We start from the raw sequence: 57,065 nt of genomic DNA, 5'->3' as shown, positions 1-57,065 counted from the left end.
TTGGCTCGCGATCCGGCTGCTGCCACCCTTCGCCGGCTGGTGCGCCATCGGCGCCACCACACTGCCCGCCGGATCACCGCTGCGGGTCGCCCCCGTCGCCGTATTCCTGCTCGCCGGTCCGGGCGCCGCCGTCCTGCGTATCTGCGGCCCCGCCCTGAGGCGTCATCAGGCGGTCGGCCCGGTGGAGAGCTGGGACCGCGGCTTCGAACGGGACTCCGACCGTCTGGAGCAGCTCGTCCTCGCGGCGTTCCTGAGTGTGAGCGCGTCGCTCGTCTGCGCCACGGCGCTGATGGCCGCGCACGCGTTCAGCGGGCTGCGGGTCCTGGTGCTGCTCACCGTGCTGACAATGCTCGCCGCCTGCTGTCCGCAACTGCCCGGCCGGGCACGGACGGCGGGCACGTCCTCGCCGCCGCAGAAAGGCTCGCCCCTGTGACGTTACCCCGACGCCCCGTTCGCGGGGCGCCAGGCATCCATCGCAGGCAACACGACCGACGGCGAGCGTGGGCCGTGTCCACAGCCCTCGTCGGCGTGCTGCTCGTGAGCGTGCTCGCCCTCAAGTCCTCCCGTTCCGACGACTCCGACCCCTCGGCGCACAGCGCCGAATGCCGGCCGACCGAACTGCTGGTGCCGCGCTGCGGCGCCTGGTTCGGCGCGTATGTACGCCACACCAAGCCCGACCTCGAAGAGAAGGTCCTCGCCTACGAGAAGCGCGTCGGCCGCACGCTGGACATCGTCTACACGTACCACGACATGTCCCTGGACGGCCTGGAGGGACAGCTGCTGACCGAGCAGGAGCGGCGCGTCGGCAAGGACCGGATGCTGCTGCTGTCCTGGGAGAGCAAGTGGTGGAACGGCACCCCGGCGCAGCAGCCCAGCTGGAAGCAGATCGCCTCCGGGTCGCTCGACGCGAGCGTGATCGACGTCCAGGCTAAGCGGATCAAGGCGTACGGCAAGCCGCTCTTCCTCTCCTTCGATCTGGAGATGGACACCCGCACTCCCGCCAACGGCACACCCGCCGAGTATGTCGCCGCCTACCGGCACATCCATGACCGGTTCCGTGAGCTGGGTGTGACGAATGTGGTGTGGACTTGGATCATCACCGGCTACACCGGCAACAGTGAGCTGTTCCGCCCGCTCTATCCGGGCGACGCGTACGTCGACTGGATCGGCTACAACCAGTACAACTACTTCGGCTGCCACAAGGCGAAATGGCAGAGCTTCGAGCAGACGCAGACGGCGTCCCACGACTGGATCCGCGAGAACCTCTCCGCGGACAAGCCGCTGGTGCTCTCGGAGTTCGGCACTGCGGACGATCCCGCGAAGCCGTCCGCCCAGGCCGATTGGTACGAGCAAGTGCCGCGTGTGGTCAAAGGGTTGGATGGGGTACGAGCCGCGCTCCAGTGGAACTACCGGGACCCGGGTCCCGGCTGTGACCTCTCACTGGCCAGGGACGAGTCCTGGGAGAGCCTGCGCAAGGCGGTCTCCGACCCGTACTTCAACCAGCCTCGGGGAACCGGCGAAGTGCGGTAGTCAGGAGCGATGCCACCCTCCCGGGAGGGTGGCATCGCTCGAACATCAAGATCGTTTCTAGCCGTCCAGGTCCACCCTTCCGGGCCGTGACCTCGGCAGACCCGCCAACCACTGGGCCGGGCATGTGCCGGCCGCGGCGGCGGGCCCCGAGACCTTCGTCATGTTCCGATGAGGTGCAGCGAGGCCCACAGGGCGAGCGTGGACAGGGTCAGGGCGGCCGGGACGGTGTACAGACCGAGGCGGGTGAACTGGACCAGGTCGACGTCGTGGTCGTGGTGGTAAGCAATACGGCGCCACAGCAGGGTGGCCAGCGATCCGACGTAGGTGAGGTTGGGGCCGATGTTGACCCCGAGCAGCACGGCCAGCACGGCGCCGGGCCCGGACGGCGCGGCCAGCGGGATCAGGGCCAGCACCGCGGGCAGGTTGTTGATCAGGTTTGCGAGGACGGCGGCCAGTGCGGCGGTGCCGAGCAGCGCGGCCAAAGACACCCCGTCCGGCAGCGCACGCGCCAGGGCGGTGCCCAGTCCGTGGTCGACGACCGCCCGGACGACGATTCCCAGAGCGAGGACGAAGGCCAGGAACGGCAGCGACGCGGAGCGCACGATTGCGGCCGGAGTGGTGTGCCGACGAGCCAGCGCCCGGACGGCGAGCACCGTCGCGCCGGCGGCCGCGGCGAAGGCGGGGTCGATCCCGAGCGCGGAGGCCACGGCGAATCCGGCCAGGGTCGCGACCACGGTTGCCAGGGCGAACAGCGGCACCTGCGGCGGCCCGGCAGGAGGCCGGGCGACCGGGGCGTCGAGGTCGGCGGCGAAGAACCGGCGGAAGACCGCGTACTCCACGCCGATCGCCACCAGCCACGGCAGCAACATGAGTGCCGTGAAACGCGTGAAGCTCAGACCGCTTGCCGTGAACGCGAGCAGATTGGTCAGGTTCGACACCGGCAGCAGCAGCGACGCCGTGTTCGACAGATGCGCACAGGCGTAGATGTGCGGCTTGGGGCGCGCATTCATCCGGGCGACCGTCGCGAACACCACTGGAGTGAGCAGCACGACGGTTGCGTCCAGACTCAACGTGGCCGTGATGACGGACGCGAGGACGAACACCGCTCCCAGCAGACGACGCGACTGTCCCGCCGCCCATCGCGCCATCCACGTCCCGCAGGCATGAAAGAGGCCCTCGTCGTCACACAGCTTGGCCAGGACCAGGATGGCGGCCAGGAAAGCGATCGCCGGACCGAGCCGCTCCGCCTCCGCGACCACCTCGTCCAACCCGATCACGCCGGTCAGGACGACGGCAGCGGCCGCCGGCACCGCGAACACCGCTTCCGGCCACCCACGGGGCCGGATCACGGCACACACGAGCACGACGACCAGGGCAAGCGCGGAGATGACTTCGGCGAACATGTGCCTGATCATCCATGCTGCCCGCGTCGCAGTCGTAGCCGCGACTGAGGGGAGCGGCCACGACATCCGCCTGTCGGCACCGGCGCCTACCGTGTCACCGCGGTCCGGGGCGACGACCACGACATCCTGATCACCGGCCGACCGCTGCATCTGGTGGAAGAGACTGTGGACCGGCTGAAAGCGGTCGATGCCGTGGTGTTTCGGCGCAGCCCTCGTCGCGACCGGCATCGTGACGTTCCTCGGCAAGCAACTTGGCCACTGACCGCGCTGCGGCACGGGGGTGTATCGCCGATATGGACGGCATGTCAGAAGAGGTCAGTGCGGCCTGCGCGCAGAGCCGGCGCGATCACTGGTGGAGACCCGTTTCGTCGGCTTCTCTCCACAGCCAGGACAGATCCCGGGCGCGCCAGGTCGCGCTGTTGGTCAGCCGCCGAGCCGGCCGCTGCCGAACGCTCCTCCGCTGTTCTCGTCGTCGGGGGGCCGTTCGCCGTGAGACGTGTGGGATCCGAAGTTCCCGTACCCCTTCATCTCGTGCGGCAGGACGCGGCGCTTCCCGCCTTCGGCACCGAAGTCGTCGTCGGGTTCCCGGGTCTCCCCAAGGTGGGTGGGGTGTTCGGGGGGCCGCGGCTGCTCCTCGGGGCTCGGTGGCTGGTAGGGGCGCCTGCGGTTCGCCCACATCGCCGCGACGAAGATCCCCACGGCGATGACCACGATGGCGGCGACCGGCGCGACGGCGGCCCCCAGCCCCCGGGCGAGAGGATCCGCGAGCTGGTCGGCCTGCGCGTGCATGAATCCATTCATACTGTGCAGTTACCCGAAATGCCGCACCTATCACATTCCACATCGTGGAACTGGCCTAGCCCGCGAAGACCGGGCCTCTGACGGCCGCGCGGGCCCGCCGGTAGAGCCGCCAGCCGATCGTCGGCAGCGAGTCGGGGAACGGCGCGACCGGAGCGCCCCGCCCGTCCATCCACGCCTCGATGTCCGCGACCGTGTGGCTGTGGCGCAGGATGAGACGGGCGATGCGGTACGCCTCGTCGGTCTCGGAGCTCAGCGCGTGCCGGACGGCGACCGCGGAGGCGTAGCCGGCGCCAAGAGCCGCCTTGCGCACCGCACGGCTGTTGTAGCCGTGCGGATAGGCGAGATGCGCCACCTCATGGCCGAGTACGTCTTCCAGCACCGCCTTGGGCTCGCGCAGCTCCCGCCGGAGCGCGCCGGGCGGAAGGGTGTCCAGCTGAGGGTGCGTGACGGTGTGGGCGCCGACCTCCATGCCGTACTGCTCGAGGAGCGGCACCTGGGAGAGCGTCATCATCGGCGCGGGCGGCAGCAGGCTGCGCCGGCCGGGGGTAATGGCCCCGGTGGTGAGATACGCGGTGGCGGACAGCGCGCGCGAGGCGAGCGCCTCGGCGGTGGGACCCGGCAGATCGGCGAAGCCGTCGTCGAAGGTGAGGACGACGGGCCGGTCCGGCAGCGGCGAGCGGCCAGCGAGATGGCTCACGAGGGCGCTGATCGGGACCGGCGTGCGGCCGCTGACCACGATCGCGTCCAGCTGTGCGCCGAAGTCCCTTGGCGTCACGGTGAATTCGGCGATCCAGTCGGGCGGATCGTCCATCACGGCGTGGTAGAGCAGCACGGGAATCCGGGGCATCGTCGCACCATCGCCTCTCAGCCCTCCCCCGCCGCTCACTTCTCCCCCTGCCGGTCCCAGGGCAGCGGTACGCCCCGGACCCGTCGGCGTGCCTTCGCATACCCGACCGGCCCGGCCAGCATGCCGCGGCGCTCGAGCCGGGACAGCTGGCGCGGCCAGGGATAGTCCCGCGCCCCGTGCGCCCCCGGCACGGCCGCCCCGGCGGCCTCGCGGTGGGCGGTGATGGTGCGGGCGTGCGCGAGGCCGCCCGGCAGCTTCCGCAGCAGCGCGGGCAGCAGGGCGGGGCGGCGCACCAGGAGGGCGGTGAGGTACGCGGTGAGGCCGGCGCCGTATCCGTACGCCTGGTTCCTCAGGTCCTGCCAGGTCTCCCGGTGGTGATGCCAGACGAGCGCGTCGGGTGTGTAGCGCAGCCGGTGCCCGGCGGCGAGGACGCTCACAAACGCGTACAGGTCGTCGCCGCCCCTGGCGGGGGTGCCGGTGCCGGTGGCGGGGTCGAAGCCGCCGATGTCCCGCAGCGCCGTGGCGCGGAAGGCCATATTGGCGCCGGAGCCGAAACTGCCCGCAGTGAACGGGAAGAGCGGGTCGTCTGCGGGCGGGCACGCCGGGTCGTAGAGCCGCGCCTCGAAGCCCTTGGCGAAGCCGCCGTGACTCTCCAGGAGGATCTGCGCGGGCGTGCGCAGCCGGGCGGGCAGGATCAGCCCCGTCGCGCAGCCCAGGCCCGGGTCGGCGGCGAACGGCGCGGTGAGCGCGGTGAGCCAGTGCGGGTCGGCCACGACGTCGTCGTCCGTGAAGGCGATGACCGCGCCGTCGGCGACGGCGATCCCGCGGTTGTGGGCGATCGCGAGGCCGGGCACGGACTCGCGGACGTACCGGACGCGCTCGCCGTACTCGTGCTCGACGAGATCCTGGGTGGCGCTGGTGACGGGCGCGTTGTCGACGACGACGATCTCGAAGTCCGGGTGGTCCTGCTCCAGCAACGAGTCGAGCGCGCGGGCCAGCTGGTCGGCGCGCTCGCGGGTGGCGACGACGACACTCGCACGACTCGTGCGGGCGTCCGTGGTCCCCGTAGGCCGGGGGCGTTGACGGTCGCTGCCCGGCGGCTGGTTACCCGGGGCACGACTCGTGCGGGCGTCCGTGGTCCCCGTAGGCCGGGGGCGTTGACGGTCGCTGCCCGGCGGCTGGTTACCCGGGGCGCAGCGGGAGGCGGGCGGCTCGCGGCCCGCGAGCGCGGCGCGGGCGGCCGCGGCGACGGCGTCGGCGGGCGCCTTGCCGGGCGGGACGCGGCAGACGACGGTGGCGACGGGGCGGCCGCGGAGGCGTACAAGGGCGTAGACGTCGCCGCCCCGGACGGCCGGGCCGCCGGCCGTCGCGGGGCCGAAGCTGAGCACGGCTCCGTCGGGACCGTCCAGGTCCAGCTCGGTGACCTGGATCTCGGCGAGCCGGGGCGCGCGCGGTGTGCCTTGTCCACGTGCCGCGGCGGGTCCGGGTGCCGGGACCTGCCCGGGCGACGTGCCCGGCGTGTTCCCTCTGTGCGGTGTGCTGTTCACGACACTCCCCCCGCTTGCGCGGCTGCTCCGGCGGTCAGTTGCCCCGCATCCTGCCGATCTGGTTCAGCGTCTTCTGCGCGTATTCGGCCAGCCGCGGCTTGTCGCGTACAAAGCTGTGCGCCCGGCGCGCGGGCTCGCGGCTCAGCCAGTACAGGGCGGCCCGCCCCCCAGGCCGTACCGAGGAGCCCTCGTACACCTGCAGCTCGCCGGTCTTCAGCGCGTCCTTGTACTCGGCCGCCCCACGCCCCAGATCGAGCATCCCGATGCTTTCCGCGGCGGCCGACTCGGCCATCCGCAGATGCAGGATCAGACCCGGTGAGTACTTGGCGAACTCGGGTTCGTACGCCGGAAACCAGCAGGACAGCACGGTGAGCGAGCGCAGCCCGAAGTGCGCGGCGACGGGCCGGTCCGCGGCGTACAGCACGGAGAGCACCCCGGAGCAGCCGGGCGTGCGCGTCTCGTGCAGCAGCCGCACCAGGGTGCTGATCCACTCCTTGGCGAAGCGGTCCCGGCGGCCGGTCCTGCGGTACTGCGCGGACTTCCACTCCATGAGGGTGCGCAGCGCGGCCGGGTCGCGCTCGTCGAAGACGAACCGCACCTCGCCCACCTGCCGCCCCAGCTTGCGCTCCTTGGCCAGCGTCGTCTTGAGGAACTTGGGCGACTGGGCGCGCAGCACCTCTTCGTACGCCGCGTAGCCCGCGCCGACGTCGATGACGGGAGAGGCGAACTCCTCGGCGGCGTCCGGCTGGAACACGCCTTGCCCCGCTTCGAGATTGTCGAACTCCCAGGCCGACAGCGCGCAGGCCCGCAGCAGTTCACGGGGCGTGATCGTCAGCCCTGGGCGCAGTACCGCGCCCTGGCAGTCACAGACCCCCAGGCCGATCGCGCGGCCGTGACCGAGCGGCCCTTGTTCATACGGGAAGAAACCGGCCGGCTCCCCGTCCTCCCACAGCACCGCCACCCTGGCCGCGGGCCGCACCCGGCCGACGGCGAGGGTGAACTCGGGCTCCATGAACGGATTGGCGGGCGCCCCGCTCTTGGCCCGCAGCTCCCGCCAGGCCTCGGCCTCCTCCTCGCCCAGCTCCTCCGGTTTCAGCACACGAATGCGTACACCGCTCAACTCGACCCCCGGTCCTCCCCCTTGAACTTCCCCGGACAGGACGGTACCGGTCGATATCCCGACAGGGTAGGGAGCGACGCCCTTTTTGTGACGGATCAGTGAAGGAGCCGGAAAGGGTGGATACGAATGATGCCCGAGTGACGGGAGGGAGAGGGGGCTCGCGGCGCCCCGGTGCGTTTCACCGACCCGCCGCTGCCGTCCGTACAGCAGCGGCCCGTACGACAGTCGGCCTCGCTGTTTCCCACGCTGCCCGGAGCTGGACCTGGCGATCCCGGAGGCCGAACTGCCACGGCACGCAAGCTTCGTGGGCAACAGCGTGCAGAGGCTGCCGGTACGCCCGCGACCCTGAGGCCTGTCACTCGCCCCATGTCCATGGGGCGAGCCTCTACCGCAGCGCCGCGTCCACGGCGGCCTCGGCGTGCAGCCGGGTCGTCGGAAAGACGGGCACGGGACTGTCCTCGTCCCGGATCAGCAACTCGATCTCGGTGCACCCCAGTACGACACCTTCCGCCCCGGCGGCGACGAGCTTGCCGATGACGTCCTGGTAGGCGGCGCGGGACTGCTCGCGTACGACACCGAGGCACAGCTCCTCGTAGATCACCCGGTGCACCAGCGCACGCCCTTCGCCGTCCGGCGTGAGCACGTCGAGCCCGTGCCCGGCCAGCCGGTCGCGGTAGAAGGCCTGCTCCATGGTGAAAGCGGTCCCGAGCAGCCCGACGCGGCTGATGCCCGCGGCCCGTACGGCATCGGCGGTGGCATCCGCGAGATGCAGCAGCGGCACCGAGACGGCCGCCTCCACCTGGCCCGCGACCTTGTGCATGGTGTTGGTGCAGATCAGCAGCAGGTCCGCACCCGCGGCCTGGAGCCCCCTGGCTGCCTCGGCGAGAATCTCACCGGCACGCTGCCACTCGCCCGCGACCTGGAGCTCCTCGATCTCGGCGAAGTCGAGGGAGTGGAGAAGGCACTTGGCGGAGTGCAGCCCGCCAAGACGTTCCCGCACGAGCTCGTTGAGGAGCCGGTAGTACTCCGCGCTGGATTCCCAGCTCATGCCGCCGATCAGGCCGATGGTCTTCATCGGCCCACTCTGCCACGCCCGCCGTACGCCCCCTGCGAACAAGTGACAAAATGGAGCAAAAAGCCGCAAAGGACACTTCTCGGGGATGCTCGCGTGGGAGGCCCCGATGATGGCGTCGCAGAGCAAGGAACCCCTACCGCACGCGGAACCCGCCCCGCACAGAGACCTGTGGCCCGGGATCGCCGGTCTGGCGTCCGCGGCATTGCTGATCACCGGGCATGTGCTGTGGATGCGTACACCCGACATCGAGGGGAGGGGCGCGATCAGGAGGGTCGTGCTCTTCTACGTCAAGGACAGCAACCGGGACCTGTCGGAAGCGGCGGCACTGATCCTGCTGGCGGCGGGCCTGCTGTTCCTGTTCTTCCTGGTCGCACTCGCCCGACTGGCCGGCAACCGCTCGCACCTGGTGCTGGTCGGCGGCACGGTCTTCACCGTGTTCCTCATGGTCGCGGCGCTCGCCGGGAACATCTTCGCGATCACTGCGAACCACTCCGACGTCTCCCCGGCCGTCCCGGCGGCCTCGCTCGCCGCGATCCTGCTGCTGCACGTGGCGTACGGCGCGATGGTCGCGGCGATGGCGGGCGCGGCGGTGATGCTCTTCGCGATCTGGCGCGCGTCACAGGCGCCCCGCTCGGTACCGGCCTGGCTCGGCTGGGCGGGCTTCGTGGTGGCCGTGCTGTCGCTGGCGGGTCCGGTCAGCGCGTGGTTCACGCCGCTGCTGCTGGCGCTGTGGATGCTGTGGGCGGGGGTGCAGCTGATCCTGAACGCGCGCGTGCGGGAGGGTGGGGGGCGAGCGACCTGATCTCCGCTGAGCAGAAGCCAGCCTCGATCTTGCATCGACATGCGTACGGCACCGCCGCTCGGGCGGATCGCGAGCGGGCGGGTCGTGACCCGTACGTCGTGCTGGGTGCGGACGGGCGCCCTGCCCGTCACCGCGGATGCCCCGGCCGAGCCGGAGCCGGCACCCGACCCCGACGCCGAACCCGTACAGGCGTCGCAGCCGGATCCGGAGGCCGCTGCCCCCCTCGCCGCCAAGCTCCTCGCCGGGCTCCGCCCCAGGACCCCCGCGTGCCGCCCTCCGAGCGGGACGTACGCCGCCTCGCCCGTGCCGTCCGCACCTGGCTGGACCGCGGCGTCTCCCCCGCTCAGGTCGCCCGCACACTCACCAGGAGGACGCGCCCATGCCGCCAGTCATCGCCGTAACCGGCAAGCGGCCGCGTAGGTGGGCGGGTTGCCCGTCGGCTCGTCGGGGCCGGGGCGGACCGGGTGATCCGCGGGCCTGCGGGCGAGGGGCGGGTGGCCGCCGTCGCGCACGAGGACATCGCGGACGTGGCCGCTGCCGTACTGCTCGGCGATGGGCACGACGGGGCGACGTACTACGTCACCGGGCCCGAGGCGCTCTCCCTCGCCGAGGTGGCCGCGGAGCTGAGCCGGGTCACCGGACGGACGGTCACCCATGTGGCCGAGACGCGTGAGGAGGCATACGCCTCACGGGCCCACTACGGCGTCGAGGACTGGGAGGTCACCGGCTGGGTGCCCTCGTACGAGGCGATCGCCGCCGGGGAGATGGCCACCGTCTCCGACGCCGTACCGCGGCTGACCGGGCACCCGGCGAAGACCTTCGCCGGGTACCTGAGGGAGAACCCCGACAGCTACCGGCACCTCTTGCCCTGACGCCATACGTCCGAGACGAGCGGAACGCCCGGCCGGTAGGCGAGGTGGACGTGGCTCGGGGCGTCGAGCAGCACGAGGTCGGCGCGGGCGCCGGGGGTGATGCGGCCGATGTCGTCACGGCGCAGCGCCCGCGCCCCGCCGGCCGTCGCGGACCAGATCGCCTCGTCCGGGGTCATCTTCATGTCCCGTACGGCGAGGGCGATGCAGAACGGGACGGAGGACGTGAACGACGAGCCCGGGTTGCAGTCCGTGGACAGCGCGACGGTCACGCCCGCGTCGAGCAGGCGGCGGGCGTCCGGCCACGCGGCGCGGGTGGAGAACTCCGCGCCGGGCAGCAGCGTGGCGACCGTGTTCCCACTCGCGAGGGCGTCGACGTCCGCGTCCGTGAGGTGCGTGCAGTGATCGGCGGACGCGGCGTCGAGCTCGACGGCGAGCTGCACGCCGGGGCCGTAGCTCAGCTGGTTGGCGTGCACACGAGGGTGCAGGCCCTCCGCCTTGCCGGCGGCGAGGATCGCGCGGGCCTGGTCGCCGTCGAAGGCGCCCTTCTCGCAGAAGACGTCGATCCAACGGGCGTACGGAGCGCAGGCGTCGAGCATCTCGCCGGTGACGAGGGCGACGTAGGCGGCGGGGTCGTCGGCGTAGTCGGGCGAGACGATGTGCGCGCCGAGGTAGGTGACCTCGTCGGTGTGCAGCGCGGCGATCCGCAGGGCGCGGGCCTCGTCCTCGACGGTCAGTCCGTAGCCGGACTTGGTCTCGAAGGTGGTGGTGCCCTGGCGGAGAGCCTCGGCCATGTACTTCGCGACGTTGGCGCTCAGTTCGTCGTCGGTGGCGGCGCGAGTCGCGGCGACGGTGATGCGGATGCCGCCGGCCGAGTAGGCGCGGCCGGACATCCGGGCGTTGAACTCGGCGGTCCTGTCGCCCGCGAAGACCAGATGCGAATGGGAGTCCACGAAACCGGGGATCACGGCGCGGCCGCCCGCGTCGTACGCCTCTTCGGCGTCGGGCGCGTCGGCGGCGCGCCCGGCCCAGGCGATGCGCTCGCCGTCCAGGACGACGGCCGCGTCCTGGACGATGCCGAGGGGGGTGCCACCGCCGAGAGCCGGGTCGTTGGTGACGAGACTGCCGATGTTGGTGATGAGGGTGGTGGTGCTCATGGGTTCCTCTCCGTGAGGGAGACGCGCCGTCACGCGCGCAGCGCGGCGATCGCTTCCGACATCGCCCCCGGCACGTCCTCGACCAGGGCGTGGACTCCGTCGCGGACCACATGGCGGCCCGCCACGATCGTGTGGCGGATGTCGGCGGACGTCCCCGCGAACACCGCCGCCTCCACCGCCAGCCTCGGCACCGGCCCCACCGTCCGGACCGAGTCCAGGGCGACGGTCGTGAAGTCGGCAAGAGCACCTGCCTCCAGACGGCCCGCACCGTCCCAGCCCAGCGCCGCGTGACCGTCCTCCGACGCGGCCCGCAGCAGCGCCGCCGCGGTCCAGTGACCGCGGGTGCGGGTGCGCAGGCGTTCGTGCATCTCCATCGCCCGGGCCTCCTCCAGCAGGTCGATCACCGCGTGGCTGTCGCTGCCCAGCGAGAGCGGGGAGCCTGTGCGCTGGAGGGCGACCGCCGGGCCGATCCCGTCGGCCAGGTCGCGTTCCGTCGTCGGGCACATGCACGTCCCGGTCCCACTCGCGCCGACCAGGTCGATGTCCTCGTCCGTCAGATGCGTGTTGTGGACACCCGTCGTACGCCGGCCGAGCACGCCGTAGTCCGCCAGCAGCCGCGCCGGCGTGCGGCCGTACGCCGCGAGGCAGGCGTCGTTCTCCGCCGTCTGCTCGGAGAGATGGACATGGAGGGGGGCGTTGCGGGACGACGCCCACGAGGCCACCGTCGGCAGCTGCTCGGCCGGAACCGCCCGTACGGAGTGGATCGCCGCGCCGATCCGGACCATCGCACTGCCCTTCAGCAGCGAGACCCGCTCCGCCCACGTTTCCGCCGTGCCGTCGGAGAAGCGGAGCTGCTGCGCGGTCGGCGGCTCCCCGGTGTGTTTGTTCCCGATGGCGGACGACAGATACGCCGTGTCGAGCAGGGTGATCCGGATCCCCGCGTCCGCCGCGGCGGCGATCAGCGCCTCACCCATGGCGTTCGGGTCGGCGTACGGCGTACCCCCCGGCGCGTGGTGCACATAGTGGAACTCGCCGACCGCCGTGACCCCGGCCAGCGCCATCTCCGCGTACACCGCCCGCGCCAGCGCGTGGTACGACTCCGGCGTCAGCCGCGACGCGACCTGGTACATGAACTCGCGCCACGTCCAGAAGGTCCCCGAGCCCACCTGCACGAGCCCGCGCAGGGCCCGGTGGAAGGCGTGCGAGTGGGCGTTCGCGAGGCCGGGGATCGTGAGGCCGCGCAGCACCACGGCCCCGGGCGGCGGGGCGTCGGCCCCTGTCCGCACGGCGGTGATCCTGCCGTCCACCCCCGCGGCGGAGCCGCTGATGGACACTGTCACCGCCACGCCCGGCTCGACGATCGGGTCGAGCCAGGCGTGTTCCAGCCAGTAGGTCATCTGCACGCGAGACCCTCCAGTACGTCGGCGAGTGCGAGGACCCCGGCGACACAGTCGTCCTCGGCCGCGTACTCGGCCGGGGAGTGCGAAACGCCTGTCGGGTTCCGTACGAACAGCATGGCGGTCGGGACGGCCCCGGACAGGATTCCCGCGTCGTGTCCCGCACCCGTGCCGAGCAGCGGGGCCCGCCCGCCGAGCAGGGTGCCGATCTCGTCCCGCAGGGCATGGCCGAACTCGACGACCGGCGTGAACGACTCCCGTACGACCGCGAGGTCCACCCCGTGCCGGTCGGCGTACTCGCGCGCGGCTCTCTCGATCCCGGCCGTCACCGTGTCGAGCGTGGCCTGGTCGGGGGCGCGGGAGTCCAGCCAGCCGCGCACCAGTGAGGGAATCGCGTTGACGGCGTTCGGCTCGACGGAGATCTTGCCGAACGTGGCGACCGCGCCCGCGAGTTCCGCCTCGCGGCGCGCGGCGAGGACCGTCTGCGCGTACGTCAGCATCGGGTCGCGGCGGTCGACGAGCCGCGTCGTGCCGGCGTGGTTGGCCTCGCCGTGGAAGTCGAACCGCCAGCGGCCGTGCGGCCAGATGGCGGACGCGATGCCGACCCGGTCGCCGGACAGGTCGAGGGCGCGGCCCTGCTCGACGTGGAGCTCGACGAACGCGCCGATGCGGGCGAGCCGTTCGGGGGCCGGGCCGATGGCGGCCGGGTCGTACCCGGCCGCCTCCATGGCTTGCGGGAGGGTGATCCCGTCGGCGTCGCGCAGTCGGTGGGCCGCCTCGACGGTCAGCTGTCCGGCCGCCAGGCGCGAGCCGACGCAGGCGAGGCCGAACCGGGCGCCCTCCTCGTCACCGAAGTTGGTGATGGCGACGGGCCGGGTGAACTCCGCTCCCCTGCGGCGGAGTTCATCGAGCGCGGCGAATGAGGAGACGACGCCGAGGGGGCCGTCGAAAGCGCCGCCGTCGGGGACGGAGTCGAGGTGCGAGCCGGTGACGACGGCGTCCCCGGCGGCGACGTCTTTGTATGTCGCAGCGCCGAGCCAGGCCCACTGGTTGCCGTTGCGGTCGATCTCGTAGGCGAGACCGCGGGACTCCGCCTGGGCGCGGAACCAGGCGCGGCAGTCGGCGTCGGCGGCCGTCCACGCGTAGCGGCGGTAGCCGCGGGTGTCGGGGTTGCGGCCGATGGGCTTGAGGTCCCGCCACATTTCGTGGAAGGAGGGGGAGCTTTCCCCGGCCCTGCCCCTTCCCGCCGCATCGACATGCGGCTCCACCGCGTGGTGGGGCAAGCCCCCACCCCCCCTGGGCACGGCGGCTTCGCCGCGTGCCGGCTGCGAGCCGGATGCACCGGCTCCCGGGACAGGTCCCGACGCCGCCTCACCACCCAGCCCGCCCGGCGCACTTCCCCGCCCGCCCGGCGTTCGAAGACCGGGGTCCGGGACGGAGCCCGACGCCGCCTCACCACCCAGCCCGGCCGCCGCTCGAGGACCGGGATCCGGGGCGGAGCCCCCGCTGCGGGAAAGGGCGGGGTGGGGGAAAGTCTCCTCGGTCACGCCTTCCCGCCCTCGCGCATCGGGACGCGCACGCCCCGCTCGTCCGCGACCGACTCCGCGATGTCGTAGCCCGCATCCACATGCCGGATGACACCCATCCCCGGGTCGTTCGTCAGCACCCGGCGGATCTTCTCGCCCGCCAGCTTCGTCCCGTCCGCCACCGAGACCTGGCCCGCGTGGATAGAGCGGCCCATGCCGACGCCGCCGCCGTGGTGGATGGAGACCCAGCTCGCGCCGGACGCGACGTTGACCATCGCGTTCAGCAGCGGCCAGTCGGCGATCGCGTCCGAGCCGTCGAGCATGGCCTCCGTCTCGCGGTACGGGGAGGCGACCGAGCCGCAGTCCAGGTGGTCGCGGCCGATCGCCAGCGGGGCGGCCAGCTCGCCGGAGGCCACCATGTCATTGAAGCGCTCGCCCGCGCGGTCCCGCTCGCCGTAGCCGAGCCAGCAGATACGGGCCGGCAGGCCCTGGAAGTGGACGCGCTCGCCGGCCATCTTGATCCAGCGGTGCAGGGATTCGTGTCCGGGGAACAGCTCGAGCATCGCCTTGTCGGTCTTGTGGATGTCCGACTCCTCTCCCGACAGGGCAGCCCAGCGGAACGGGCCCTTGCCCTCGCAGAACAGCGGCCGGATGTACGCCGGGACGAAGCCGGGGAAGGCGAATGCCCGGTCGTAACCGGCCAGTTGGGCCTCGCCGCGGATCGAGTTGCCGTAGTCGAAGACCTCGGCGCCCGCGTCCATGAAGCCGACCATGGCTTCCACATGCCTGGCCATGGACTCACGCGCGCGCCGGGTGAAGTCCGCCGGCTTCTGTGCCGCGTACGACTGCAGGTCGTCGAAGTCGACACCGGCCGGCAGATACGCCAGCGGGTCGTGGGCGCTCGTCTGGTCGGTCACGATGTCGACCGGCGCGCCTTCGGCGAGCATCCTCGGCAGCAGCTCCGCCGCGTTGCCGAGCAGGCCGATGGAGAGCGGGCGGCGCGCGTCCCGTGCCTCGACGGCCAGCTGGAGCGCGTGCTCCAGCGAGTTCGCGCGCACATCCAGGTAGCGGTGCTCGATACGGCGCTCGATCGCGCGCGGGTCGACGTCGATACAGATCGCGACGCCGTCGTTCATGGTCACGGCGAGCGGCTGCGCGCCACCCATCCCGCCCAGACCGGCGGTCAGAGTAATCGTCCCGGCCAGCGTGCCGCCGAACTTCTTCGCGGCGACCGCGGCGAACGTCTCGTACGTGCCCTGCAGAATGCCCTGCGTGCCGATGTAGATCCACGATCCGGCCGTCATCTGGCCGTACATGGTGAGGCCGAGGGCCTCGAGCCGCCGGAACTCCTCCCAGTTCGCCCAGTCGCCGACCAGGTTGGAGTTGGCGATGAGCACGCGCGGCGCCCACTCGTGCGTCTGCATTACGCCGACCGGGCGGCCGGACTGGACGAGCATCGTCTCGTCCTGCTTCAGCGTCCGCAGCGTGCGCACCATCGCGTCGAAGGAGCGCCAGTCGCGGGCGGCCTTGCCGGTGCCGCCGTAGACGACGAGCTTGTCGGGGTGCTCGGCGACCTCCGGGTCGAGGTTGTTCTGGAGCATGCGGAGGGCGGCCTCCTGCTGCCATCCCAGGGCGCTCAGTTCCGTACCGCGCGGTGCCCGTACGGGGCGGGGTCCTGACATGGCAATGCCTCCTCGCGACTGCGACCATGAGTGTTGGATCATCTATTCACATCCTGGCTATCTGAATAGTCTTAGTCAACAGCTGCGTCGCAGCCTCCTGGATGATTGGCTGGCACACATGGCTTCAGACCGACGTGATCAGGCCGTACGAGCGGCAGTGGAGCAGGACTTTCTCAGCGAGGAGCAGCCGATCGCCGCCCTCCTCGATGTGGCCGGCATCCGCGCCTCCGCCGCAGCGTTGCGGGCGGCATTCGCAGCCGTCACCGACGCGCCCGTGCTGCACGCCTTCGCCGTGAAGGCCTCACCCCTCGTTCCCGTGCTCGCGCTGCTGCGCGCCGAGGGCATCGGCGCGGAGGTCGCGAGCCCGGGCGAGCTGGCGCTGGCCCGGGCCGCCGGCGTAGACGTCGACCACACGGTCCTCGACTCCCCCGCCAAAACCCCCTCCGAGCTGCGCGAAGCGCTCGCTCTCGGGATCGCCGTCAACGCCGACAATCCGCAGGAGCTCGCGCGCATCGACGCCTTCGTCTCGTCCGCCCGCAGCCGCTCCCCGCTCGGCCTGCGCGTCAATCCGCAGGTCGGCCGTGGTGCCATCCGGGCGCTGTCCACCGCCACCCCCACGTCGAAATTCGGGGTCGCGCTGCGCGACGCAGGGGCTCGCGACTGGGTCGTACGCGCCTATCTCGACCGCCCCTGGCTGACCCGGCTGCACACCCACTCCGGCTCGCAGGGCATGCCGCTGACCCTCATGGCACAGGGAATCCGGGCGGTGTACGAGCTCGCCGAGGAGATCAACGCCGCGGCCGGGCGGCAGCAGGTCGACACCATCGACATCGGCGGCGGCCTCCCGGTCAACTTCACCTCCGACGAGGAGACCCCGACCTTCGCCGAGTACGCCGGGCTGCTCAAGGAGCAGGTCCCCGGGCTGCTCGACGGGCGCTACGGGCTGGTCACCGAGTTCGGCCGGTCGCTGCTCGCCACGCACGGCACGGTCCTCGCCCGCGTGGAGTACACGAAGACGGCTGGCTCCCGCGCGGTTGCGGTCACCCACGCCGGCGTCCAGGTCGCCACCCGTACCGTCTACGACCCCATCTCCTGGCCGCTGCGCATCGCCGCGTACGACTCCAAGGGCCTTCCGAAGGCCGGTGCGGACGTCCCGCAGGACATCGCGGGACCGGCCTGCTTCGCGGGCGACCTGCTCGCCGAGGCGCGGCCGCTGCCGCTGCTGGAGCAGGGCGATGTGATCGCGGCGCTGGACACCGGCGCGTACTACTTCTCGAACCACTACGGCTACAACAGCCTGCCGCGCCCCGGGGTCTACGGTTTCGGCGCCGGTGCGGACGGGTCAGTGCGGTTCGCGACCGTACGGGCTCCGCAGAGCGTGGCGGAGATCGTCAACGAGTCCGGCGGCACTCACCCGGATGCGCTGACAGGCGGCATCTGAGGTATTCCGTACCGCGCGTGGGGCAGATGTCTTCTGTCATCCCACCGACCGGAGGGCCCCATGTCCACGACCGGCACACCGGCCACGACGCCGCTCAACCAGCCGCCGCTCAAGCGGGCCATCAGCTCGAAGCTGCTGATCCTGTTCGTGATCGGCGACATCCTGGGCACCGGCATCTACGCCACGACAGGCAAGGTCGCGGGGAAGGTCGGCGGGGCGCTGTGGCTGCCGTTCGCCATCGGCTTCGTCGTCGCCCTCCTCACCGCGGCGTCGTACGTCGAACTGGTGGGCAAGTACCCGAAGGCCGCGGGCGCCGCGCTCTACACGCAGAAGGCATTCAAGGTCCACTTCCTGACCTTCATCGTCGCCTTCATGGTGATGTGCTCGGGGCTCTCGTCCGCGAGCGCCGCCGCGCGTGCCTTCAGCGGCGACTACTTCCAGGAGTTCACCGACGCCATCCCGCCGACGCTGCTCGCGATCGTCTTCATCCTGGCCCTCGCGGGCCTGGCGCTGCGCGGCGTGTCCGAGTCGGTGAAGACCAACGTGGTGCTGACGCTGGTCGAGCTGTCCGGTCTGCTGGTGATCCTCACCATCGGGTTCTGGGCCGTGCTGACGGGCGAGGGCGAACCGTCGAGGCTGGGCGAGTTCGAGGCCGAAGGTGCTGGATTCGCACTGATCACCAGCGTGATGGGGGCCACCGCGCTCGCTTTCTTCGCCTTCGTGGGCTTCGAGGACTCGGTCAACATGGCCGAGGAAACCAAGGACCCGGTCCGCTCCTTCCCCAAGGCGATCTTCATCGGCGTCGCCGTCACCGGCACGATCTATGTGCTGGTCGCGCTGGTGTCCTCGCTGCTGGTCGAGTACACCGTGCTGGAGAAGTCCAGCGGCCCGCTGCTGGAAGTCGTCAAGGTCGGCGGGGTCGACTTCCCGCCCAAACTCTTCGCCCTGATCGCGCTCTTCGCCGTCACCAACTCCGCGCTGATCAACATCATGATGGCCTCGCGGCTCTGCTACGGCCTTGCCAACGAGAAGGTGCTGCCGCGCGGCATGGGCCGGGTCCTGCGCCACCGCCGCACCCCCGTCAACGGGATCATCTTCGTCACGCTGCTCGCCATCGGGCTGGTTTCCACCGGCGAGATCGAGGGGCTCGGCGACACCACGGCGTTCCTGCTGCTGTGTGTCTTCGCGGTGGTCAACGTCGCCGTACTGGTCCTGCGCAAGGACCGCGTGGAGCACGCGCACTTCCGCACCTGGACGCCGCTGCCGGTGCTCGGCGCGATCACCGCGCTGCTCCTGGCCAGCCCGCTCTCGGACCGGGATGCGAACGTCTACATCCGGGCGGGGGTGCTGCTCGCGATCGGGATCGTGCTGTGGGCGATCAACAAGGTGGTGATGAAGGTGCGCGGCGAGGCGTGAGTCCGCCGGTCGTCGGCGCCGAGCTCCGCCGGCGCGGCGCCGGGCCGTGCAACTGCCCGGGCGGCCACGGGCAGCGGCGTGAAGACGGGTTCCGCCATCGCTCACCCGTACGGGCGGCTACTCCACGAACAGGCCCCGCGCCGCCGCCCTCGCGTCGAATTCCTCCAGGCGCGCCTGCGCGTCCGGCAGGTCGTCGCACATCGCCTCCAGCAGCACCCGGCCCAGCAGCATCGGCGCGCACGCCGTGTCGAAGGCCAGGCCCGTGCCCACCGCCGCCGGGATCAGCAGGTCGCTGTGGCCGGCCACCGGGGCGAAGGCCGAGTCCGCGACCGTCACCACCGTCAGGCCCGCGGAGCGCGCGTACGCCAGTGCCTCCACGACCTCCTTGGGGTGCCGCGGCAGCGCGAAGCACAGCAGCGCGCTCGCGCCCGCGCGGCGGGCCGCGTCGATGCGGTCGGCGAGCATCGTGCCGCCCTCGTCGAGCAGGCGTACGTCCGGGTGGACCTTGGCCGCGAAGTACGCGAAGCCCCTGGCCTGCGAGGACGCGGCGCGCAGGCCGAGCACCGGCAGTGGGCGGGACGCGGCGAGGAGCCGGCCCGCGCGTTCGACCGGGGACGGGTCGGCGAGCAGCTCGGCCAGGTGGCGCAGGTTCTCGATCTCGGCGTGCACCGCCTGCTGGTACTCGTTGTACGCGTCCGGGCCCGCCTCGCTCTCCGCGGGCGCGACCTCCCGCAGATGCCGGCGCAGAGCCGGGTAGCCGTCGAAGCCGAGCGCGACGGCGAAGCGGGTGACGGACGGCTGGCTGACACCGGCCAGTTCGGCGAGCTCCACGCTGGACAGGAACGGCACATCGGCCGCCCGCCGCACCATGCTGTGCGCGATCCGCCGCTGCGTCGGGGTGAGCCGGTGGCCCTCGAAAAGCTGCTGCAGTCGTGCGGCAGGGCTGTCGCTCATGCCATCCCCCTCGTCGTGTCCCTCATCAGATCCGTGAACCGGTCGAGCAGCCCGGCCGCCCGCGTCACATCGTCGGTGAGCGGCCGGTCGGCGACGTCATCGTCGAGGACCGACTCCGCCAGCTCGAAGGCGCGGCCCACCGGGAGTTCCGGGTCGGGCCGCAGCCCGCGCTGGCGCAACGCCCTTACCGCCGCAACGAGTTCACAGCCGACGACGAGCCGGTACGCACCCCCCGCCCGCAGCGTCTGGCGCGCGGCCAGCGAGGCGAAGCTGGCTTGCTCCTCGACGCCACGGGACAGTACCGCGTGGCCGAGCGACGCAGGCGCGGAGAAGGCCCGCAGATCGCCGAGGGCCGCGCCCGCCGCGTACTCGAGGATCATCACGCCGGAGCTCGCGACCTCCGCGTCCGCGAGGAAGGGCCGCAGCCGGGTGAAGGCAGGCTCGTTCAGGGCGGAGAGCCGGGAGGTGGACAGCCGCGCGGTCTGGGTAAGGGCGAGCCTGAAGTGGTCTAGATCCAGGGCGAGTTGCGCCATGTAGAAGCCGCCGTGGTGATAGGCGGCCATGTCTGTGGCCCTGATCAGCGGGTTCTCGGCGGCCGCGTTGATCTCGACCGCGAGAGTCCGCTCCAGGGCGTCCGCCGCGTCCTGCACGGGCCCGTGGATCTGCGGCAGACAGCGGAATCCGTACGGGTCCTGGATCCGGCCAAGCGGCGAGGTCGGCCGCTCGGGCGCTCCGAGCAGCCGGCGCATCCTCGCGGCGACGGCGTACGTGCCGGGGTGCGGGCGGGCCGCGTGCACGGGTTCGGCGTACGCCTCGTAGGAGCCGTCGACCGCGAGCAGTGAGAGACCGGCGACCAGCTCGGTGGCCGAGACAAGCGCGCGCAGCTCGTCGAGGGCGAGCGCGGCCTGGCCGAGGGTGAGGGCGTTGGAGCTGATCAGGGCGAGGGCGTCATTGTTGTCGAGGGCCTGCGCCTCGGGGCGCGGACCGCCCGCACCGACATTCCAGGGCTGTTCGCCGGCGAGCGCGAGCCCCACCTGGGCGAGGGCCGCGATGTCACCGGTGCCGACCGAGCCGAACTCGTTGACGACCGGGTACGCGCCGCTCTCCAGCGCCTCGCAGAGCGCGGTGACGACGCCCGGACGCAGTCCGGCGCCGCCCGCGAGCAGTTGGTTCGCCCGTACGGCGAGCATGGCGCGGACCTCGCGGGCGGGCAGCGGCCTGCCGATCGCACCGGCGTGCGAGCGCAGCAGCCGCAGCCCGTGGTCGGCGGCGGCCTCGGTGGGCACGTCCTCGTTCCGGTTGGCGCCGACGCCGGTGGAGCGCCCGTAGACGCGGCCGGACGCGGCGAGCTCCCGGGCGACGTCCCAGGCGACCTCCACGCGCTTGATCGCTTCTGAACCGGGTACGGGGCGGGCCGCGCCGTCGGCCAGCCGGACGATGTCCGCGACCGGGAGGCTCTGTCCGTCGAGGACCACGATGCCGGTGGGCGAGTCCACCATGCGGGATGACATCACGCGCAGACCCTTCCTATTCGGGCGGTTTTGTCTTGCCTTCCGAGCATCTGTAATCAGTGATTCACCCCGAGGCATTGACAACTTATTCAGACGCCGAGAACTCTGCATGACCATATGCGGGCCGGGCAAGGGACGACTGATGATCAAATTCGAAGCAGTGAACAAGCGCTATCCCCAACGGCACCGCGGCGGTACACGACCTCACCCTGGAGATGGCCGACGGCGGTATCACCGTCCTCGTCGGCTCCTCCGGATGCGGTAAGACCACAACGCTCCGCATGATCAACCGGATGGTCGAGCCGACCTCGGGCACGATCCACGTCGGCGGCAAGGATGTTCTGAAGCAGGACGCGGCTCAGCTGCGCCGCTCCATCGGATACGTCATCCAGCAGTCCGGCCTGTTCCCGCACCGCACGCCGCCGGTGTGAAGACGAAGGTCCGCCCCAACCCCGGCACCCGCGAGATCCTCATCCCCGCCCTCCGCGGCGGCGACATCGATCTGCTCCCCGAGTACCAGGGCGCGCTGCTGCACTACCTCGACCCGAAGGCGAAGGGCACCGAGGAGGGCGAGATGCAAAACGCCCTCGCCATAGCTCTCCCCAAGGGGCTGCAGATCCTCCCGTACGGCCTGGCCGAGGACTCCGACGCCTTCGCCGTCACCAGCGAGACCGCCGACAGCCCCACTGACGCGGTGGCCGCCCGCCCGTAGCGTGAACCGTTATGGAAGCCCGCGACCCTGAGCTCGAAAAGGAGCTCGACGCCACCCTGCACGCCCGCCGTGAGCTGGGGGAGGAGTACGAGTCCGCGCTCGTCGAATCATTTCTGGAGAAGGTCGAGCAGCGCCTCGACGGCACGGTGGACCGCCGTGTCCGGCGCCGGCTCGCCGAACAGCAGATGGTCGTCGCCCGAGGCGCCCGCCCGCCGCAGTCCGGGGAGAGCAGCTTCGGGGAGCGCTTCGGCTTCGGCATCGTCTCGATGATCCTGGCCGTTCCGCTGTCGGCGATCGCCGTGGCGAACGCCGGTCTGGATGGCCTGATCGTCGCCTGGATCGGCATCGTCGGGGTCAACGCCGTCCACGCGGCCCGCGGCCGGCCGTGGCTGCGGGGGCGGCGCGAGAAGTCCGACTGGGAGGACTAGGCCTTGTCCGGGCGGCCCCTCGCACGCCTGCCGGGTGGAACGACGATCACCGCAACCATTGATCAAGGAATCCGGACGGCGAGCAACACGTCCGCGAGAGCGGCGCCGGCTCAGGCGCAAAAAGCTGTACGCGGGGACCGCCGCACCCCCGGCGAACCGGAGGGCGGGACGACGGCGGTCCCCGCGTGGGACACGGTCCCGGGTCAGGGCCGGTCTCCGCGTCCAGGGCGTCTTGGGAGGTCCGGGAGCCGCTCCGGAGGTCCTAGACGCCACATTGGGTGTCGACTGGGATCCCTGCCCGGGCCCCCTGCCGACATCCACCAATGTGCCGGACGCGTGTTAAGCGGGTGCTGCGCATACGTGTCGCGCTCGTACCGTTTTCGCGACGAGAGCCCCCGCGGGTGGCCGGGGGGTAACCCCAGGAAGGCACAGAGGGGGCCAGGGGCTGTCGCGGGCGGCTACTTGCCGCCGCCCGCGAGGAACGCCAGCAGGTCCTGACGGCTCACCACACCCGTCGGCCTGCCCTCCACCAGCACGATCGCCGCGTCCGCCACGCCGAGCACCGACATCAGGTCGCCGACCGGCTCGCCCGAGCCCACCTGCGGGAGCGGCGAGCTCATGTGCTTCTCCAGCGGGTCACCCAGCGAGGCGCGCTGCGCGAACAGTGCGTCCAGCAGTTCCCGTTCGACGACCGAGCCGATGACCTCGGCGGCCATCACGTCCGGGTGGCCGGCGCCCGGCTTCACGATCGGCATCTGGGAGACGCCGTACTCCCGCAGCACCTCGATCGCCTCTCCGACCGTCTCTTCCGGGTGCATGTGCACCAGGCTCGGGATCTTGCCACCCTCCTTGTGCCGCAGCACATCCGCGACGCTCGCGGACGGGCCCGAGTCCTCCAGGAAGCCGTAGTCCGCCATCCACTCGTCGTTGAAGATCTTGGAGAGATAGCCGCGGCCGCTGTCCGGCAGCAGCACGACCACCACGTCGCCCGGGCCGAGCCCCTCGGCCACACGCAGCGCCGCGACCACCGCCATGCCGCAGGAGCCGCCGACGAGCAGGCCCTCCTCCTTGGCGAGCCGGCGCGTCATCTGGAAGGAGTCCTTGTCAGACACGGCGACGATCTCGTCGGTCACGGTCCGGTCGTACGCGGACGGCCAGAAGTCTTCACCGACACCCTCGACGAGGTAGGGGCGGCCGGAACCGCCGGAGTACACGGAGCCCTCCGGGTCGGCTCCGACGACCTTGACCTTGCCGTCGCTGACGTCCTTGAGGTAGCGGCCGGTGCCGGAGATCGTGCCGCCGGTGCCGACGCCCGCGACGAAGTGGGTGATCCGCCCGTCCGTCTGCTCCCACAGCTCGGGGCCCGTGGTCTCGTAGTGCGAACGCGGGTTGTTCGGGTTGGAGTACTGGTCGGGCTTCCAGGCGCCCGGCGTCTCCTGCACCAGCCGGTCGGAGACGTTGTAGTACGAGTCGGGGTGCTCGGGGTCGACAGCTGTGGGGCAGACGACGACCTCGGCGCCGTACGCACGCAGCACATTGATCTTGTCCGTGGACACCTTGTCCGGGCAGACGAAGATGCACTTGTAGCCCTTCTGCTGGGCCACGATGGCAAGACCGACGCCGGTGTTCCCGCTGGTCGGCTCGACGATCGTGCCGCCGGGCTGCAGCGCTCCGCTCTCCTCGGCCGCTTCGATCATGCGCAGGGCGATCCGGTCCTTGACCGACCCGCCGGGGTTGAAGTACTCGACCTTGGCCAGCACGGTCGCCTGGATGCCTGCGGTGACGTTGTTCAGCTTCAGCAGCGGGGTGTTGCCGACGAGACTGATCATCGAGTCGTGGATGCGCACAATGTTCTCCGGGATCTCCGTAGTGATGCGGCCAGCGTAAGCGGAGCAGCGCGTGATTGGGCGACGGCCGCCACGGGGCAGTTAGCTGATGACGACGTAGAGCTGCGACGCAGAGCTACGCCGCGGCTACGAGGAGGTGGCTCGGACTGTGTCGAGAGCGAGGGTGGCACGACGCATCGCCGCCGGCGCTGCCTACGGCGGCGGCGGCATCGGGCTGCTCGGAGCGGCGGCCGTGGGCCTGGTGCTGGCGGAGGTCCAGCTGGCGAAACGCTCGGTGGGCGGCGGCACGGCCCCGCTCCCGCCGCGCGGTGAGGGCCTGTACGGACTGGCCTTCGGGCACAGCGATCCGCTCCTCCTCTGCGTACTGGGGGACTCCACGGCGGCGGGGCAGGGTGTACGCAGGGCGGGCCAGACGCCGGGGGCGCTGCTCGCGTCCGGCCTCGCGGCCGTGGCCGAGCGGCCGGTGGAGGTGCGCAATGTGGCGCTGCCCGGCGCGCAGTCGGACGATCTGGAGCGCCAGGTCACGGTGCTGCTCGCGGACCGGTCCCGGACCCCGGACGTCTGCGTGATCATGATTGGCGCGAATGACGTCACACACCGGATGCCGCCCACGCACTCCGTCCGGCTACTCTCCTCCGCGGTACGCAGGCTGCGTACGGCGGGCGCGGAGGTGGTGGTGGGCACCTGCCCTGATCTGGGCACCATCGAGCCGGTGTACCAACCGCTGCGCTGGCTGGCCCGCCGGGTCTCGCGCCAGTTGGCGGCAGCGCAGACGATCGTGGTGGTGGAGCAGGGCGGCCGTACGGTGTCGCTGGGCGACCTGCTGGGCCCGGAGTTCGCCGCGAACCCGCGGGAGATGTTCGGCGCGGACAACTACCACCCCTCGGCGGAGGGCTACGCGACGGCGGCGATGGCGATGCTGCCGACGCTGTGCGCGGTGCTGAGCCTGTGGCCGGAGACCGACCACCTGGACGCGGACCGCGACGAGGACATGCTCCCGGTGGCGCGGGCGGCGGCCACGGCGGCGGCAGAGGCGGGCACGGAGGTCACGGGCGCGAGGGCCCCGTGGGCACTTTTGAAGCACCGCCGCCGCCGTCGTCTCCCGGAGCCGTCCCCGACGACGGAACCGGCACCGTCGCCGTCGCAGGTACCGCGGGCGTAGGGCGGGCAGCGGGCGCCGCGAGGCGCAACCGCCGCCTGCGCCGCGCGGCGCAGGCGCATACTGGAAGCGCTGAGCGATCGCTTAGAAAAGAGGTCCGCATCACACGACCCGGCCCGTGACCCCAGCCATACGGACGGGTAACTTCCCAGACAGTCCCTGCCCCACCGCCTCGCCCCTCATGGAGCTGTGATGCCCGAAGCCGTGATCGTCTCTGCTGCCCGCTCCCCCATCGGCCGGGCCTTCAAGGGCTCCCTCAAGGAGCTGCGCGCCGACGATCTGACCGCCACGATCATCCAGGCCGCGCTCGCCAAGATCCCCGAGCTCGACCCCAAGGGCATAGACGACCTGATGCTCGGCTGCGGGCTGCCCGGCGGCGAGCAGGGGCACAACCTCGGCCGCATCGTCGCCGTGCAGATGGGGATGGACCACCTCCCGGGCTGCACCATCACCCGTTACTGCTCCTCCTCCCTCCAGACCTCCCGCATGGCGCTGCACGCCATCAAGGCCGGCGAGGGCGACGTCTTCATATCCGCGGGCGTCGAGACCGTCTCCCGCTTCACCAAGGGCTCCTCCGACGGCCAGCCCGACACCCACAACCCCCTTTTCGCCGACGCGGAGGCGCGTACCGTCGCGCTCGCCGAGGGCAATGTCCCCGACTGGCACGACCCCCGCGAGGACGGCCTCGTCCCGGACGCGTACATCGCGATGGGCCAGACCGCCGAGAACCTCGCCCGCCTCAAGGGCGTGACGCGCCAGGACATGGACGAGTTCGGCGTACGGTCGCAGAATCTCGCCGAGGAAGCCATCAAGAACGGCTTCTGGGAGCGCGAGATCACCCCGGTCACCACCCCCGACGGCACCGTAGTCTCCAAGGACGACGGTCCGCGGGCCGGCGTCACCCTCGAAGCGGTCCAGGGCCTCAAGCCCGTCTTCCGCCCCGACGGCCTGGTCACCGCCGGCAACTGCTGCCCGCTCAACGACGGCGCCGCCGCCCTCGTGATCATGTCCGACACCAAGGCCCGCGAGCTCGGCCTGACCCCGCTCGCCCGGATTGTCTCCACGGGCGTCTCCGGCCTCTCGCCGGAGATCATGGGGTACGGACCCGTCGAGGCGTCCAAGCAGGCGCTGTCCCGCGCCGGGCTGACCATCGACGACATCGACCTGGTCGAGATCAACGAGGCCTTCGCCGCCCAGGTCATCCCGTCCTACCGGGACCTCGGCGTCGACATCGACAAGCTGAACGTCAACGGTGGCGCGATCGCCGTCGGCCACCCCTACGGCATGACGGGTGCCCGTATCGCCGGCACGCTGATCAACAGCCTCCAGTTCCACGACAAGCAGTTCGCCCTGGAGACCATGTGCGTGGGCGGTGGCCAGGGCATGGCCATGGTCCTGGAGCGCCTCAGCTAGAGCTTTTTGGGCCCGCGCGGATCTCGAGTCGTGACCGAATCTCCCCCAGGATGTGACCTATCTCCTGGGGGAGACCCCTTTCCCCAGGTCAACACTGCATTCACGCTAAACACCGAGCACAAATTTCTGTCCAATTCGTGACGTAATGCACTGACAGGGGGTGCGCGCTCATCTCAAGCTGATGTAGGAAGTCGGGGGGATCGAGTGAAACCGGGAGTAAGTCAGTGAGCGCCATGTCTCTTGCCCTGCTGCTGACCACGGCCGCAGCCACGGCCGTGGGCGCCGCTGCCCTGCATGCCGCCCACGGGCTCCGTAAGCAGGTCACGGCCCTGCGCACCGAGCTGGTCACCGCGCACAGCACCAGCCGCATCGCCTCCGTACCGCAGGCCCGCCCCGCACCGGCTGCCGAGATACGCGCCGCTGTCGCCGAGGCGCTCGCCGAGGAGCGGGAGCGGGAACTGGCCGAGGCGCGCGCCTTCTGGGCCGCGCAGGAGTCCCGCGACGCGGCGGACGCTCCCTCCCTGCTGGGCGGCCTGACCGCCCCGGGCGACGAGCTGCCCTTCTACGTCCCGCGCCAGTCCGACTTCGAGGGCCTTGAGGCGATGGACTTCGAGGCGGCCGAGGCGCTCGAGGAGCCGGCGGACATGCCCGAGGTGACGGAGTTCGCCGAGGACTCCCCCGAGCTGGCCGCGGCCCGCCGCCGCCACCCCTCGCACCCGGACTTCGTCCCGGTCCAGACCCCTGTGGTCACCGACCATGAGCGCACCGTCGCCCGCCTCGAGGAGCTCGCCGAGGCGCGTGCGGCCCTCGCCGACGTACGGCCGGGACCGCTCGGCACACTCGATGTGTACGTCTTCGCAGACGGCACGACGCTCTGTATGACCCCCGGCCACCGCGAGACCGCCGAGCAGCTCGCCGAGGCGCTGCGCGTCGGGGACACCCCGGTGCTGCTGGGCGGCTCAGGCGTTGCAGGCGCGTACGCACTGACATTCGCGTGCGGCGAGGAGAGCGTCTACATCCTCGCGGACCGCGTCATCGCGTCGCTGTAGACCCGCCCGAGACCCGCCCGCGGGCTTAAAGCCCTGCCCTCCGCGCCGCCGCTTCAACGAGACCCACGGCCTCGTCCACCTCCCTCAGGGACCCGGACGGAGCCGTTCGCAACGCTTCCGCCAAATCGTGTCCGGCAACGTTAAGTTGATCCGCAACTGCGAACAGGCCCGCCTCCGGCATGATCCGCGGCGCCTCCCCGGGCGCCTCGATCCGCTGGGCCCGCACCGCCAACTCCCTGGCCAGCGCAAGCCCTTCGGCCGCCGCACCCCGGTTCATCCGGCTCTGTGGGGCGGCCCGCAGACGGTCGGCGAAGCGGTCGACAGCGGCGGTCAGCTCAGTCGTATCAAGCACTCCGCGACCCTATGCGCCACCCCTGCACTGTTGCCAATACGCGAACGCTCAGGCACGGTGGCGTGAAGGACCACACGCGCGAAGCGTCCGGAGGCGCCGATGTCCCAAGTCTTCTCCGAAGAGACCCATCGCAACCTGCTCTCCCGAATCCCCCACTGCACCGGTCGTGAGATCTCCGACTGGCTCCGCACCGTCGATGAAGGGCCCTCCCTCTTCCGCTTCGAGGAGAAGGTCAGCTGGCTCCGGAGCGAGCACAACCTCGCGTACGGACATGCCAAAGCAATCATCCATGAGTACGACCTGAGGCGCGCCGCGCGCAAACTGCTCTAGGTCCCGAGACGTCGAAGGGCCCGCGGGTAACCCCCGCGGGCCCTTCGTCACTGCTTGGACGGCTGAACCCGGACGGTCAGTCGTTGCCGTTGAGGATCGACAGCAGTCGCAGCATCTCCAGGTAGATCCACACCAGGGTCAGGGTGAGGCCGAAGGCCGCCAGCCAGGACTCCTCGCGCGGAGCGCCGTACGCGACCCCGTCCTCGACCTGCTTGAAGTCGAGGGCCAGGAAGCACGCACCGAGGATGATGCCGATGACACCGAAGAGGATGCCGAGGCCGCCGCTGCGGAAGCCGAGGCCGTCACCGCCGCCGATGACGGCGAACAGCAGGTTGACCACCATGAGCAGCATGAAGCCCATGGCCGCGGCCATCACGAAGCCGTAGAAGCGGCGGTTGACCCGGATGAGCCGGGTCTTGTAGGCGATGAGCACACCGGCGAAGACACACATGGTGCCGAGCACCGCCTGCGCCACTGTGCCCGGGCCGATGTAGGTGCTGACCGCGCTGGAGATCACTCCGAGGAAGACACCCTCGAAGGCGGCGTACGCCAGGATCAGCGCCGGCACCGGCTTGCGCTTGAAGGCCTGAACGAGCGACAGGACCATGGCCACGAGGGCCGCGCCGATCGCGATGCCGTACGACTTGCCGATGTTGGCCTCGTCGACGGGCAGCAGGACCCAGGAGAGTACGGCGGTGAGGACGACCGTGCCGAGCGTCATGGCGGTGCGCGCCACGACGTCGTCGATGGTCATCACATTGGGACGAGCGGGGGCCTGCGGGCCCGCGCCGAACTGCGTGTCCGCGGGTGCGTACGGGTTGGTCGCGTACGGGGTGGCCGCGCCCTGGGCGTAGGGGTTGTTTCCTACGGCGGGGCCCCCGGCCTGCGGCTGCTGCGCGTTGAACCCCGCGTAGCCGTTGTCGCGGCTGAACCCCCGTCGCGAGAAGACCGGGTTACTGCTCCTCATTTCACTCCTCCATGGCCACCCTGCGCGGCCTTGAAGTCAAGAGTAATGCGGACGCAAAAGAAGCACCCTAGTGCTCGGGGAGGATCTTTCCACGATCGTGACCGGAACGACGTCCGCGGGGCGGGCACCGGCAGGCGCGGTGGGCGGTGTGGTGCCCGGAACCGGACTCGAACCGGTACGCCCCCGAGGGGCAGCGAGGTTTAAGCTCGCCGTGTCTGCATTCCACCATCCGGGCGTGGCGCGCGGGTTCGCGTTGGCACCTGAGCCTATCCGGGTAGATCCCCCCGCCCGCGCCGCCAATGGCCCGATGTTGTCTTATTTCATTGACGTCTGAGGGTGCGTCAGTGCAGGTAAGGGGTCATTCGTACCCGCCGCGCCCGGCCCGTGGCGGCCGCTTCCCGCGCACGGGAATGACGGAAAGTCGCCGCCCCCTCCGCCGGTCCCCTCCCCGGGCCCTTCCGCCGCCCCCGCCCCTTACCGGACCTCAGGGACGCCGTCATACCAAAGGAGGACGATCGGGCCCTGCGGTCCGACTGAAGTGGGCCCCGGGAACGGTCACCGGGACGGACGATTCGCCGCCGGACGGCCGACAGGATGGTCTCGTCCCGGCAGATCACCACGACAGGAGTGCCCACTCGTGACCACCACCCCCCTCGCTCACCGCGCCACCGCAGTGGCCGCCCGCGCCACGGATCTGTCCAAGGTGTACGGACAGGGCGAGACCCAGGTGGTCGCGCTCGACCGGGTCACCGTGGACTTCCAGCAGGCGGAGTTCACCGCGATCATGGGCCCCTCGGGCTCCGGCAAGTCCACGCTGATGCACTGCGTGGCCGGCCTGGACAGCTTCAGCTCCGGGTCCGTACGGATCGGTGAGACCGAGCTCGGCTCCCTCAAGGACAAGCAGCTGACCCAGCTGCGCCGGGACAAGATCGGCTTCATCTTCCAGGCGTTCAACCTGCTGCCGACGCTGACCGCCCTGGAGAACATCACGCTCCCGATGGACATCGCGGGCCGTAAGCCGAACAAGCAGTGGCTGCAGCAGGTCATCGACATGGTGGGTCTCAGCGACCGGCTCAGCCACCGCCCCACCCAGCTCTCCGGCGGCCAGCAGCAGCGCGTCGCCGTCGCCCGCGCCCTCGCCTCGCAGCCGGAGATCATCTTCGGTGACGAGCCGACCGGGAACCTGGACTCGCGCTCGGGCGCGGAGGTGCTGGGTTTCCTGCGCAATTCCGTACGTGAGCTCGGTCAGACCGTCGTCATGGTCACGCACGACCCGGTGGCCGCCTCCTACGCCGACCGGGTGATCTTCCTGGCGGACGGCCGGATCGTCGACGAGATGCTGCACCCCACCGCCGACGGGGTCCTCGACCGGATGAAGGCGTTCGACGCCAAGGGCCGGACCAGCTGAACGACCGCTGTTCCCCCGCCTTCCGGCTCTCACCCCAGGACTGACACAGACATGTTCCGTACCGCCCTGCGCAATGTGCTCGCGCACAAGGCCAGGCTGCTGATGACCGTGCTCGCCGTGATGCTCGGCGTGGCCTTCGTCTCCGGCACCCTCGTCTTCACCGATACCCTCGGCAACGCCTACCGCAAGCAGTCGGCCAAGAGCTACGACAACGTCGCGGTCGCCGTCACCACCTTCGCCGACCAGACCGGCGGCCAGAAGAACGCCAACATCGACACCAAGACCCTGGACAAGATCCGGGGTCTGGACGGGGTCTCCGAGGCCACCGGGCGGGTCTCCGGCTTCGCCGGGGTCGCCGACCGGGACGGCAAGCTGATCGGCAACGGCTGGTCCAACACCGGCGCGAACTTCGCCCCCGGCAAGGACGGCAAGGACGCCGCGTACACCTTCACCGACGGCTCGGGCCCGGTGAAGGACAGCCAGATCGCCCTCGACAAGGACTCCGCCGCCAAGGGCAAGTACCGGGTCGGGGACACCGTGCGGGTGGCGACCAACGGACCGGTGAAGGAGTACACCCTCTCCGGTGTCTTCACCACGGAGGACGGCGCCGTCAACGCGGGCGGCAGCCTCGTCCTCTTCGACACTCCGGTCGCCCAGAAGCTCTATCTGCAGCCCGGCTACTTCAAGGACGTCACCATCAGCGCCGCGGCCGGCGCCTCGGACCAGAAGATCCTGGGCGAGGTCAAGCCACTGCTGCCCAATGACGCCGAGGCGCAGACCGGAAAGCAGCTCGCCGCCGACCAGGCCCGGCAGATCGAGCAAGGCCTGTCCAACCTCAACACGATGCTGCTCGCCTTCGCGGCCATCGCCCTCTTCGTCGGCGTCTTCCTGATCGCCAACACCTTCACCATGCTGGTCGCCCAGCGCACCAGGGAGCTGGCGCTGATGCGCGCCGTCGGCGCCTCGCGCCGGCAGGTCAAGCGCTCGGTGATGCTCGAGGCGCTGGTGGTCGGCGCGCTCGCCTCCGTGATCGGCTTCGTCCTCGGTATCGGACTGGCGACCGGGCTGCGTTCGGCGATGGGCTCCTTCGGTGCGAAGGTGCCCGCCGGTCCGCTGGTCGTCTCGCCCACCGCGATCGCCTCCGCGATCGCCGTGGGTGTACTGGTCACCGTGCTCGCCGCGTGGCTGCCCGCCCGCCGGGCCGCGAAGATCCCGCCGGTGGCGGCGATGGGCAGCGCCCATCTGCCCGCGACCACCAAGTCCCTGGTCGTGCGCAACACCATCGGCAGTGTCATCACGCTGGCCGGTGCGGCGGCGATCCTCGCCGGTGCGGCGGTCGGCAAGGACGCGGGCCGGATGGTGATCGGCGCCGGCGCGTTCCTGACGCTGATCGGCATCATCGTGCTGATCCCGCTGCTGTCCCGTCCGGTCATCGCGCTGGCGCGGCCGCTGCTGCACCGGGTGTTCGGGGTGTCCGGCAAGCTGGCCGGGCAGAACGCGGTCCGCAATCCGCGCCGTACCGGAGCCACCGCCTCGGCGCTGGCGATCGGCCTCACGCTGGTCACCGGCCTCACGGTCATCGGTGTCACGCTGGGCCAGGCCATCGACAAGATGACCACGGACAATATCCGCGCCGACTACATGGTCACCATGGCGGGCGGCGGCGCCCTCGACAAGTCGGCGCTCACCGCGCTGGAGAAGGCGAAGGGCGTCAGCGCGGTCTCCCCGCAGCAGGCCACCTCGGTGGAGATCAAGGACGAGTTCCACTCCGCCTCCGCGGTCACCCCCGGGGACGTGGAGAAGGTCTTCGATCTGAAGACGGTCTCCGGCTCCATGGCCACGCTCGGCCAGGGCCACATCGCGGTCGCCGAGAAGACCGCCAAGTCGAACGGCTGGCATACCGGCGACACGGTGCCGGTGAAGTTCGGCAACGACAGCGCCGGCGTCAGGGCGGAGACGAAGACTCTGACGGTCGGCGCGGTCTACAAGGAAAACGAGTTCCTCTCGCCGGTCCTGGTGTCGACGTCGCTGGTGGATCCCTACGAGCCGAAGCCGTACATCCCCGAGGTCTGGGTGAAGATGGACGGCGGCGCGGACAAGGCGAACGAGCAGGCGCTGGTGGACGCGCTGGGTGACAACCCGGCGATGAGCGTCATGGACCGGCAGGACATCCGGAACATGTTCGGCGGCATGATCAACACCATGCTGAACATCATGTACGGGCTGCTGGCGATGGCCCTGATCATTGCGGTACTCGGTGTCATCAACACCCTCGCGATGTCCGTCTTCGAGCGTCAGCAGGAGATCGGCATGCTGCGGGCGATCGGCCTGGACCGCCGGAAGGTCAAGCGCATGATCCGCCTGGAGGCGGTGGTGATCTCGCTCTTCGGCGCCGTGATCGGCATCGGGCTCGGCTCCTTCCTGGCCTGGGCGATCGGCGAGACGATCAAGTCGGAGATCCCCGGGTACGCGCTGGTCGTGCCGTGGGACCGGATCGGGATCTTCCTGCTGCTCGCCGGAGTGGTCGGGGTGCTGGCCGCGCTGTGGCCGGCGCGCAGTGCAGCGAGGCTGAACATGCTGACGGCGATCAAGACGGAGTAAGCAGTACGGGATGGGAGGGCCCCGCGACCGGAGTCGGTCACGGGGCCCTTGGTGTACGCGGTACGCGCTCAGTGCCAGTCGCGGGCACGCAGCAAAAGCCCGGACTCCCCGCTCTCGGGGGTCTTCACGGCCAGGATCTGGTTGACGCCGATCCTGTTCCGCTCGAAGGAGACCGCGGACGCGGCCATGTAGAGCCGCCAGACGCGGGCCCGGCCCGGCGAGCTGTGCCGCACGGCCTGGCGCCAGTTCGCCTCCAGGTTGGCGACCCAGCGGCGCAGGGTGAGGGCGTAGTGCTCGCGGATCGACTCGACGTCGCGGACTTCGAAACCGGCTTTCTCGAGGGTGTTGACGGTACGGCCGAGGGGAGCGAGTTCGCCGTCGGGGAAGACGTATCTGTCGATGAACTCATCGACGTGGTAGGCGGACTCGTCTCTTTCGGGGCGGCGGGCGATCTGGTGGTTGAGCAGCCGGCCGCCGGGCTTGAGCAGGGAGAAGAGCTGGTCCGCGTACTCCTGGTAGCGGACCTGGCCGACGTGTTCGGCCATGCCGATGGAGGAGATGGCGTCGTACGGAACGTCCCTGACGTCCCGGTAGTCCTGAACGCGGATCTCGATCCGGTCGGTGAGGCCCTCTTCGGCGATGCGTTTGCGGGCGTAGGCGGCCTGCTCGCGGGAGAGCGTGACGCCGGTGACCTGGACGCCGTACTCGCGGGCGGCGTGGACCGCCATCGAGCCCCAGCCGCAGCCGACGTCGAGGAGCCGGTCGCCCTTCTTGAGGGCGAGCTTGCGGCAGATGAGGTCGAGCTTGTCGCGCTGCGCCTCTTCGAGGGTGCCGCCGTCCTGCCAGTATGCGCAGGAGTAGACCATGGAAGGCCCGAGGACCAGCGCGTAGAAGTCGTTGCCGACGTCGTAGTGGTGGCTGATGGCCTTCTTGTCACGACGCTTGGTGTGCAACGGTCCGGCGCGCCGCCGGACTTCCTCGGGGGGCGGTGGCGGCGGGGGCAGCGCCCCGCCGATCTTCAGCAGCCCCCGGGCGGCGGCACGCAGCCCGGGGTCGAGCAGCGGGCTGCCGCTGTCCCCGGCCCCGTCGCCGCGATCCCAGATCAGCCCCGAGAGCAGATCGAGGGCGTGGTACAGATCCCCCTCGACATCGATCTCGCCGGCCACCCAGGCCCGGGCGAGCCCGAGCTCCCCAGGCCGCCACAGCAGCCGACGCAGGGCGCGCCGGTGCTTGACGACGAGTACGGGAGCGCCTGGAGGCCCGGATTCACTACCGTCCCAGGCCCGGATACGGACCGGGAGCGGGGTCCCCAGCAACTCCTCGGCAAGAGTGGTCAGCCGCAGCGCGGCGTCGCCCATGGCGTACACCTCCGTGACGATGGATCCCAGAAATGCTCCTGCACCACGCCGCGGTGGGGCAGCGCGGTGCACTCCTGACAACAATCCGACCACTGTGCGTGCTTCCCGGCGGCGCGCAATGCCCAGGCAAAATACATGCTCCCCACATGTATCTCGCGGAAGGCACGCGTCGGGGCGCACGGGCGAGCCCGGACACAGCGAAGGGGCCGACCCGCACCACGGATGGCGGGCGGCCCCTTACGCGGGCTTGCCTGGAGCTAGGAGGCCTTCGCCTTCTCCGGGGCCGGCGCTGCCGCCGCCGGAGCCGGCTTGGCCGCCTCGTAGAACTCCTCGCGCGGCGTCTCGATCGCGCCCAGCGAGACCACCTCGCGCTTGAGGAACATCGCCAGCGTCCAGTCCGCGAAGACCCGGATCTTACGGTTCCACGTCGGCATCGCCATGCCGTGGTAGCCACGGTGCATGTACCACGCCAGACGGCCCTTGAGCTTGATCTTCATCTTGCCCATGACGATCATCGCGACGCCCTTGTGCAGGCCGAGACCGGCGACCGCACCCTTGTTGGCGTGGCTGTACTCCTTCTGCGGGAAGCCCCGCATGCCGGAGATGACGTTGTCGCCGAGGACCCGGGCCTGACGCAGCGCGTGCTGGGCGTTCGGCGGGCACCAGGCGTTCTCGACGCCGGCCTTGCGGGCCGCGATGTCCGGGACCTGCGCGTTGTCGCCCGCGGCCCAGATGTAGTCGGTGCCCTGGACCTGGAGCTTCTCGGTGCAGTCCACATGGCCGCGCGGGCCGAGCGGCAGGCCGAAGCGCGCCAGCGCCGGGTTCGGCTTCACGCCGGCCGTCCACACGATGGTGTTGGAGTCGACCTCGAGGCCGTTCTTCAGCACCACGTGGCCGTCCACGCAGGACTCCATAGAGGTCGACAGGTAGATCTCGATGCCACGGCCCTCGAGGTGCTCCTTGCCGTACTGGCCCAGCTTCGGGCCCACCTCGGGAAGGATCTTGTCGGCCGCGTCGACCAGGATGAAGCGCATGTCCTCGCGCTTGACGCTGGCGTAGTACTGGGCCGCGTCGCGCGCCAGGTCCTCCACCTCGCCGATGGTCTCCGCGCCGGCGAAGCCGCCGCCCACGAAGACGAAGGTCAGCGCCTTGCGGCGGACCTCCTCGTCGGTCGTCGAGTCAGCCTTGTCGAGCTGCTCGAGTACGTGGTTGCGCAGGCCGATGGCCTCCTCGATGCCCTTCATACCGATGCCCTGCTCGGCGAGGCCGGGGATCGGGAAGGTGCGGGAGACCGCGCCGAGCGCGACGATGAGGTAGTCGAAGGGCAGCTCGTACGCCCCGCCGACCAGCGGCGAGATGGTGGCGACCTTGCGGTCCTGATCGATGGCGGTGACCCGGCCGGTGAGCACCTCGGCCTTGGGCAGGACGCGTCGCAACGGGACGACGACATGCCGAGGCGAGATGCTGCCGGCGGCAGCTTCGGGGAGGAAGGGCTGGTACGTCATGTACGAGCGCGGGTCGACGACCGTGACGGTCGCCTCGCCGTAGCGCATCTTCTTCAGAATGCGACGAGCTGCGTACAGGCCTACGTACCCACCGCCTACAACGAGGATCCTGGGACGCTCCGTGGTGCTCATGCCATCGAGTATCCACCCCTCCCAGGGGGGGTGCTCGTGAGCCCCTTCACAAGGTGTCGAGCCACCTCTGCTACACTACGCGGCCCACGTGACCGAGGTCATGCCGCTGCGGGGGAACCACGGTACATGGGGAAACGTTCTCCACCCCTCGTGAGCTGGCCCCTAAGGGCCTCCCGTAGATGAACCAGCGGCCCGCTTCATGCCCCCGCAACGCGCCCCGCAACGCCCGGAATGCACCCCGCCGGGCGGTGCGGAGGGGCCGGAAGGGCCTTTCGCCCCCCCACAGCACCCGTCAGCGGAATTTTCCTTGTGAAGAACTTCACGAAGTTCATTCCGAGGCTGCTCTAAGCGATCGACCAGGCGATCCCGTCGAGGATGTCGTGCTCGCTCACGACCACCTCCGGCACCCCGATCCGCTCCATGATCGCAAGCAGCACGAGCGCCCCGGCCCCGATGACGTCGACCCGCCCCGGGTGCATCACCGGGTGCGCGGAGCGCTGCTCGTGGTCGGCCTTCAGCAGCGCCTCGCTGACCGCCTTGATCTGGGCGTACGGGATCCGTGCGTGGTGGATCCTCGTCGGGTCGTACTCGTCGAGACCGAGCGCGATCGCCGCCACCGTCGTCACCGACCCGGCCAGGCCGATCAGCGTCTGCGCCTCCCGGATCGGGACGGTCTCCTCGGCGAGATCGAGCGCGGCCTCGATGTCGGCGCGCATCGCGGCGACCTCGTCGGGCGTCGGCGGATCGTGCCGGATGTGCCGTTCGGTCAGCCGTACGCAGCCGATGTCCACGGACCGCGCGGCCTCGACCTCCTCATGGCCGACGACGAACTCGGTCGAGCCGCCGCCGATGTCCACCACCAGACGCTCCTCATGGCCCGGCAGCTCCCGCGTGGCGCCGGTGAAGGAGAACTCCGCCTCCTGGTCCCCGGTGATCACCTCGGGTTCGACGCCCACGATGTCGATCACTCCGCGAACAAAGTCGTCCCGGTTGGACGCGTCGCGCGAGGCGGAGGTGGCCACGAAGCGGATCTTCTCCGCGCCGTGCTTCTTGATCACGGCGGCGTACTCGCGGCACGCCGCGAAGGTCCGCTCCAGCGCCTCGGGTGCGAGCCGCCCGGTCCGGTCCACGCCCTGGCCGAGCCGGACAATCGTCATCCGCCGGTCGAGGTCGACCAGCTCACCGGCGGCCGGGTCCGCGTCGGCGACGAGCAGCCGGATGGAGTTCGTACCGCAGTCGATGGCGGCGACCCGGGTCACTTCTCGTCCCCTTCTTCACACGGCGCGACGCACGGGCCCTTGCGCCACCACTCGGGCAGCATCGCGATCGCCTCGTCGCCCAGCGGATTGACGCCGGGTCCCGCCGCGAGCGAGTGGGCGACCAGGACATGCAGGCACTTCACCCGGTCGGGCATGCCGCCCGCGCTCGGGAAGCCCTGCAGCATCTCGATGGCGTCGCGGCGTGCGATGTAGTCCTCGTGGGCGGCTCGGTACTTTGCGGCCAGTTCCGGGTCGGTCGCGAGGCGCTCGTTCATCTCCTTCATCACGCCGTTCGCCTCCAGCGTGCCGATCGCCGAGGCGGCCCGCGGGCAGGTCAGGTAGTACAGCGTCGGGAAGGGGGTGCCGTCGGGGAGCCGCGGCGCGGTCTCGACGACGTCGGGCTGACCGCACGGGCAGCGGTGCGCGATGGCGCGCAGTCCGCGCGGCGGACGGCCGAGCTGCTTCTTGAACGCGGCGATGTCCGCGTCGGTCGGCTCGGTCGGGGCTGTGGTGGGAGGGGGCGTTTCCATGCCTGCCTTGGTTCTAGCGGTGCTTCTGTGTGGCTGCTACTTGCTGCGGTCGGCGTTGTCGACGCCGTCCCAGACATTCGAGTACCAGGGGCGGTCGGCCGCCCCACCCTCTTCGGTGCGGCGCTTCTCGGCGGCCTCGGGTGCGATCATGATGTAGCCGGTCTCTCCCGGCAGCACGAGATGCAGGTGCTCGCGGGCGAGGCGCCGGATGTACATGTCGTCCTGGAGCCGAGCCTTCTCGTCCCTCAGCCGCTCGACCTGCTGTTCGGCGTCCGCCATCCGGCGCTCCTGGTCGGCGATGTCGGCGCGCTGGGAGACGTACTGCCGCATCGGATACGCGAGCGCGACGGCCAGCGAGCAGACCACCAGGGCCAGGAAGGCCGCGCGGCCGGTGAGCCGGGAGCGGCGGGCCTGCCGGCGGCTTTGCGACCGGTAGACGCGAGCGGCGGTCTGCTCGCCGAGCAGCCGCAGCCGGGTCGAGGTGGAGAACCGGTCCTGGTCCCCGTTGCGTGCCATGGTCTCGCCTCCCCGTTACGCGCCTACGTCCCCGGACACGGTACGGGACCGCGACCGGGGACGTAGGTAACGAGAGCGTCAGCCCTTGCTGTACCGATCAGTTCGCAGAGCGCCGTGCCGATCAGTTCGCAAAGCGCTGTGCCCGATCAGTTCGCAGAACGAAACCGCGGGAACGCCGAGCGGCCCGCGTACACCGCGGCGTCGTCGAGGATCTCCTCGATGCGCAGCAGCTGGTTGTACTTGGCGACGCGCTCGGAGCGGGCCGGGGCGCCGGTCTTGATCTGGCCGCAGTTGGTGGCGACGGCCAGGTCGGCGATGGTGACGTCCTCGGTCTCGCCGGAGCGGTGCGACATCATGCACTTGAACCCGTTGCGCTGGGCGAGCTCGACGGCGTCCAGGGTCTCGGTCAGCGAACCGATCTGGTTGACCTTGACGAGCAGGGCGTTCGCGGCGCCGTCCTCGATGCCGCGGGCGAGGCGCTCCGGGTTGGTGACGAAGAGGTCGTCGCCGACGATCTGGACCTTGGTGCCCAGCTTGTCGGTGAGGACCTTCCAGCCGGCCCAGTCGTCCTCGAACAGCGGGTCCTCGATGGAGACCAGCGGGTACGCGGCGACGAGCTCCTCGTAGTACTCGGTCATCTCGGCGGCCGAGCGGGACTTGCCCTCGAACTCGTAGGCGCCGTCCTTGTAGAACTCGGACGCGGCGACGTCGAGCGCGAGCGCGATGTCCTTGCCGGGGGCGTAGCCGGCTTCCTTGATGGCCTCGAGGATCAGGTCCAGCGCGGCGCGGTTGGAGTCGAGGTTCGGCGCGAAGCCGCCCTCGTCGCCCAGGCCGGTGGACAGACCCTTCTGCTTCAGGACCTTCTTGAGGGTGTGGTAGACCTCGGTGCCCCAGCGCAGGGCCTCGGAGAAGGACTCCGCGCCGATCGGAGCGATCATGAACTCCTGAATGTCCACGTTCGAGTCGGCGTGCGAGCCGCCGTTCAGGATGTTCATCATCGGAACGGGCAGCAGGTGCGCGTTCGGGCCGCCCAGGTAGCGGAAGAGCGGCAGGTCGGAGGCCTCGGAGGCGGCGTGCGCCACGGCGAGGGAGACGCCGAGGATGGCGTTGGCGCCGAGCGAGGACTTGTCCGGGGTGGCGTCCAGGTCGAACATCGCCTGGTCGATCAGGCGCTGCTCGGTGGCGTCGTACCCGACGAGCTCCGGGCCGATCTGCTCGATGACGGCGAGGACGGCCTTCTCGACGCCCTTGCCCTGGTAGCGGTTCTGGTCACCGTCGCGGAGCTCAAGAGCCTCGAACGCACCGGTGGAGGCGCCGGACGGAACAGCAGCACGACCCGTGCTGCCGTCGTCGAGGCCAACCTCGACCTCGACCGTGGGGTTGCCTCGGGAGTCCAGGATTTCCCGGGCTACGACGACGTCGATGGACGGCACGAGCATCTCCTTCTGGGATGTGACGCTAAATGTGACGCAAGCGGTGGGACACAAGCAGTGCAGGGTCGCCTCGGCCTTGCGGCAAGAGCCTAACCGGCTCCGGGGCATCGGCCGGCCGATGCCCGCCCGCTGGGACGGAAAAGGGCATGAACAGGCAGTGACAAGGCAGCACCCCCGCCCGGCGCGTACGGGGGAAAGCGCGCAGGACCGGGGTGCTCCGGTGCCCGGGGGGTCAGCTCGGGCGGAGCCGGGTCAGCTCAGGTGGAGCTGCTGGCCCGGGTAGATGACGTCCGCGTCGTCGATGATGTCCTTGTTCAGGTCGAACAGCTTCTGCCAGCCGCCCTTGACCTTCTCGGTCTCGGCGATCTTGCCGAGGGTGTCGCCGGCCTTGACCTTGTACTCGCCGTCGCCCTTCTTGAAGCCCTTGGCCTTGGCGGCGGGCTTCGCAGGGGCGGCGGGGCGCTCGGAGCGGGTGGTGGGAACCTCGGCGCGCTCCTGCTTCGGCTGCGCCGGCTGCGTGGTGCCGGAGTCGGCGGAGCCGCCGTCGTACGCGGCGCCCGACAGGCTGACGCCGCAGTTCGGCCACGCGCCCTTGCCCTGGCCGGCCAGGACCTTCTCGGCGACCGCTATCTGCTGGGACTTGGAGGCCTGGTCGGCGCTCGCGGCGTACTGCGTGCCGCCGTACGCGGCCCAGGTGGAGGACGAGAACTGCAGGCCGCCGTAGTAGCCGTTGCCGGTGTTGATGGACCAGTTGCCGCCGGACTCGCACTGGGCGACCTGGTCCCACTCGGAGGCGGTCGCGGCGGACGCCGAGGTGGCGCCGATGAGCGGGGCGGCGACGGCCGCACCGGTGACGCCGGCGATCGCGGCGAAACGAGTAGTCCGATTGAAAACGGACGGGCGACGGTGCTTGCCCTTGCTGGAGAACAGCATGGAACGTCTCCTCACCGACGCCTACGAGGTGAGCTGTCGGGTTCGGGCCGATGGGGAATCCCCAGTTCCGCCAGGAACCAGAAGACGAGTTGCCCGGCCGCGCGTCCTGCGCGCGGCTTCACCCCAAGCCGGTGGGAGCCGTCGATCTCAACGGCCGGGGCCGGCGCTTACCTTGGGTCCCCCGCTCCTGCCTTCGGCGCTCTGCGCGATGACTACTCCCCTGACCGTCGGCAGGATTCGGCGTGATGGTCAGTGGTGCCCGCGGTGGCGAGCGGTTCAGACCGTAGACACAGCTCTCCCCGATGTTCAAAGGTGAGAAACGGGGAGAAATCGCCCATCTCGCCACTCCGATAACTCTCGTTTCCGCAGGTGGCGGGCGGAATGAGTGGTTCCGCCGGGCATGTCACGGCAGTTGGGACAAAGAGACCCTTGTCTCACTTGCACAGATTCGGACATAACCCTGCGAACTTGCCCGCGAACCGCCCGCGGATTACCCCTACTTCAGGCCTAGATCGAGGCTCTGGCCGGGAAGGATGAGATCAGGGTCGGCACCGACGGTCTGCTGGTTCGCCTCGTAGAGCCCGGCCCAGCCGCCGGAGAGCTTCTGCTCGTCGGCGATGGCCCACAGGCTGTCGCCCGGCCGGACGGTGTACTCGCCGGGCGCGGCGTCCGCTTCGACCGCCCCATCCGGGTTGCCCGCATTGTCGCGTGCCGAACCGTCACCTCGCGAGGCATGGCGGCCCACTTCACGCACATTGTCTGTATTGCCCGGCTCGGTGTTCTCCGGAGCGGGCTCGCCACGGTGCTTGCCGCTGCCGCTGTCGGCGCCCAGCGTCGCGTCCGCGGTCGCCGACGCGGCGGGCTCGGCCGACCCGGCCGGGTCCGCGGACGGCTCGGCAGACGGCGCCGCGGTGGGCTCGGTCGAGGGCGTCACGGGTATGAGCGGCTCGGCGGGGGCACTCTGCTCGGGCAACGGCAGGATGCCCGGGTTGACGCCGGTCGCGGCGCCGTCGTTCGTCAGCCCGGCGAGTGGCGCACAGCTGGGCCACGCCGCGGGGCCCTGCGCGTCGAGGACCTTCTCGGCAACCGCTATCTGCTGCGAGCGGCTGGCGAGGTCGGCGCGGGGCGCGTACGCCGTACCGCCGAAGTCCTGCCAGACCTCCTGCGAGAACTGCAGCCCGCCGTAGTACCCGTTGCCGAGGTCGGCGCTCCACATGCCGCCGCTCTCGCACTCCGCCACTCGGTCCCACATGGAGGCGTCAGCGGCGGAGGCCGAACCGGCGCCGAGAAGGGGGATGGCGATGGCCGATCCCGTCACCCCTGCCGCGACAACGATGGCCGGCGCCTGGCGAGGTCGGCGGTGTCGCCCGTTCGCGGAACCCATGCGGTTGCCTTTCACGTGACTGCTGGGACGACGGTGAACGTAGCGGCATTCGAACGCGAGTCACAAGTCGATGCAGCAGAGATCACGTGAAAGTCACAGACTTGACAATGCGTCAGGTCTGTCGAGCGTTGAACTCAACCGGCAGAGTGCGCAATCCGCGCATAATGAGACCCCCACGCCACCGCAAATCGGCTGGATCGCCCGCAAGCCGCAAGTCCGGCATTCTCCTGAGCAGCGTGGCGAGCGCGGTCTGCCCCTCAAGACGCGCCAGCGGCGCGCCGAGGCAGTAGTGGATGCCGTGCCCGTACCCGAGATGCTGGTTGTCGCGCCGGGACAGATCGAGGGTGTCCGGGTCGGCGAACCGCTCCGGGTCCCGGTCGGCGGCGGCGAGTATGACCAGTACGGGATCGCCCGCCGCGATCCGCTGCCCGCCGATGACGAGCGCCTCGGTGGCGAACCGCCAGGTGGCGAGCTCCACGGGCCCGTCGTAGCGCAGGAGTTCCTCGACACCGGCGGCCAGCAGTTCGGTCTCACCGGCCGCGAGGGAGGCCTGGAGCCGCCGGCGCTGGTCCGGGTTGCGCAGCAGCGCGTACACGCCGTTGCCGATCAGATTCACCGTCGTCTCGAACCCCGCGAAGAGAAGGATGAAGGCCATGGCGGCGGCTTCGTTCTCGGTGAGGTGCTCGCCGTGGTCGGATGCCCTGATGAGCCCGGAGATGAGGTCGTCGCCCGGGTCTTGTCTTTTGCGGTGGATGAGTTCCGCGAGATAGCCGCGCATCTTCTTCACGGAGCGGGCGACTCCGCCGCGCGGACCGCCGCCGTGCCGGATCATCATGCCCGCCCAGTCGCGGAAGTCGTCCTGGTCCTCGCGCGGGACGCCGAGCAAGTCGCAGATCGCGTAGATGGGGAGCGGGAACGCGAACTCGTGAATCAGGTCCGCCTCCCCCTTGCCTGCGAAGCCATCAATGAGCCGGTCCGTCAACTCCTGTACGCGCGGGGCGAATTCGGCGACACGGCGCGGCGTGAACGCCTTCGACACCAGCCGCCGCAGCCGGGTGTGGTCCGGCGGGTCGATGTTCAGCAGATGGGTCATCAGCTCGGCCTTGCGCTCGCCGGGGATCCCCGTCCTCCCCTTGGCGTGCGCGGGCTCGTCGTGATGCGCGGGATTCTTGCTGAGCCGCTGGTCGGCGAGGGCCTGCTTGGCATCGGCGTACCGCGTCACCAGCCATGCCTCGACCCCGCTGGGAAGGGTGGTCCGGTGGACCGGCGAGTTTTCCCGGAGCCAGGCGTACGCGGGGTAGGGGTCGGTGGCGAACGCCCAGGTGAACAGCTCGGGCTGAGCGCTCACTCCTGCCCCTCGGCGGCGCGGATCGCGTCCCGGTAGGTGCGGGCCGCGGCGCGCAGGGCGGCCTCCGGGTCGATGCCGGAAGCCTCGGCCCGGACGGCGAGGGCGAGCAGTTCGTAACCGGTGCCCGGGCCGGCGGGGAGCGGGACGTCGAGGCCCGCCGTACGGACCCGGCCCGCGAGCTTCGCGGCGAGGGCGAGCCCGGGCTGGCCCAGCGGGACGCCGTCCGTCACGGAGTCGCGCTGCTTCTCGATCGCCTTCGTGCGCAGCCAGTGCTCCTTCACGTCCTCCGGCGTCTCGGCGCGCTCGTCGCCGAAGACGTGCGGGTGGCGGTGGATCAGCTTCTCGACGATCGTCCCTGCGACGTCGTCGATGGAGAACGGCTCGGCTCCGTCCTCATCGCGGCCTTCCTGCGCGATGCGCGCGTGGAAGACGACCTGCAGGAGTACGTCCCCGAGCTCCTCTCGCAGCTCGTCGCGGTCGCCGTCCTCGATCGCCTCGACGAGTTCGTACGCCTCCTCGATGCCGTATTTGGCGAGGTCCGTGTGGGTCTGGGTCGACGACCAGGGGCACTCGGCGCGGATCCGGTCCATGACCTGGACGAGGTCGAGGAGACGGGCGCCGGGCAGGTCGTACGAGCCGGGGAGCAGCTCCAGGTCCGGCATCTGCACCCGCCCGGACCCGGCGAGCCGGGCAAGCCCGTCGGTCAGGGCCGTGTCGCCCTCGCCGGAGGGGAGGACCACGACGGTGCGACCTCCCCCAGAGCCTTCGGCCTGGGTGGGGGTCCCCCCGGCGAAGCCAGGGGGCGTACCCCCAGCGCAGGCGTCGACCAGCTCCTGCGCGGTGAGCGCCGTTATCTCCACGCCGACACCGGCCTCGCGAAGATACGGCAGCTGGGGGTGGTCCCCGTCGGCGCAGAGCACCCGGTCGGCGGCGTGCAGCGTCTGCCACGCGGGCCAGGACAGCAGCCCGGGCGGGACGCGGTGGCTGGCGGTGAGCAGAACGATTCGGCCGGGGGCGACTGGTGCTTCTGTGGTCACCCCTCGAACCTACCCCGCGCCGCTACGCACCCGCGCCGACGGGCTCCGGCGCCTTGCTGACCTGCGCGATCCACGGAGCCTTGTACTCGCCCAGCTCCAGCTTCTTGTCGTCCCAGGCGCCGAAGCGCGGGTTGACGTCGATGTTCAGCGCCTGGGCGGCGGCGGTGAAGGCCTGGTTCAGCTTCTGCTGGCCCTCGGGGGTGTTGGTCGCGCTGAGGGTCGCGGCAAGCTTGCTGACCAGGACGTCGCGGCGTACGACATCGTCCAGCTGGTCGGGGGCGACGCCGCGCTGCTGCAGATACATGGCCGCGAGCTGCTCCTCGCCACCGGACTGCTGCACGAGGGCGGTCCGCCCGTCCTGGATCTCCTTGCGGCTGACCGTGACCCCGGCGTCGTCGGCGGCGCGCTGTACGACCTGCTCGACGATCAGGTCGTACAGCTTGGCGCGGCTGAGCTGCCCGCTGTCCTTGATGAGCTGGGCGGACTGGGGGGAGCGCTGCTGGGCGGCGCGCACGTCCTTCACCTTCGCCTGGACGGTCGCCACCTCGATCCGCTCCCCACCGACGACGGCGGCGGCCCCTGGGTGAGCCTCACTGCCGCAGGCGGCGAGGAGGGGCGCGGCGACGAGCAGCGCGGCTGAGACGGTGAGCGCGGTGCGACGGCGGCGGTGCAAAGGAGCCTCCCGGCGTGCGGCGTGATTGTGCGACGATGCACAAGACCCTGCGGTGATCGATGTTAGGCAGTCTCCGTGGCCTGGGCCACTGATTCGGCCGACGATTCGCCGGAAGTTGCGATGCACCCGGCAGCCCCGGCCTTCGCCGCCCGGCCCGCACCCACGCCGCCGAGCGCCGCGCCCGCCACCGTCGCCGCCGCGCCCACGTACCGCGCCGCGATCTTCAGCGCGGACAGCGGGTGGCACCGTTATCCCGCCACATCGCATTCAACGTGCGCCGCTGGGCGAGCCGGCTCCGGGCGCAGCATGATCGTCCGGGAGACCACAAAGGTGATCGGTACCGCCACCGCCGCCGCGATCAGGGGGGCGTAGCGACTGCCGAAGTGCATTACGTCCACCAGCAAGTAGACGCCGCTCGTGGTGACGACGAAGTTCGCCGCGTTGGTGAGCGGGAAGAGCAGGAACTTCCGCCAGGTGGGGCGGGTCCGGTACGTGAAGTACGAGGTGAGGAAGAAGGACCCGACCATGCTGAGCGCGAAGGCGACGACATGTGCCGCCACATAGGGCAGCCAGGTGAGCAGGGCCAGATACAGGCCGTAGTACGTCCCGGTGTTCACCACCCCCACCAGGGCGAACCTGACCAGCTGGACCCGGACCGTCATCGTCTTACGAGCTCCCCGTCGCGTTTGTGCCGCTCCCCTTCCTGCTGGTGCGGAGGGCCGGCGTTGGTGGCCTTCACCAGGAAGTGCGGTCGCCGCTTCACCTCGTAGTAGATGCGGCCGACGTACTCGCCGACCACACCCAGCATCAGCATCTGCACGCCGGCGAGTGCCGTGACCACCACCAGAAGGGTGACATACCCCGGGGTGTCCACGCCGTTCACAAGGGCGACACCGACAATCCAGGCGGCATACGCCATGGCGAGCGTGACAAGCAGCAGCCCTAGATAGACGGCGGCCCGCAGCGGCTTGTTATTGAAGGAGAGCAGGCCGTCGAGGCCATAGTTGAGCAGTTTGCCGAAGCTCCACTTGGAGCGGCCCTGCTCGCGCACCGCATTCTCGTACTCGAAGGTCGTGGTGCGGAAACCGACCCAGGCGAACAGGCCCTTGGAGAAGCGGTTGTACTCGGTGAGCTCGAGGATCGCGTCCACCGTGCGGCGCGAAAGCAGCCGGAAATCGCCCACGCCGTCGACCAGTTCGACGTCGACGAGCCGGTTGATCAGCCAGTAGTAGGCACGGGCGGTGACGGTGCGGGTGACACGGTCGCCCTTGCGGGTGCGGCGCGCGATGACCTGGTCGAAGCCCTCCTCATGCAGCTGCAGCATGCGCCTGACCAGTTCCGGCGGGTGCTGGAGGTCGGCGTCCATGATGACCACGGCGTCGCCCTCGGCATGCTGGAGCCCGGCGAGCATCGCCGCCTCCTTGCCGAAGTTACGGCTGAAGGAGACATAGCGGGTACGAGGGTCGGCCTCGGCGATCTCCTCGAGGAGAGGGAGCGTCCGGTCCTGGCTTCCGTCGTCCACGTAGACCAGCTCGAATTCCTGCCCGAGCAGGGAGAGTTCTGCGGTCACATGTTCGTGGAAGCGGCCGATGATCTCCTCTTCGTTGAAGCACGGGACAACTATCGAGATCAGCACGGAAGAAGAACAACCCACCCGAATGTCCCGTACGGATTCCCCGCATGGCGCGCAGGCGACCGTTTCGTGAACTGGGCTTCCCCTGGAGGGTTTTCACCATCTGCGCTGGCATATTCGAGGAATCATGACTCTGCAATCCGCGCGCGGCCGCGCCGCCGCCCTCGCCGCGCTGATCACCGTGGGCGCCGTGTGCGCCGGTGACGCCGTCGCCCGCAGCTTCCCCTTCGGACCGCACACACGCAGCGTGAACGACCTCGGCAATCAGTTTGTGCCATTTCATGCGCATCTGTGGGATCTGCTGCACGGGCGGGCCGACGGCGGACTGCTGCTGAACTGGCAGTCCGGATACGGCACCAGCTTTCTGCCCGACCTCGGGACCTATTTGACCAGCCCGTACTCGATGCTGGTCGGACTCTTCCCCCGGGACCGGATCGACCTCGCCGTCTATGTGATCACGCTGCTGAAGATGGCGACCGCGGCCGCCGCCATGACCTGGCTACTGCTGTCGCTGCGCAAGGACAGCGGCGGGCGCTGGTGGATGGCGGCGGTGCTCGGCGGCTCGTACGCGCTGTGCGGCTGGTCGGTCGTGGAGGCCTCGTACAACCCGATGTGGATGGACGGCCTCGTCGCCTTCCCGCTGCTGTGCCTGGTCGGCGAGTGGGCGCGCACGGCACGGCGGCCGGTTCTCGGCCCGGTGGTCGTCGCGGTGGCGTGGATCGCCAACTTCTACACCGCGTACATGGCGACCATCGGGGCCGCGCTGGTGCTTCTCGTACGGCTGCTGCTCGATGAGAAGGCGGTACGGGACCGGATGCGCGCGCTGGTGCGGGCAGCCCGGGCCGTACTGCTCGGCATCGCGCTGGCCACGCCCGTCCTGATCCCCGTCTTCCTCGGCTCCAAGCACGCCTATCCCGGGTGGACGAAGGAGTTCGCGCCGGCCGGCTGGGCCGATGTGTTCGCCCGCACGCTGCCCGCGACGTACAGCTTCTTCACGCCCGCGGTCTTCCTCGGCAGCGGCGCGATGTTGCTGGCCTGCACGCTCGCCTTCAACAGCGCGGTGCCGCGGCGCGAGCGGTGGGTGTGGACGGGGCTCGCGGCGGCGACCCTGGTGTCACTCCAGTGGGCGCCGACGCATCTGGTGTGGCATGTCTTCGCGACGCCCAACGGCAGCCCGTACCGGCAGACCTTCGTCTTCGCCGGGATACTCGTGATCGCCGCCTGGATCTGTCTCTCACACGACTGGCCGGGGCGGCGCGCCCTGCTCGGCGGCGGCGCCGTGGTGGCCGTGATCGCACTCGCCGCCTCCACCAGCGACCTCGTCACCGCCTGGACCTTCCCGCTGTTGGCGGCCGGGATCGCGGCGGTGGCGGGCGGTCTGCTGCTCGCCAGGCGCGGCAAGTACGCCGTGGTCGCGGCGCTGCTGCTCAGTGGCGCGCTGGTCGGGCAGGCAGCGGCGACCACCGCGTACGCGGACCGGCAGCGGCTCGGCAGGCTGGACGACTACCCGGCCTGGGGCGAGCCGCAGAGCGAGCGGGTGGCGGCTGTGGCGAAGGCCGACGGCTGGCCGCGCTACCGCACCGACCCGGGTCGCGACCAGCTCACCGGCAACGATCCGATCCTGATGGGCGGCCAGGGCGGCGCGTACTACAGCAGCCACACGCCCGACGTGTACACCCGCACGCTGGCCGCTCTCGGCGCGGGCTGGACGTCCAACGGACGCAGTGTGCAGTCCCTGGACAACCCGGTCACCGACGCGATCTTCGCCGTCGGCGCACGGGTGCGCACCAGGCCGGGACAGCACCCGGAGGTGACCCGGGCCGCCCGGACGCCGCCGCTGTTGACGGTGCGGCCCGCGGGTGTCGCGGGGCGGTACAACTGGAACCCGTTCCGCAACCAGGAGCTACTGCTCGGCTCGCAGGTCTACGGCTCTTCGGTGAACGGCTCCTGCCCGGTCGGCAGCGAGGCCTTCCTCTGGGCGCCGAACTACACCGGCAAGGCCCGCCTCGGCGACAACGAGCAGGTGACGCTGCTCGGCGGACAGCCCAAGCGGCGTGCCGCGCTCACCTCGCTCGGCACCGTGAACTCCCCCGGTTCGACGATCAGTTACAGCCGTGGCAACCCCCGCACGACCGTGGGTTGTCTGGACCGGGCGAAGCTCACCGCGGCCGTGGACCGGCTGAGGACGACAGGGCCGGTGTCTCTCGAGGTCACCGACAGCGGCGTACGGGCCGAACTCCCGCCCGGCACCCAGGGGACGGCCGTCCTCGCCGCGCCCCGGATCGCGGGCTGGAGCTGCAACGGCAAGCCCGCGGACTCCTACCTCGGGCTCGTCGCCGTACCTCTGGACGGCAGAACGACGACGGTCGACTGCTCGTTCCGCCCGCCGGGCCTGAAGGCGGGCGGGGCGATCGGGGCCGCAGGGCTGCTGACACTTGGGTGCCTCGCCCTGCTGCCCCTGTTGCGGTCGCGCCGGACGGCGGGCCGATCCAGCCCGTCCGGTGCCTGAGGACCGGGCAACGGGGCGAGCCCCGCAAGAGCGTCGCCCTGCCGCGGTACGTGGCGTTCCGTCGTACCGAGGTCACAATTCCGCCGCTGCATGGCCATCAGGACTTCATCTACGCAGCATCCCGCCTTGGCCCGCGCCGCGGCGCTGCGGCGTAGCTTCCCCGGCATGGCCTCTCTCCTTCGGAACCGGCTGGCGAAGTGGGTCTTGAGCCCAGCCGAAACCATGATCGAACGGCGCATCGAGAAGCATGTGAAGCGTGCCACGCAGACCTTGCAGGCCGATCTCGACGCTCTCCACCGAAAAGTAGCCGCCGTACAGAACCCGCAGTACGGGCTAGGCCTGCTCGTCAACGGGACGGGTCGAAGCGGCCACCGGACGCCCACCGCCGCCCAGATCGACACCCTCGCACGTCAGATACAGGGCGTGACGGACGGCAGTGAACACGCTCTCCGCAATGTGACCGTCGCCTATCGCACGGTGATCGCCCTGGAGTCACTCGGCGTGGGCAGGCTGGCGGGGTCCACCTCCAACGTGTGCGGAAAGCTCGCCACGGTGCCACTGCTCTCCCCCCCGAACGGCAATGTTCTCGAAATCGGCACCCTGTACGGGATGTTCGCCGCGGGACTGATGCGGATGCTGCACCGGTCCGGGGCCGAACCGAACCTGACGATCGTCGACCCGCTGGCGGGCGCGCAGCTGCAGCCCGGCACCACCATGCAGGGCACGGATCCCACGGGCACGCCGGTGCGCGAGGACGTCGTACGGGCCAACCTGGCACTCGGCGGCGTCGGTTCCGTGATCGACGCGCGAATCCAGCAGGGCTTCTCGGGCGATCCGGACGTGCGGGCCGCCGTCTCCGACCGGGAGTACGGGGTGATCGTGGTGGATGGCGATCACTCCATGGACGGGGTGGCGGCCGATCTGGAATGGGTCGAGGAGATCGTCGCCCCGGGCGGGATCGTGGTGCTCGACGACTACGGCGACAAGGCCTGGCCCGGGGTGCAGGACGCCCTGGACAAGCATCTGGCGAGCGGGACTTCTCGGCTGACCCTGCTGGGGCGGGTGTCCACCTCGGCGTATCTGCGCGCGAGCTGATCGTCCGGCGACGGTCCCGCGGTTACCCGCTGTGGAACTGCTGTTGCCGGTCGAGCGCTCGTCGCAGCTCGACCGGCAGCTGGTGGTACGGCCCGAGCGCCCGCTCGGCGTCGTACAGCAGGCCCTGCAACTGCTGCCTGGCCGCTGTGTGGTCGCCCACCGCGAGCAGCAGATTCCCGATCCGGTGGCGGATATCGAAGGCGCGGCCCCCGTCCGCGCCGCCCGACTGCCGGCTCTCGTAGTGCGGCAGGACGGCCCGGTACTCGGCGAGCGCGGCGGCGGCCTCGCCCAGCTGCTCCAGGCACTGCGCGGCGTCATAGCGGAACTGCAGCGTCTGCGGGTCGGCCGGGCCCGCCTCGGCGGCCCGGTCGTCGGCGAGCCGCCGCAGCTCCGGGAGCGCACGGCGGTACTGCCCGTCGTCCATCAGCGTCGTCGCGTACTGCTTGCGCAGGATCCGTACGACCGGCGAGTGCTCGCCATGCTCGGCGGCGGCCGCCGGGAGGATCCCGCCGAGGATGTCCACGGCCTGGGTGATGCTGCCCTCGCCCAGAAGGCGCTTGACCTCGTCGACGGCGGCCGCGACGTCGGGGCGTGGCGTCAGCGGCAGCGGGGGCGCGGCGGGCGGCGGGGCGGCGAAGCGGTCCGGCCAGGGGGCGTGCGGGCGCAGGAAGGGCCGGGTCGGGTCGAGCGGTCCCCTGGGCGCGCCGCGGCTGGGCAGCAGCGGCGCGAGCGCCTCGTACACCTCATGCGCGCCCGTCGGCCGGTGCTGCGGGTCCTTGGCGAGCAGCCGCAGGACCAGCGCTTCGAGCGGCTCGGGTATCTCGGGGCGCAGCTGGCGGACCGGGAGCGGCGGCTCGTAGAGATGGCGGTGCAACACACCGAGTGCGGTGGAGCCCGCGAACGGGACGTTCCCGCTGAGGAGTTCGTGCAGCAGCACGCCGAGGGCGTAGAGATCGGTGTATGGGCCGACCGCGCCGCCCATCGCCTGCTCGGGGGCCATGTAGGCGGGGCTGCCGATGGGCGATCCGGTGTGGGTGAGGCGGGTGGTGTCCATGTCGATGACAGACGCGACGCCGAGGTCGAGGACGGTGACCGTGCCGTCGTGCTTCACCATGACGTTCCGCGGCTTGAGGTCGCGGTGGACGATCGGCACGGCGTGCACGGCGGCGAGCACCGCGCACAGTTGGGCGGCGACCGAGACGGCCCACGGCCAGGGGTACGGCTCATGCTCGGCAAGATGGTCGGCGAGGTCCGCTCCCTCGACGTACTGCATGACGAGGAAGAGCTCCTCGCCGTCGCTGCCCGCGTCATGGACGGTGACCAGTCCGGGGTGCGAGACCTGGGCGGTGACCCGGCACTCGCGGACGAAGCGGCGACGCATGTCGCCGGCGGCGGTGGCCGCGGCCATGTGGTCGGGGCGGAGCAGCTTGACGGCGACGCGGCGGTCGAGGCGGTTGTCGTACGCCGTCCAGACCTGGCCCATGCCGCCCTGGCCGATGACGGTGGAGAGCTCGTAACGGCTCGCGATGACGCGTCCGTTCACCGGCCCTGCTCCCGGCCCTGCTCCTTGCGGAGGTAGTCGCTGAGCTCGTCCAGCTCGGCGCGGACCTGGTCGATGCGGGGCTGGTCGATGCGGGGCTGGGCAGGCGGGGACTGGGGGTGGGGCGGGAACTGCGGCTGGGACTGCGGCTGGGACTGCGGCTGGTGCGAGACCGCCGGGTAGCCATATCCGGCCACGGGCGGCGTCGGCGGCAGCGGCTGTGCCTGTGGCGGCAGGCCGTAGTTCACGGTGGGCCCGTAGTACGGCTGCGCGACCCGGGAAGAGAAGTGCTTGATGTCCGCGTACAGGAAGTAAGGCACGACGGCCACGGCAACGGCGAGCATGATGCCGATCGCTACATCCGACCGGGGCATAGTCAGGCCCTCCGTGGGGTCCGACAGCACCGTGCCGAAGCAGGCCATGAAGGAGACCAGCACCACCGCGAAGAGCACCCAGTCCCGTGCGCGCCGGGTCACGAGCGCGAGCCGCAGCATCGTGCCCCAGGACAGCATCCCGCAGCTGAGGACGGGGAGTATCGCGAAGAGCACCCGCAGCAGCACGATCACCGACGTCGGTATGTCGCGCGGAGGCTGCGGCGGCATGTAGCCGGGGCCATGCATTGGTGCTCCTGAAGGCCTGGGGACGAGGCGGTTGCGAAGACGAGCGTATACACCGACGCGGACAACGGCTGCGGGGTTGTACGGAACCGTTGTCGAACCTGTCACGCCGTGAGACTGCCGTCCGTCAGACCGTCGTACAGACCCTGGACCAGCTGCTCCCCCAGCCGCCCCGACAGTCGCAGCGCGTCCTCGAACGCGGCCAGGGCGCGGAAGCGTTCCCCGTACCGCCGCTGGTCGGCCAACGGCAGCCGGGGCAGCTGCAGTCGGCGTACGTCCAGCCGGGTCGAGGTGGACGCATAGCTGCTGGCCTGACGGGTGTTGGCGGTGCCGCGCAGGAACCCGGCGAGGAACCACGGGTCGAGGGCCGCCGGATCGGGGTGCAGCAGCTGGAGGTTGCGGCCGAGCGCCGCGCCCGCCGTGGCCTCGTCGACGACGCGTACGACGGATCCGCCGCCGAGGACGGGCACGACAAGATCGCCCGCCTCGACGCGTACGGGCTCCTCGTCGGGGCCTTCCGGGAGCGTGCCCGAGGGGGCGGTGCCGGCGAGCACGTCCTGCTCGGTGAGTACGGGAACGGGGCCCGCGGACGATGTGCCCGGGCCGCCCGCGCGGATCACCAGCCCGCCCGCGCGGGCGAGTTCGCCGACTGTGGTGACGGGCCAGGGTGCCGGCAGCTCGCCGTGGGTGCCGGGCGCCGGGGTGAGCTCCGAGGCCAGCCGGAGGGTGTCGGCGAGCCGGTTCCGTACACGCAGCAACTCGGCCGCGCCGCCGCCCGCGGCCGGGGGCGGGAGGCGCCGGGCGGGGGCCAGGTCGACGTCGTCGTCGAGGAGTTCGATGACCGGGACCGAGCGGCTGACACCCGGCCGCTCCTCGGCCGTGCCGTGCCGGTCGAAGGGCTGCCAGGCGTCGAGGACGGCACTGTGGACGGCCTGCCAGTCGAGCTTGTCGCGGCCGCCGGCGGCTCCGGCCAGCTCGGCGGTGTCCACGAGCAGCAGTTCGGACGCGGGCGGCTTGCCCACCTCGGGCCTGCGCAGCACCCAGAGGTGGAGGGGGATGCCGTACGGGGGCGCGGCGCCGGCCGGCAGCGAGACGACGGCCCGAAGCGCGCCGCGGCGCAGCAGGCCCGCGCGGATACGCCGTCCCGAGCGGCGGGACGCGGCGGCCGGCGGCATCAGCAGAACGGCGGTGCCGCCGGGGCGCAGTCGGGCCAGCGCGTGCTGCACCCAGGCAAGCTCCGACTCCGTACGGGCCGGGAAGCCGTACTCCCAGCGCGGGTCGTAGGCGAGTTCGTCGTGGCCCCAGTTGCGCTCGTTGAACGGCGGGTGGCAGAGCACGGCGTCTAGGGAGGTCTCGGGGAAGGCGTCGGCGCGCAGGGTGTCGCCGCAGCGGGCGCGGACCGTGGCGTCGGAGTGCAGGGCGAGGCGCAGCGCGGTGAGCGCGGTGAGGTCGGGGTCGACGTCCTGGGCGTAGAGGGCGGCGGGGTGCTCGACGGCGCGCAGCAGGGTGCCTGCTCCGGCGGCCGGGTCGAGCACGGTCGCGGCGGGCCCGGCGACGGCAGCCATGAGGGCGGCGGGGCCGGGCGGCGTGAGGGTGTACTGACGGAGGCTGGCGTCGAGGAAGCGTCCGAGCAGGAACTCGTAGGTCTGCCGGTGGCCCAGCTCGGCGGCGAGCTCGGCGACCGAGCGCAGCAGGGGCACGCTGTGAACCCCTCCGGCGATCGAGGGCACGCCCGAGGAGCGTTCGGAGGCCCCGAGCTCACGGAAGAGGTCGCCGCGGTCCTCGCCGAAGCGCGCCCCCAGCACCTGCTCCATCGCGGTCGGCAGCAGTTCCGCCATGCGCTCGTCGGAGGCCGCCGTCAGCTCCTGCCACAGGCTCGGCCTGTCCCGTACGAGCAGCAGGGTGCAGCCGGCCTGGACCAGCGCGGTGGCGGCCGTCGCCGGGTGGTCGGCAAGTAGTTGCCAGACCCGTTCGCGCAGCGGGACCTCGGCGAGTTTCCCCTGGTCACGCAACCACTGCTCGACCTCGGCCAGGGCGAACGACGGGCTGGTCTCGGTGCCGCCGACGGGTTTGGGGAAGTCCGCGTGCCGTCGCCGCCAATTACTGACCGCCGCCCGTCCGACTCCTGCCAGCCGGGCGATCCCGGCGGCCGTCAACTCGCTTGCGTTCTCCGGCACCTGGCCGCCTCCCTCTCCCACGCCAGCCGGTCCTGCCCGTCTGCTGTGTCGCCGAGCATACCGGCGCACGCAAGACCTATGCCTTCACAGTGTGAGTGAATCTGAATACTGTGAATCATGTTGACTCGGTTCACAGTCTTTGTTCTCATTAACTCGTCGCTACACGGGACTTTTCGGTAAGTCCCCACCACACTCCACGTCCTCGGAGGACATCCATGTCCCATTCCATGCAGCAGCCGCAGTACGGCGCCCCGCAGTTCGGGCAGCAGGCACCGCCCCCGGTCCCGATGCGCAACGGCCTCGGCACGGCCGCGCTGGTGCTCGGGATCATCGGCACCATCTCCGGCGTGATCCCCTTCTTCTTCTGGCTGGCAGGCATCCTCGGCCTGATCGCCCTGATCCTGGGCCTGTCGGGCCGCGGCCGGGTGAAGCGCGGCGAGGCCACCAACAAGGGCGTGACCACCACCGGCGCGGTCCTCGGACTTGTCGCGCTGATCCTCTCGATCGTCGGCGCGGTACTCACCTTCAAGGCCGTGGACCAGGCGGTCAATGAGATCAACAAGGCGGCCACCGGCACCACCGCGTCGAAGGAGCCGGCCGCCGGCAAGAGCGACGGTGCGGCGAAGGGCGACGCCAAGGGCAAGGGTGCGGGCCTCGCGGCCGGTGACACGGCCGTCTACGACGACGACCTGAAGATCACGGTCTCCGCGCCCAAGGCGTACACCCCCAGCGAATTCGCCGTCGGTCATACCGCGGGCAACAAGGCGTACGAGGTGACCGTGGTCGTCGAGAACGGCGGCAAGAAGAAGTTCGACCCCGTGCTGCTGACGACGGACGCCCGCGCCGGGAAGGACGGCGTCAACGCCGAGCAGATCTTCGACGAGAAGGTCGGCAGCGGCTTCAGCGGCACGATCCTGCCCGGCAAGAAGTCCACGGTGCGGTTCGCCTTCGACGCCCCGGCCGCCGCCGGGGAGCTGACGGTCGAGGTGAGCCCGGGGCTGGCGTACGACGCCTCGCAGTGGGAGCTGAAGCTCTGATCCGCCATACCGTCCCTGACCCACCCCCTTTCCCAGCCTTCCTTCCTCGCGCCCCGCTTCCCGCACTCTCCCGCCCAGTCCCCCTCCGTCCCGACCCACCCGGAGAACCCGCCATGCATGCCATCGCTCCCGTCCGCCGCCGTCACACCGCCTTCGCCGTACTCGCCGCCGTTGTCGCGCTCGGCGGCGCGGCCTGCGGATCGCTCGGCGAGGACGCCGACTCCATGGGGTCGAATGGCTCCGCAGGTTCGAAGGGTGCCAAGGAGAACGCCGAGGACAAGAGGGCCGCCGAGCCGTTCGCGGGCCTGTCCGGCCCCGAGATAGCCAACAGCGCGGTCAGAGCCACCAAGGCGGCCACCTCGCTGACCCTCGACATCACGATGAAGACGGCCGACGGCCCGATGAAGGGCTACATGGCCGTCAGCAAGCAGGGCGACTGCGCCGGCACCCTGTCCGTCGGCTCCAGCGGGACCGCCGAGCTGATCAAGACGGGCAGCACCGCCTATCTGCGATTCGACGAGGCCTTCCTGAAGGAGCAGGGCAAGGGACAGTCGGCCGAGGAGACAGCGGCGTTGATCAACATGATGAAGGGCCGCTGGGTGAAGACGGGCGCCTGGGACCCCGAGGCCAGGGACAGCCTTCAACTCTGCGAACTCGACAAGCTGCTGGCGGGGCTGGAGGCCAACGACAACGCCGCCCGCCGGGCCGGGGAGGCCACGGTGAACGGCCGCAGGGCCGTGATCACCGAGTCCGACGGCAAGGAGACGTACACGGCCTACGTGGCCGCGGACGGTGAGCCGTATCTGCTGAAGTTCGAGCAGCTGGGCGGCGACGAGCCGGGCACGATGACCTTCTCCGAGTACAACAAGCCGGTCCCGGCGAAGAAGCCGGCCGCCAATGACATCCTCGACCTGGACAAGCTCGGCAAGCAGTGAAGTACAACCGCCGGAGGCCGCCCGCGAGGCGGCCTCTTCGCGTCATGTCCGGTGCCGCCGCATGGGGCCA

General features: G+C 70.6%; 47 protein-coding genes, 1 tRNA gene, 3 pseudogenes and 1 riboswitch (1 of these 52 running past the window's edge). Of the genes and pseudogenes, 19 read left to right on the top strand and 32 right to left on the bottom strand.

Features of this window, described 5'->3' with window-relative positions; all coding sequences use genetic code 11:
* A protein-coding gene (locus tag ACWDO5_RS08545; RefSeq protein WP_450529538.1) for a hypothetical protein crosses the window boundary here: on the top strand, window positions 1–433 show its 3' portion. 11 nt of this gene lie to the left of the window's left edge; the window shows 433 of its 444 coding nt (coding positions 12–444); its start codon lies off the left edge, out of view; its stop codon occupies window positions 431–433.
* A 74-nt stretch (window positions 434–507) separates the two neighbouring features.
* Window positions 508–1,530: a glycosyl hydrolase gene (locus ACWDO5_RS08540; protein WP_450529537.1), complete on the top strand. Its 1,023-nt coding sequence runs from the start codon at window positions 508–510 to the stop codon at window positions 1,528–1,530.
* A gap of 158 nt (window positions 1,531–1,688) precedes the next feature.
* Here ACWDO5_RS08540 and ACWDO5_RS08535 read toward each other — a convergent pair whose 3' ends face one another.
* The 6 genes from ACWDO5_RS08535 to ACWDO5_RS08510 form a co-directional block, all read right to left on the bottom strand.
* The gene (locus tag ACWDO5_RS08535; protein WP_450529536.1) at window positions 1,689–2,933 is read right to left on the bottom strand and encodes an SLC13 family permease; all 1,245 of its coding nucleotides are present in this window, start codon (window positions 2,931–2,933) and stop codon (window positions 1,689–1,691) included.
* Between the two features lie 423 nt (window positions 2,934–3,356).
* Complete coding sequence (locus ACWDO5_RS08530) at window positions 3,357–3,722, bottom strand: DUF6479 family protein (protein ID WP_450529534.1); 366 nt, start codon at window positions 3,720–3,722, stop codon at window positions 3,357–3,359.
* 67 nt (window positions 3,723–3,789) lie between these two features.
* Window positions 3,790–4,581, bottom strand: a complete 792-nt coding sequence (locus tag ACWDO5_RS08525) for a polysaccharide deacetylase family protein (protein WP_450529532.1) — start codon at window positions 4,579–4,581, stop codon at window positions 3,790–3,792.
* Window positions 4,582–4,616: 35 nt separating this feature from the next.
* Window positions 4,617–6,011: a glycosyltransferase gene (locus ACWDO5_RS08520; protein ID WP_450529579.1), complete on the bottom strand. Its 1,395-nt coding sequence runs from the start codon at window positions 6,009–6,011 to the stop codon at window positions 4,617–4,619.
* A gap of 151 nt (window positions 6,012–6,162) precedes the next feature.
* Entirely contained in the window at window positions 6,163–7,248 is a 1,086-nt protein-coding gene (locus ACWDO5_RS08515; RefSeq protein WP_450529530.1) for a GNAT family N-acetyltransferase, read from the bottom strand.
* Between the two features lie 385 nt (window positions 7,249–7,633).
* Window positions 7,634–8,323 (bottom strand): aspartate/glutamate racemase family protein, encoded by a 690-nt coding sequence (locus ACWDO5_RS08510; protein WP_450529529.1) that lies wholly within the window; start codon window positions 8,321–8,323, stop codon window positions 7,634–7,636.
* Between the two features lie 85 nt (window positions 8,324–8,408).
* Here ACWDO5_RS08510 and ACWDO5_RS08505 point away from each other — a divergent pair, with 85 nt between their 5' ends.
* On the top strand, window positions 8,409–9,125 hold the full coding sequence (locus ACWDO5_RS08505) for a hypothetical protein (protein WP_450529527.1): 717 nt from the start codon (window positions 8,409–8,411) through the stop codon (window positions 9,123–9,125).
* Window positions 9,126–9,577: 452 nt separating this feature from the next.
* Window positions 9,578–9,997, top strand: a pseudogene (locus tag ACWDO5_RS08500) (DUF952 domain-containing protein); the annotation flags it as partial.
* On the opposite strand, the gene hutI reads toward ACWDO5_RS08500, so the two are convergent.
* From hutI to hutU, 4 genes are all read right to left on the bottom strand, one after another.
* Window positions 9,976–11,151 (bottom strand): imidazolonepropionase, encoded by a 1,176-nt coding sequence (gene hutI, locus ACWDO5_RS08495; RefSeq protein ID WP_450529526.1) that lies wholly within the window; start codon window positions 11,149–11,151, stop codon window positions 9,976–9,978. The pseudogene ACWDO5_RS08500 and the gene hutI sit on opposite strands and share 22 nt — an antisense overlap.
* 29 nt (window positions 11,152–11,180) lie before the next feature.
* Window positions 11,181–12,548: a formimidoylglutamate deiminase gene (locus ACWDO5_RS08490; RefSeq protein ID WP_450529577.1), complete on the bottom strand. Its 1,368-nt coding sequence runs from the start codon at window positions 12,546–12,548 to the stop codon at window positions 11,181–11,183.
* Window positions 12,545–13,750: an allantoate amidohydrolase gene (locus ACWDO5_RS08485; protein WP_450529525.1), complete on the bottom strand. Its 1,206-nt coding sequence runs from the start codon at window positions 13,748–13,750 to the stop codon at window positions 12,545–12,547. Before ACWDO5_RS08485 ends, ACWDO5_RS08490 begins: the two co-directional genes overlap by 4 nt.
* Window positions 13,751–14,091: 341 nt before the next feature.
* Window positions 14,092–15,756 (bottom strand): urocanate hydratase, encoded by a 1,665-nt coding sequence (gene hutU, locus ACWDO5_RS08480; RefSeq protein WP_450529523.1) that lies wholly within the window; start codon window positions 15,754–15,756, stop codon window positions 14,092–14,094.
* Window positions 15,757–15,874: 118 nt separating this feature from the next.
* Here hutU and ACWDO5_RS08475 point away from each other — a divergent pair, with 118 nt between their 5' ends.
* Window positions 15,875–17,197, top strand: coding sequence for a diaminopimelate decarboxylase (locus ACWDO5_RS08475; protein ID WP_450529522.1), 1,323 nt, complete (start codon window positions 15,875–15,877; stop codon window positions 17,195–17,197).
* Window positions 17,198–17,257: 60 nt separating this feature from the next.
* Window positions 17,258–18,613 (top strand): APC family permease, encoded by a 1,356-nt coding sequence (locus tag ACWDO5_RS08470; protein ID WP_450529520.1) that lies wholly within the window; start codon window positions 17,258–17,260, stop codon window positions 18,611–18,613.
* A 117-nt stretch (window positions 18,614–18,730) separates the two neighbouring features.
* Here ACWDO5_RS08470 and ACWDO5_RS08465 read toward each other — a convergent pair whose 3' ends face one another.
* Window positions 18,731–19,567, bottom strand: coding sequence for a MurR/RpiR family transcriptional regulator (locus ACWDO5_RS08465; RefSeq protein WP_450529518.1), 837 nt, complete (start codon window positions 19,565–19,567; stop codon window positions 18,731–18,733).
* On the bottom strand, window positions 19,564–21,078 hold the full coding sequence (locus ACWDO5_RS08460) for an aromatic amino acid ammonia-lyase (protein WP_450529575.1): 1,515 nt from the start codon (window positions 21,076–21,078) through the stop codon (window positions 19,564–19,566). Before ACWDO5_RS08460 ends, ACWDO5_RS08465 begins: the two co-directional genes overlap by 4 nt.
* 142 nt (window positions 21,079–21,220) lie before the next feature.
* Between ACWDO5_RS08460 and ACWDO5_RS08455 the strand changes: the two are divergent.
* The 3 genes and pseudogenes from ACWDO5_RS08455 to ACWDO5_RS08445 all read left to right on the top strand — a co-directional run.
* A pseudogene (locus tag ACWDO5_RS08455) lies at window positions 21,221–21,497 on the top strand (ATP-binding cassette domain-containing protein); the annotation flags it as partial.
* Window positions 21,497–21,757 (top strand): annotated as a pseudogene (locus tag ACWDO5_RS08450) (glycine betaine ABC transporter substrate-binding protein); the annotation flags it as partial. The pseudogenes ACWDO5_RS08455 and ACWDO5_RS08450, both read left to right, overlap by 1 nt.
* Window positions 21,758–21,801: 44 nt before the next feature.
* The gene (locus ACWDO5_RS08445) at window positions 21,802–22,218 is read left to right on the top strand and encodes a hypothetical protein (protein ID WP_450529516.1); all 417 of its coding nucleotides are present in this window, start codon (window positions 21,802–21,804) and stop codon (window positions 22,216–22,218) included.
* 458 nt (window positions 22,219–22,676) lie between these two features.
* Here ACWDO5_RS08445 and ACWDO5_RS08440 read toward each other — a convergent pair whose 3' ends face one another.
* Window positions 22,677–24,065: a cystathionine beta-synthase gene (locus ACWDO5_RS08440; RefSeq protein WP_450529515.1), complete on the bottom strand. Its 1,389-nt coding sequence runs from the start codon at window positions 24,063–24,065 to the stop codon at window positions 22,677–22,679.
* Window positions 24,066–24,228: 163 nt separating this feature from the next.
* Between ACWDO5_RS08440 and ACWDO5_RS08435 the strand changes: the two genes are divergently transcribed.
* The 3 genes from ACWDO5_RS08435 (at window position 24,229) to ACWDO5_RS08425 (ending at window position 27,686) form a co-directional block, all read left to right on the top strand.
* Window positions 24,229–25,227, top strand: a complete 999-nt coding sequence (locus ACWDO5_RS08435) for an SGNH/GDSL hydrolase family protein (protein ID WP_450529513.1) — start codon at window positions 24,229–24,231, stop codon at window positions 25,225–25,227.
* A 189-nt stretch (window positions 25,228–25,416) separates the two neighbouring features.
* The gene (locus tag ACWDO5_RS08430; RefSeq protein ID WP_450529511.1) at window positions 25,417–26,637 is read left to right on the top strand and encodes an acetyl-CoA C-acetyltransferase; all 1,221 of its coding nucleotides are present in this window, start codon (window positions 25,417–25,419) and stop codon (window positions 26,635–26,637) included.
* Between the two features lie 233 nt (window positions 26,638–26,870).
* A complete protein-coding gene (locus ACWDO5_RS08425; protein WP_450529573.1) occupies window positions 26,871–27,686 on the top strand; it encodes a hypothetical protein in 816 nt (271 codons plus the stop codon).
* 25 nt (window positions 27,687–27,711) lie between these two features.
* Here the strand turns inward: ACWDO5_RS08425 and ACWDO5_RS08420 are convergent, their stop codons facing one another.
* Window positions 27,712–28,038: a hypothetical protein gene (locus ACWDO5_RS08420; protein WP_450529509.1), complete on the bottom strand. Its 327-nt coding sequence runs from the start codon at window positions 28,036–28,038 to the stop codon at window positions 27,712–27,714.
* Between the two features lie 99 nt (window positions 28,039–28,137).
* Between ACWDO5_RS08420 and ACWDO5_RS08415 the strand changes: the two genes are divergently transcribed.
* A complete protein-coding gene (locus ACWDO5_RS08415) occupies window positions 28,138–28,368 on the top strand; it encodes a DUF4287 domain-containing protein (protein WP_307662990.1) in 231 nt (76 codons plus the stop codon).
* Window positions 28,369–28,444: 76 nt separating this feature from the next.
* Here ACWDO5_RS08415 and ACWDO5_RS08410 read toward each other — a convergent pair whose 3' ends face one another.
* Both ACWDO5_RS08410 and ACWDO5_RS08405 read right to left on the bottom strand, forming a co-directional pair.
* Entirely contained in the window at window positions 28,445–29,335 is an 891-nt protein-coding gene (locus ACWDO5_RS08410) for a Bax inhibitor-1/YccA family protein (protein ID WP_450529507.1), read from the bottom strand.
* Window positions 29,336–29,484: 149 nt separating this feature from the next.
* Window positions 29,485–29,570: transfer RNA gene (locus ACWDO5_RS08405), tRNA-Leu, on the bottom strand.
* 402 nt (window positions 29,571–29,972) lie between these two features.
* Here ACWDO5_RS08405 and ACWDO5_RS08400 point away from each other — a divergent pair.
* Together ACWDO5_RS08400 and ACWDO5_RS08395 are read left to right on the top strand one after the other, a co-directional pair.
* Window positions 29,973–30,743, top strand: a complete 771-nt coding sequence (locus ACWDO5_RS08400; protein ID WP_450529505.1) for an ABC transporter ATP-binding protein — start codon at window positions 29,973–29,975, stop codon at window positions 30,741–30,743.
* A 51-nt stretch (window positions 30,744–30,794) separates the two neighbouring features.
* Window positions 30,795–33,344 carry an ABC transporter permease gene (locus ACWDO5_RS08395; RefSeq protein WP_450529504.1) on the top strand — a complete coding sequence of 850 codons (2,550 nt, stop codon included), beginning with the start codon at window positions 30,795–30,797 and terminating at the stop codon, window positions 33,342–33,344.
* 68 nt (window positions 33,345–33,412) lie between these two features.
* On the opposite strand, the gene ACWDO5_RS08390 is transcribed toward ACWDO5_RS08395, so the two are convergent.
* From ACWDO5_RS08390 to ACWDO5_RS08330, 13 genes are all read right to left on the bottom strand, one after another.
* Complete coding sequence (locus ACWDO5_RS08390; protein WP_450529502.1) at window positions 33,413–34,702, bottom strand: class I SAM-dependent methyltransferase; 1,290 nt, start codon at window positions 34,700–34,702, stop codon at window positions 33,413–33,415.
* Window positions 34,703–34,959: 257 nt separating this feature from the next.
* Window positions 34,960–36,339, bottom strand: a complete 1,380-nt coding sequence (locus tag ACWDO5_RS08385) for an NAD(P)/FAD-dependent oxidoreductase (protein ID WP_450529500.1) — start codon at window positions 36,337–36,339, stop codon at window positions 34,960–34,962.
* Window positions 36,340–36,683: 344 nt separating this feature from the next.
* A complete protein-coding gene (locus tag ACWDO5_RS08380) occupies window positions 36,684–37,598 on the bottom strand; it encodes a Ppx/GppA phosphatase family protein (protein WP_450529498.1) in 915 nt (304 codons plus the stop codon).
* Window positions 37,595–38,128: a DUF501 domain-containing protein gene (locus ACWDO5_RS08375; protein WP_450529496.1), complete on the bottom strand. Its 534-nt coding sequence runs from the start codon at window positions 38,126–38,128 to the stop codon at window positions 37,595–37,597. Before ACWDO5_RS08375 ends, ACWDO5_RS08380 begins: the two co-directional genes overlap by 4 nt.
* Window positions 38,129–38,164: 36 nt before the next feature.
* Window positions 38,165–38,644 (bottom strand): FtsB family cell division protein, encoded by a 480-nt coding sequence (locus tag ACWDO5_RS08370; RefSeq protein WP_450529495.1) that lies wholly within the window; start codon window positions 38,642–38,644, stop codon window positions 38,165–38,167.
* 146 nt (window positions 38,645–38,790) lie between these two features.
* Window positions 38,791–40,077 carry a phosphopyruvate hydratase gene (eno, locus tag ACWDO5_RS08365; RefSeq protein WP_450529493.1) on the bottom strand — a complete coding sequence of 429 codons (1,287 nt, stop codon included), beginning with the start codon at window positions 40,075–40,077 and terminating at the stop codon, window positions 38,791–38,793.
* A 252-nt stretch (window positions 40,078–40,329) separates the two neighbouring features.
* Entirely contained in the window at window positions 40,330–41,010 is a 681-nt protein-coding gene (locus tag ACWDO5_RS08360; RefSeq protein ID WP_450529492.1) for a transglycosylase family protein, read from the bottom strand.
* 3 nt (window positions 41,011–41,013) lie between these two features.
* Window positions 41,014–41,219, bottom strand: a riboswitch (cyclic di-AMP (ydaO/yuaA leader).
* Window positions 41,220–41,506: 287 nt separating this feature from the next.
* Entirely contained in the window at window positions 41,507–42,394 is an 888-nt protein-coding gene (locus tag ACWDO5_RS08355) for a transglycosylase family protein (RefSeq protein ID WP_450529491.1), read from the bottom strand.
* A gap of 112 nt (window positions 42,395–42,506) precedes the next feature.
* The gene (locus ACWDO5_RS08350; RefSeq protein ID WP_450529490.1) at window positions 42,507–43,742 is read right to left on the bottom strand and encodes a cytochrome P450 family protein; all 1,236 of its coding nucleotides are present in this window, start codon (window positions 43,740–43,742) and stop codon (window positions 42,507–42,509) included.
* Window positions 43,739–44,779 carry a MazG family protein gene (locus tag ACWDO5_RS08345; RefSeq protein ID WP_450529489.1) on the bottom strand — a complete coding sequence of 347 codons (1,041 nt, stop codon included), beginning with the start codon at window positions 44,777–44,779 and terminating at the stop codon, window positions 43,739–43,741. The genes ACWDO5_RS08350 and ACWDO5_RS08345 overlap by 4 nt, the downstream gene beginning before the upstream one ends.
* Before the next feature lie 22 nt (window positions 44,780–44,801).
* Entirely contained in the window at window positions 44,802–45,452 is a 651-nt protein-coding gene (locus ACWDO5_RS08340) for a SurA N-terminal domain-containing protein (RefSeq protein WP_450529488.1), read from the bottom strand.
* Between the two features lie 248 nt (window positions 45,453–45,700).
* A complete protein-coding gene (locus ACWDO5_RS08335; protein ID WP_450529486.1) occupies window positions 45,701–46,114 on the bottom strand; it encodes a GtrA family protein in 414 nt (137 codons plus the stop codon).
* Window positions 46,111–47,088: a glycosyltransferase family 2 protein gene (locus ACWDO5_RS08330; protein WP_450529485.1), complete on the bottom strand. Its 978-nt coding sequence runs from the start codon at window positions 47,086–47,088 to the stop codon at window positions 46,111–46,113. The genes ACWDO5_RS08335 and ACWDO5_RS08330 overlap by 4 nt, the downstream gene beginning before the upstream one ends.
* 124 nt (window positions 47,089–47,212) lie before the next feature.
* Here ACWDO5_RS08330 and ACWDO5_RS08325 point away from each other — a divergent pair, with 124 nt between their 5' ends.
* Window positions 47,213–49,594 carry a YfhO family protein gene (locus ACWDO5_RS08325; protein WP_450529483.1) on the top strand — a complete coding sequence of 794 codons (2,382 nt, stop codon included), beginning with the start codon at window positions 47,213–47,215 and terminating at the stop codon, window positions 49,592–49,594.
* 165 nt (window positions 49,595–49,759) lie between these two features.
* Window positions 49,760–50,689: a class I SAM-dependent methyltransferase gene (locus tag ACWDO5_RS08320; RefSeq protein WP_450529481.1), complete on the top strand. Its 930-nt coding sequence runs from the start codon at window positions 49,760–49,762 to the stop codon at window positions 50,687–50,689.
* Between the two features lie 22 nt (window positions 50,690–50,711).
* Here ACWDO5_RS08320 and ACWDO5_RS08315 read toward each other — a convergent pair whose 3' ends face one another.
* From ACWDO5_RS08315 to ACWDO5_RS08305, 3 genes are all read right to left on the bottom strand, one after another.
* The gene (locus ACWDO5_RS08315) at window positions 50,712–52,232 is read right to left on the bottom strand and encodes a protein kinase domain-containing protein (RefSeq protein WP_450529479.1); all 1,521 of its coding nucleotides are present in this window, start codon (window positions 52,230–52,232) and stop codon (window positions 50,712–50,714) included.
* The gene (locus tag ACWDO5_RS08310; protein WP_450529477.1) at window positions 52,229–52,849 is read right to left on the bottom strand and encodes a hypothetical protein; all 621 of its coding nucleotides are present in this window, start codon (window positions 52,847–52,849) and stop codon (window positions 52,229–52,231) included. The genes ACWDO5_RS08315 and ACWDO5_RS08310 overlap by 4 nt, the downstream gene beginning before the upstream one ends.
* Before the next feature lie 101 nt (window positions 52,850–52,950).
* On the bottom strand, window positions 52,951–55,023 hold the full coding sequence (locus ACWDO5_RS08305; RefSeq protein ID WP_450529475.1) for an N-6 DNA methylase: 2,073 nt from the start codon (window positions 55,021–55,023) through the stop codon (window positions 52,951–52,953).
* 215 nt (window positions 55,024–55,238) lie between these two features.
* Between ACWDO5_RS08305 and ACWDO5_RS08300 the strand changes: the two genes are divergently transcribed.
* Together ACWDO5_RS08300 and ACWDO5_RS08295 are read left to right on the top strand one after the other, a co-directional pair.
* The gene (locus tag ACWDO5_RS08300) at window positions 55,239–56,060 is read left to right on the top strand and encodes a DUF4352 domain-containing protein (RefSeq protein ID WP_450529474.1); all 822 of its coding nucleotides are present in this window, start codon (window positions 55,239–55,241) and stop codon (window positions 56,058–56,060) included.
* A gap of 113 nt (window positions 56,061–56,173) precedes the next feature.
* Window positions 56,174–56,995, top strand: a complete 822-nt coding sequence (locus ACWDO5_RS08295) for a hypothetical protein (RefSeq protein ID WP_450529473.1) — start codon at window positions 56,174–56,176, stop codon at window positions 56,993–56,995.
* Window positions 56,996–57,065: the final 70 nt, after the last annotated feature.

This window comes from Streptomyces sp. NPDC000880 (assembly GCF_053599675.1).
Note: the sequence above shows the minus strand (reverse complement) of the source record. Positions and strands in the feature narration are given on the sequence as shown.

Bases quoted from the DNA above. Each gene is read 5' to 3' on its own strand.
- ACWDO5_RS08510 (WP_450529529.1), bottom strand. From the start codon at position 8,323: ATGAAGACCATCGGCCTGATCGGCGGCATGAGCTGGGAATCCAGCGCG.
- hutU (WP_450529523.1), bottom strand. From the start codon at position 15,756: ATGTCAGGACCCCGCCCCGTACGGGCACCGCGCGGTACGGAACTGAGC.
- ACWDO5_RS08415 (WP_307662990.1), top strand. From the start codon at position 28,138: ATGTCCCAAGTCTTCTCCGAAGAGACCCATCGCAACCTGCTCTCCCGA.
- ACWDO5_RS08335 (WP_450529486.1), bottom strand. From the start codon at position 46,114: ATGACGGTCCGGGTCCAGCTGGTCAGGTTCGCCCTGGTGGGGGTGGTG.
- ACWDO5_RS08295 (WP_450529473.1), top strand. From the start codon at position 56,174: ATGCATGCCATCGCTCCCGTCCGCCGCCGTCACACCGCCTTCGCCGTA.
- ACWDO5_RS08360 (WP_450529492.1), bottom strand. From the start codon at position 41,010: ATGCTGTTCTCCAGCAAGGGCAAGCACCGTCGCCCGTCCGTTTTCAAT.
- ACWDO5_RS08390 (WP_450529502.1), bottom strand. From the start codon at position 34,702: ATGGGCGACGCCGCGCTGCGGCTGACCACTCTTGCCGAGGAGTTGCTG.
- ACWDO5_RS08385 (WP_450529500.1), bottom strand. From the start codon at position 36,339: ATGAGCACCACGGAGCGTCCCAGGATCCTCGTTGTAGGCGGTGGGTAC.
- hutI (WP_450529526.1), bottom strand. From the start codon at position 11,151: ATGAGCACCACCACCCTCATCACCAACATCGGCAGTCTCGTCACCAAC.
- ACWDO5_RS08325 (WP_450529483.1), top strand. From the start codon at position 47,213: ATGACTCTGCAATCCGCGCGCGGCCGCGCCGCCGCCCTCGCCGCGCTG.
- ACWDO5_RS08425 (WP_450529573.1), top strand. From the start codon at position 26,871: ATGTCTCTTGCCCTGCTGCTGACCACGGCCGCAGCCACGGCCGTGGGC.
- ACWDO5_RS08310 (WP_450529477.1), bottom strand. From the start codon at position 52,849: ATGCATGGCCCCGGCTACATGCCGCCGCAGCCTCCGCGCGACATACCG.
- ACWDO5_RS08485 (WP_450529525.1), bottom strand. From the start codon at position 13,750: ATGTGGCGGGACCTCAAGCCCATCGGCCGCAACCCCGACACCCGCGGC.
- ACWDO5_RS08445 (WP_450529516.1), top strand. From the start codon at position 21,802: ATGGAAGCCCGCGACCCTGAGCTCGAAAAGGAGCTCGACGCCACCCTG.
- ACWDO5_RS08475 (WP_450529522.1), top strand. From the start codon at position 15,875: ATGGCTTCAGACCGACGTGATCAGGCCGTACGAGCGGCAGTGGAGCAG.
- ACWDO5_RS08470 (WP_450529520.1), top strand. From the start codon at position 17,258: ATGTCCACGACCGGCACACCGGCCACGACGCCGCTCAACCAGCCGCCG.
- ACWDO5_RS08300 (WP_450529474.1), top strand. From the start codon at position 55,239: ATGTCCCATTCCATGCAGCAGCCGCAGTACGGCGCCCCGCAGTTCGGG.
- ACWDO5_RS08410 (WP_450529507.1), bottom strand. From the start codon at position 29,335: ATGAGGAGCAGTAACCCGGTCTTCTCGCGACGGGGGTTCAGCCGCGAC.
- ACWDO5_RS08505 (WP_450529527.1), top strand. From the start codon at position 8,409: ATGCTCGCGTGGGAGGCCCCGATGATGGCGTCGCAGAGCAAGGAACCC.
- ACWDO5_RS08530 (WP_450529534.1), bottom strand. From the start codon at position 3,722: ATGCACGCGCAGGCCGACCAGCTCGCGGATCCTCTCGCCCGGGGGCTG.
- ACWDO5_RS08370 (WP_450529495.1), bottom strand. From the start codon at position 38,644: ATGGCACGCAACGGGGACCAGGACCGGTTCTCCACCTCGACCCGGCTG.
- ACWDO5_RS08490 (WP_450529577.1), bottom strand. From the start codon at position 12,548: ATGACCTACTGGCTGGAACACGCCTGGCTCGACCCGATCGTCGAGCCG.
- ACWDO5_RS08525 (WP_450529532.1), bottom strand. From the start codon at position 4,581: ATGCCCCGGATTCCCGTGCTGCTCTACCACGCCGTGATGGACGATCCG.
- ACWDO5_RS08535 (WP_450529536.1), bottom strand. From the start codon at position 2,933: ATGTTCGCCGAAGTCATCTCCGCGCTTGCCCTGGTCGTCGTGCTCGTG.
- ACWDO5_RS08375 (WP_450529496.1), bottom strand. From the start codon at position 38,128: ATGGAAACGCCCCCTCCCACCACAGCCCCGACCGAGCCGACCGACGCG.
- ACWDO5_RS08395 (WP_450529504.1), top strand. From the start codon at position 30,795: ATGTTCCGTACCGCCCTGCGCAATGTGCTCGCGCACAAGGCCAGGCTG.
- ACWDO5_RS08320 (WP_450529481.1), top strand. From the start codon at position 49,760: ATGGCCTCTCTCCTTCGGAACCGGCTGGCGAAGTGGGTCTTGAGCCCA.
- ACWDO5_RS08460 (WP_450529575.1), bottom strand. From the start codon at position 21,078: ATGTCATCCCGCATGGTGGACTCGCCCACCGGCATCGTGGTCCTCGAC.
- ACWDO5_RS08430 (WP_450529511.1), top strand. From the start codon at position 25,417: ATGCCCGAAGCCGTGATCGTCTCTGCTGCCCGCTCCCCCATCGGCCGG.
- ACWDO5_RS08355 (WP_450529491.1), bottom strand. From the start codon at position 42,394: ATGGGTTCCGCGAACGGGCGACACCGCCGACCTCGCCAGGCGCCGGCC.
- ACWDO5_RS08465 (WP_450529518.1), bottom strand. From the start codon at position 19,567: ATGAGCGACAGCCCTGCCGCACGACTGCAGCAGCTTTTCGAGGGCCAC.